Origin of the sequence: Streptomyces sp. NPDC052079 (genome assembly GCF_040680275.1) — a bacterium.
Classification (GTDB): Bacteria; Actinomycetota; Actinomycetes; order Streptomycetales; family Streptomycetaceae; genus Streptomyces.
The window spans coordinates 57,030-114,700 of sequence record NZ_JBFAWL010000018.1; the positions used below are offsets into that span (position 1 = coordinate 57,030).

General features: G+C 70.8%; 45 protein-coding genes, 1 tRNA gene and 2 pseudogenes. 26 read left to right on the forward strand and 22 right to left on the reverse strand.

The genetic code is table 11. The annotated features are described in order from the left end of the window. Positions 1 to 273 precede the first annotated feature (273 nt). Both AB0L56_RS23715 and glpK read left to right on the forward strand, forming a co-directional pair. A complete protein-coding gene (locus AB0L56_RS23715; RefSeq protein WP_365426055.1) occupies positions 274 to 1,161 on the forward strand; it encodes an MIP family channel protein in 888 nt (295 codons plus the stop codon). 39 nt (positions 1,162 to 1,200) lie between these two features. Next, positions 1,201 to 2,718 (forward strand): glycerol kinase GlpK, encoded by a 1,518-nt coding sequence (gene glpK / locus AB0L56_RS23720; protein ID WP_365426058.1) that lies wholly within the window; start codon positions 1,201 to 1,203, stop codon positions 2,716 to 2,718. Between the two features lie 24 nt (positions 2,719 to 2,742). Here the strand turns inward: glpK and AB0L56_RS23725 are convergent, their stop codons facing one another. Further along, the gene (locus AB0L56_RS23725; protein WP_361030153.1) at positions 2,743 to 2,934 is read right to left on the reverse strand and encodes a hypothetical protein; all 192 of its coding nucleotides are present in this window, start codon (positions 2,932 to 2,934) and stop codon (positions 2,743 to 2,745) included. Positions 2,935 to 3,130: 196 nt separating this feature from the next. Here AB0L56_RS23725 and AB0L56_RS23730 point away from each other — a divergent pair, with 196 nt between their 5' ends. The 3 genes from AB0L56_RS23730 to AB0L56_RS23740 all read left to right on the forward strand — a co-directional run bounded on the left by AB0L56_RS23730 (position 3,131) and on the right by AB0L56_RS23740 (position 5,238). Then, a complete protein-coding gene (locus AB0L56_RS23730) occupies positions 3,131 to 4,267 on the forward strand; it encodes a glutathione-independent formaldehyde dehydrogenase (RefSeq protein WP_365426061.1) in 1,137 nt (378 codons plus the stop codon). Between the two features lie 96 nt (positions 4,268 to 4,363). Then, entirely contained in the window at positions 4,364 to 4,777 is a 414-nt protein-coding gene (locus AB0L56_RS23735; RefSeq protein ID WP_365426064.1) for a RidA family protein, read from the forward strand. Beyond that, complete coding sequence (locus tag AB0L56_RS23740) at positions 4,774 to 5,238, forward strand: GNAT family N-acetyltransferase (protein ID WP_365426067.1); 465 nt, start codon at positions 4,774 to 4,776, stop codon at positions 5,236 to 5,238. Before AB0L56_RS23735 ends, AB0L56_RS23740 begins: the two co-directional genes overlap by 4 nt. Before the next feature lie 18 nt (positions 5,239 to 5,256). Here the strand turns inward: AB0L56_RS23740 and AB0L56_RS23745 are convergent, their stop codons facing one another. Next, the gene (locus AB0L56_RS23745; RefSeq protein ID WP_365426070.1) at positions 5,257 to 5,982 is read right to left on the reverse strand and encodes a uracil-DNA glycosylase; all 726 of its coding nucleotides are present in this window, start codon (positions 5,980 to 5,982) and stop codon (positions 5,257 to 5,259) included. 79 nt (positions 5,983 to 6,061) lie between these two features. Here AB0L56_RS23745 and AB0L56_RS23750 point away from each other — a divergent pair, with 79 nt between their 5' ends. Next, positions 6,062 to 6,673, forward strand: coding sequence for an RNA-binding S4 domain-containing protein (locus AB0L56_RS23750; protein ID WP_365426073.1), 612 nt, complete (start codon positions 6,062 to 6,064; stop codon positions 6,671 to 6,673). Positions 6,674 to 6,728: 55 nt separating this feature from the next. On the opposite strand, the gene AB0L56_RS23755 is transcribed toward AB0L56_RS23750, so the two are convergent. Further along, positions 6,729 to 7,427, reverse strand: coding sequence for a methyltransferase domain-containing protein (locus tag AB0L56_RS23755; RefSeq protein ID WP_365426076.1), 699 nt, complete (start codon positions 7,425 to 7,427; stop codon positions 6,729 to 6,731). Positions 7,428 to 7,622: 195 nt separating this feature from the next. Here AB0L56_RS23755 and AB0L56_RS23760 point away from each other — a divergent pair, with 195 nt between their 5' ends. Next, on the forward strand, positions 7,623 to 7,886 hold the full coding sequence (locus tag AB0L56_RS23760) for a DUF6343 family protein (RefSeq protein ID WP_365426079.1): 264 nt from the start codon (positions 7,623 to 7,625) through the stop codon (positions 7,884 to 7,886). 13 nt (positions 7,887 to 7,899) lie between these two features. Here the strand turns inward: AB0L56_RS23760 and AB0L56_RS23765 are convergent, their stop codons facing one another. The 4 genes from AB0L56_RS23765 to rpsA all read right to left on the reverse strand — a co-directional run bounded on the left by AB0L56_RS23765 (position 7,900) and on the right by rpsA (position 11,627). Then, entirely contained in the window at positions 7,900 to 8,280 is a 381-nt protein-coding gene (locus AB0L56_RS23765) for a tetratricopeptide repeat protein (RefSeq protein ID WP_365426082.1), read from the reverse strand. 50 nt (positions 8,281 to 8,330) lie between these two features. Further along, positions 8,331 to 8,951 carry a dephospho-CoA kinase gene (gene coaE, locus AB0L56_RS23770; RefSeq protein ID WP_365426085.1) on the reverse strand — a complete coding sequence of 207 codons (621 nt, stop codon included), beginning with the start codon at positions 8,949 to 8,951 and terminating at the stop codon, positions 8,331 to 8,333. Positions 8,952 to 8,996: 45 nt separating this feature from the next. Beyond that, positions 8,997 to 9,935, reverse strand: a complete 939-nt coding sequence (locus AB0L56_RS23775) for a PAC2 family protein (RefSeq protein WP_361030122.1) — start codon at positions 9,933 to 9,935, stop codon at positions 8,997 to 8,999. Positions 9,936 to 10,133: 198 nt separating this feature from the next. Continuing rightward, positions 10,134 to 11,627 carry a 30S ribosomal protein S1 gene (rpsA, locus tag AB0L56_RS23780; RefSeq protein WP_361030119.1) on the reverse strand — a complete coding sequence of 498 codons (1,494 nt, stop codon included), beginning with the start codon at positions 11,625 to 11,627 and terminating at the stop codon, positions 10,134 to 10,136. A 283-nt stretch (positions 11,628 to 11,910) separates the two neighbouring features. On the opposite strand from rpsA, the gene AB0L56_RS23785 reads away from it, so the two are divergent. Continuing rightward, entirely contained in the window at positions 11,911 to 12,831 is a 921-nt protein-coding gene (locus tag AB0L56_RS23785) for a class I SAM-dependent methyltransferase (RefSeq protein ID WP_365426090.1), read from the forward strand. 4 nt (positions 12,832 to 12,835) lie between these two features. Next, positions 12,836 to 15,814 (forward strand): ATP-dependent helicase C-terminal domain-containing protein, encoded by a 2,979-nt coding sequence (locus AB0L56_RS23790; RefSeq protein WP_365426093.1) that lies wholly within the window; start codon positions 12,836 to 12,838, stop codon positions 15,812 to 15,814. A gap of 52 nt (positions 15,815 to 15,866) precedes the next feature. Here the strand turns inward: AB0L56_RS23790 and AB0L56_RS23795 are convergent, their stop codons facing one another. Next, positions 15,867 to 17,636 carry a lytic transglycosylase domain-containing protein gene (locus AB0L56_RS23795; RefSeq protein WP_365426096.1) on the reverse strand — a complete coding sequence of 590 codons (1,770 nt, stop codon included), beginning with the start codon at positions 17,634 to 17,636 and terminating at the stop codon, positions 15,867 to 15,869. 287 nt (positions 17,637 to 17,923) lie between these two features. On the opposite strand from AB0L56_RS23795, the gene AB0L56_RS23800 reads away from it, so the two are divergent. Beyond that, complete coding sequence (locus AB0L56_RS23800) at positions 17,924 to 18,784, forward strand: DUF4184 family protein (protein WP_365426099.1); 861 nt, start codon at positions 17,924 to 17,926, stop codon at positions 18,782 to 18,784. Here the strand turns inward: AB0L56_RS23800 and AB0L56_RS23805 are convergent. Continuing rightward, positions 18,702 to 19,136, reverse strand: coding sequence for a hypothetical protein (locus tag AB0L56_RS23805; RefSeq protein WP_365426101.1), 435 nt, complete (start codon positions 19,134 to 19,136; stop codon positions 18,702 to 18,704). The two genes, AB0L56_RS23800 and AB0L56_RS23805, sit on opposite strands and share 83 nt — an antisense overlap. A 431-nt stretch (positions 19,137 to 19,567) precedes the next feature. On the opposite strand from AB0L56_RS23805, the pseudogene AB0L56_RS23810 reads away from it, so the two are divergent. After that, a pseudogene (locus tag AB0L56_RS23810) lies at positions 19,568 to 19,762 on the forward strand (NAD(P)-dependent alcohol dehydrogenase); the annotation flags it as partial. A 27-nt stretch (positions 19,763 to 19,789) separates the two neighbouring features. Here the strand turns inward: AB0L56_RS23810 and polA are convergent. Next, positions 19,790 to 22,513 carry a DNA polymerase I gene (polA, locus tag AB0L56_RS23815; RefSeq protein WP_365426104.1) on the reverse strand — a complete coding sequence of 908 codons (2,724 nt, stop codon included), beginning with the start codon at positions 22,511 to 22,513 and terminating at the stop codon, positions 19,790 to 19,792. Between the two features lie 321 nt (positions 22,514 to 22,834). Here polA and AB0L56_RS23820 point away from each other — a divergent pair, with 321 nt between their 5' ends. The 8 genes from AB0L56_RS23820 (at position 22,835) to AB0L56_RS23855 (ending at position 33,278) form a co-directional block, all read left to right on the forward strand. After that, entirely contained in the window at positions 22,835 to 25,114 is a 2,280-nt protein-coding gene (locus tag AB0L56_RS23820) for an FdhF/YdeP family oxidoreductase (RefSeq protein ID WP_365426107.1), read from the forward strand. A gap of 50 nt (positions 25,115 to 25,164) precedes the next feature. Then, positions 25,165 to 25,647: a hotdog fold thioesterase gene (locus AB0L56_RS23825; RefSeq protein WP_361030095.1), complete on the forward strand. Its 483-nt coding sequence runs from the start codon at positions 25,165 to 25,167 to the stop codon at positions 25,645 to 25,647. A gap of 738 nt (positions 25,648 to 26,385) precedes the next feature. Then, positions 26,386 to 26,754, forward strand: a complete 369-nt coding sequence (locus tag AB0L56_RS23830; protein WP_365426110.1) for a hypothetical protein — start codon at positions 26,386 to 26,388, stop codon at positions 26,752 to 26,754. An 887-nt stretch (positions 26,755 to 27,641) separates the two neighbouring features. Continuing rightward, complete coding sequence (locus tag AB0L56_RS23835; protein ID WP_365426113.1) at positions 27,642 to 28,865, forward strand: branched-chain amino acid ABC transporter substrate-binding protein; 1,224 nt, start codon at positions 27,642 to 27,644, stop codon at positions 28,863 to 28,865. Between the two features lie 105 nt (positions 28,866 to 28,970). Continuing rightward, positions 28,971 to 29,900, forward strand: a complete 930-nt coding sequence (locus AB0L56_RS23840; RefSeq protein WP_361030084.1) for a branched-chain amino acid ABC transporter permease — start codon at positions 28,971 to 28,973, stop codon at positions 29,898 to 29,900. 5 nt (positions 29,901 to 29,905) lie between these two features. Then, positions 29,906 to 31,693, forward strand: coding sequence for a branched-chain amino acid ABC transporter permease (locus tag AB0L56_RS23845; protein ID WP_361030081.1), 1,788 nt, complete (start codon positions 29,906 to 29,908; stop codon positions 31,691 to 31,693). Further along, entirely contained in the window at positions 31,690 to 32,565 is an 876-nt protein-coding gene (locus AB0L56_RS23850; RefSeq protein ID WP_365426117.1) for an ABC transporter ATP-binding protein, read from the forward strand. The genes AB0L56_RS23845 and AB0L56_RS23850 overlap by 4 nt, the downstream gene beginning before the upstream one ends. Then, on the forward strand, positions 32,562 to 33,278 hold the full coding sequence (locus AB0L56_RS23855) for an ABC transporter ATP-binding protein (RefSeq protein ID WP_361030075.1): 717 nt from the start codon (positions 32,562 to 32,564) through the stop codon (positions 33,276 to 33,278). Before AB0L56_RS23850 ends, AB0L56_RS23855 begins: the two co-directional genes overlap by 4 nt. Positions 33,279 to 33,360: 82 nt before the next feature. Here the strand turns inward: AB0L56_RS23855 and AB0L56_RS23860 are convergent, their stop codons facing one another. Continuing rightward, positions 33,361 to 34,017, reverse strand: coding sequence for a response regulator (locus tag AB0L56_RS23860; protein ID WP_361030072.1), 657 nt, complete (start codon positions 34,015 to 34,017; stop codon positions 33,361 to 33,363). Between the two features lie 105 nt (positions 34,018 to 34,122). On the opposite strand from AB0L56_RS23860, the gene AB0L56_RS23865 reads away from it, so the two are divergent. Further along, positions 34,123 to 34,195: transfer RNA gene (locus tag AB0L56_RS23865), tRNA-Leu, on the forward strand. Positions 34,196 to 34,297: 102 nt separating this feature from the next. Here the strand turns inward: AB0L56_RS23865 and pyk are convergent. Further along, positions 34,298 to 35,734, reverse strand: a complete 1,437-nt coding sequence (gene pyk, locus AB0L56_RS23870) for a pyruvate kinase (protein WP_361030069.1) — start codon at positions 35,732 to 35,734, stop codon at positions 34,298 to 34,300. A 185-nt stretch (positions 35,735 to 35,919) separates the two neighbouring features. Beyond that, the gene (locus AB0L56_RS23875) at positions 35,920 to 36,168 is read right to left on the reverse strand and encodes a helix-turn-helix transcriptional regulator (RefSeq protein WP_365426203.1); all 249 of its coding nucleotides are present in this window, start codon (positions 36,166 to 36,168) and stop codon (positions 35,920 to 35,922) included. On the opposite strand from AB0L56_RS23875, the gene AB0L56_RS23880 reads away from it, so the two are divergent. The 3 genes and pseudogenes from AB0L56_RS23880 (at position 36,117) to AB0L56_RS23890 (ending at position 39,204) form a co-directional block, all read left to right on the forward strand. Further along, the gene (locus AB0L56_RS23880; protein WP_365426207.1) at positions 36,117 to 36,791 is read left to right on the forward strand and encodes a UbiD family decarboxylase domain-containing protein; all 675 of its coding nucleotides are present in this window, start codon (positions 36,117 to 36,119) and stop codon (positions 36,789 to 36,791) included. The genes AB0L56_RS23875 and AB0L56_RS23880 overlap by 52 nt on opposite strands. A 90-nt stretch (positions 36,792 to 36,881) precedes the next feature. Continuing rightward, positions 36,882 to 37,273 (forward strand): annotated as a pseudogene (locus tag AB0L56_RS23885) (hypothetical protein). 125 nt (positions 37,274 to 37,398) lie between these two features. Next, entirely contained in the window at positions 37,399 to 39,204 is a 1,806-nt protein-coding gene (locus AB0L56_RS23890; RefSeq protein ID WP_365426122.1) for a 5'-nucleotidase C-terminal domain-containing protein, read from the forward strand. Positions 39,205 to 39,217: 13 nt separating this feature from the next. Here the strand turns inward: AB0L56_RS23890 and AB0L56_RS23895 are convergent, their stop codons facing one another. The 5 genes from AB0L56_RS23895 to AB0L56_RS23915 form a co-directional block, all read right to left on the reverse strand. Continuing rightward, positions 39,218 to 40,624, reverse strand: a complete 1,407-nt coding sequence (locus tag AB0L56_RS23895) for a SidA/IucD/PvdA family monooxygenase (RefSeq protein WP_365426125.1) — start codon at positions 40,622 to 40,624, stop codon at positions 39,218 to 39,220. After that, positions 40,621 to 41,988 (reverse strand): aminotransferase class V-fold PLP-dependent enzyme, encoded by a 1,368-nt coding sequence (locus AB0L56_RS23900; RefSeq protein WP_365426128.1) that lies wholly within the window; start codon positions 41,986 to 41,988, stop codon positions 40,621 to 40,623. The genes AB0L56_RS23895 and AB0L56_RS23900 overlap by 4 nt, the downstream gene beginning before the upstream one ends. Positions 41,989 to 42,157: 169 nt before the next feature. Continuing rightward, a complete protein-coding gene (gene pepN / locus AB0L56_RS23905) occupies positions 42,158 to 44,743 on the reverse strand; it encodes an aminopeptidase N (protein ID WP_365426131.1) in 2,586 nt (861 codons plus the stop codon). Positions 44,744 to 44,791: 48 nt separating this feature from the next. Next, positions 44,792 to 45,334 (reverse strand): response regulator, encoded by a 543-nt coding sequence (locus AB0L56_RS23910; RefSeq protein WP_365426134.1) that lies wholly within the window; start codon positions 45,332 to 45,334, stop codon positions 44,792 to 44,794. A gap of 111 nt (positions 45,335 to 45,445) precedes the next feature. Further along, complete coding sequence (locus AB0L56_RS23915; protein ID WP_361030039.1) at positions 45,446 to 45,820, reverse strand: chorismate mutase; 375 nt, start codon at positions 45,818 to 45,820, stop codon at positions 45,446 to 45,448. Positions 45,821 to 45,908: 88 nt separating this feature from the next. Between AB0L56_RS23915 and AB0L56_RS23920 the strand changes: the two genes are divergently transcribed. The 3 genes from AB0L56_RS23920 (at position 45,909) to AB0L56_RS23930 (ending at position 48,692) form a co-directional block, all read left to right on the forward strand. Further along, entirely contained in the window at positions 45,909 to 46,802 is an 894-nt protein-coding gene (locus AB0L56_RS23920) for a hypothetical protein (RefSeq protein WP_361030036.1), read from the forward strand. Between the two features lie 127 nt (positions 46,803 to 46,929). Further along, a complete protein-coding gene (locus AB0L56_RS23925; protein WP_365426138.1) occupies positions 46,930 to 47,850 on the forward strand; it encodes a rhomboid family intramembrane serine protease in 921 nt (306 codons plus the stop codon). A 26-nt stretch (positions 47,851 to 47,876) separates the two neighbouring features. Next, a complete protein-coding gene (locus AB0L56_RS23930; protein WP_361030030.1) occupies positions 47,877 to 48,692 on the forward strand; it encodes a chitosanase in 816 nt (271 codons plus the stop codon). A 130-nt stretch (positions 48,693 to 48,822) separates the two neighbouring features. On the opposite strand, the gene AB0L56_RS23935 is transcribed toward AB0L56_RS23930, so the two are convergent. From AB0L56_RS23935 to lgt, 4 genes are all read right to left on the reverse strand, one after another. Then, the gene (locus AB0L56_RS23935; RefSeq protein WP_365426142.1) at positions 48,823 to 50,286 is read right to left on the reverse strand and encodes a glutamate synthase subunit beta; all 1,464 of its coding nucleotides are present in this window, start codon (positions 50,284 to 50,286) and stop codon (positions 48,823 to 48,825) included. After that, entirely contained in the window at positions 50,279 to 54,877 is a 4,599-nt protein-coding gene (gltB, locus tag AB0L56_RS23940; RefSeq protein ID WP_365426210.1) for a glutamate synthase large subunit, read from the reverse strand. Before gltB ends, AB0L56_RS23935 begins: the two co-directional genes overlap by 8 nt. A gap of 369 nt (positions 54,878 to 55,246) precedes the next feature. Further along, positions 55,247 to 55,978 (reverse strand): VIT1/CCC1 transporter family protein, encoded by a 732-nt coding sequence (locus tag AB0L56_RS23945; protein ID WP_365426145.1) that lies wholly within the window; start codon positions 55,976 to 55,978, stop codon positions 55,247 to 55,249. Between the two features lie 707 nt (positions 55,979 to 56,685). Then, complete coding sequence (gene lgt, locus AB0L56_RS23950) at positions 56,686 to 57,657, reverse strand: prolipoprotein diacylglyceryl transferase (protein WP_365426148.1); 972 nt, start codon at positions 57,655 to 57,657, stop codon at positions 56,686 to 56,688. Between the last annotated feature and the right edge of the window lie 14 nt (positions 57,658 to 57,671).

A 57,671-nucleotide genomic window follows, 5' to 3' on the forward strand; every position in this document is an offset into this window, starting at 1 on the left:
TTCTTGATCGTCGTGCGTGAGGACGGTGCATTCCGGTGACGATGAGCCCGGCGGGACTCTCGCATGAGCGGTACGGCCGAAGGTGGTCGCCCGCGTACGTCCCGAGGGTGGGGGCCCGCAGGGCTGGGCGAGCCAGTAGGGAAACCGGCACGGGTGGGGCGGCATTGCTCTGTTGGGAGTAAATTTGACGCCCCGCGCGCCCGATCACCGTTATACGCCTACGCTTCCGGTAGGGGGAGGAAAGGCCCGTGCCATTCCTGCCGAGGAGAGCCGATGGCTGAACTCACTGCACGTAGACGCGGTTACAAAGAAGGCGTCGGCGGCGAAATGCTCGCCGAATTCCTGGGAACGTTCGTCCTGCTTCTGCTGGGCGCCGGATCAGTGGCCGTCGCGGTTGTCGGCCTACCCGGATCGGGGCGGCAGGCGGTGGAATTCGGGCCGGCCAACTGGCTCATCATCTCCTGGGGCTGGGGCCTCGCCGTGGTGTTCGGTGTCTATGTGGCCGGCGGTATCAGCGGCGCCCACATCAATCCCGCGGTGACGCTGGCCTTCGCCGTACGCGGGGATTTCCCCTGGCGGAAGGTCCTGCCGTACTGGCTGGCCCAGGTCGTGGGCGCCTTCACCGGTGCCGCGCTCGTCTACGCCTGCTACCGGTGGGCGATCAACGCGGCCGAGACCACCGCAGGGGTTCCACGCGAGGAATCACTGGCCACCTACTCCATCTTCGCGACATTCCCCGCCGAGTATTTCGGGGATTCCTGGTGGGGTCCGCTGCTCGACCAGATCGTGGGAACGGGAATCCTTCTTCTGCTCGTCTGCGCGCTCATCGACCTGCGCAATGTGGCTCCGCTGTCGAATCTGCATCCGTTCCTCATCGGCCTGGTGGTCGTCGCGATCGGCCTGACGTTCGGCACCAATGCCGGATACGCCATCAATCCCGCGCGCGATTTCGGGCCACGGCTGTTCACCTTCTTCGAGGGCTGGGGTTCGATCGCGCTACCCGGGACATTCGGGTGGTTCAGCAGCTACTGGTGGATTCCCATTGTGGGCCCGCTCATCGGCGGCGTCGTCGGTGTCGGCGTGTACGACCTGCTGATCAAGCCGGTGATCAACGCCAGGGCGGGGGCGCAGGAGGAAGGCCCGGCCACCGAGGAACCGTAGCCCTCAGGCCCTGTCGTCACACCAGGAGAGGTGGCAGCAATGCCCGAATTCGTCGGCGCGGTGGACCAGGGGACCACCAGCACACGCTTCATGATCTTCGACCACTCGGGGAACGAGGTGGCGAAGCACCAGCTCGAGCACCAGCAGATCCTGCCGAGGTCCGGGTGGGTCGAGCACGACCCTGTGGAGATCTGGGAGCGCACCAACACGGTGATCCAGAACGCCATGCGGGACGGCGGTCTCACGGCCAACGACCTGCGGGCCATCGGCATCACCAACCAGCGCGAGACGACAGTGGTCTGGGACCCGCGCACCGGCCGCCCGTACTACAACGCCATCGTCTGGCAGGACACCCGCACCGACCGCATCGCCCATGCCCTCGAACGCGACGGCCACGGCGACGTCATCCGCCACAAGGCCGGACTGCCGCCGGCCACGTACTTCTCCGGTGGCAAGCTCAAGTGGCTGCTGGAGAACGTGGACGGGCTGCGCGAGGCCGCCGAGGCGGGCCACGCCCTGTTCGGCAACACCGACGCCTGGGTGCTGTGGAACCTCACCGGCGGACCCAACGGCGGTGTGCACGCCACGGACGTGACCAACGCCAGCCGCACCATGCTCATGAACCTGGAGACCCTGGACTGGGACGACGAACTGCTGGGGATCTTCGGCATCCCGCGCTCCATGCTGCCGGCCATCAACCCCTCGTCCCACCCCGAGGCGTTCGGGCTGGGCCGCACCTCCCGGCCGCTGGGCGCCGCCGTCCCGATCACCGGCGTGCTCGGCGACCAGCACGCGGCGACCGTCGGCCAGGTCTGCTTCTCCCCCGGCGAGGCCAAGAACACCTACGGCACGGGCAACTTCCTCGTGCTCAACACGGGTACCGAGCTGGTGCGCTCGCGCAGCGGGCTGCTGACGACGGTCGCGTACCAGTTCGCCGGCAGCCCCGTGGTCTACGCGCTGGAGGGCTCCATCGCCGTCACCGGCGCCGCCGTGCAGTGGCTGCGCGACCAGCTGAAGATCATCGGGAGCGCCCCGGACAGCGAGCAGCTGGCGCGCACGGTGGAGGACAACGGCGGGATGTACTTCGTTCCCGCCTTCTCCGGCCTGTTCGCCCCCTACTGGCGTTCCGACGCCCGCGGCGCCATGGTGGGGCTGTCCCGATACCACACCGGCGGTCACATCGCACGGGCGACGCTGGAGGCCATCTGCTACCAGAGCCGTGACGTGGTCGAGGCCATGGAGCAGGACTCGGGTGTGCATCTGGACGTGCTCAAGGTCGACGGCGGCGTCACCGCGAACGACCTGTGCATGCAGATTCAGGCGGATGTGCTGGGGGTACCGGTCAGCCGTCCCGTGGTCGCCGAGACCACCGCACTGGGCGCCGCCTACGCCGCCGGGCTCGCCGTGGGCTTCTGGGGCGACACCGACGAGCTGCGCACTCACTGGCAGGAGTCGAAGCGCTGGGAGCCGCAGTGGAGCGAGGAAGCGCGCGAGGAGTGCTACCAGGACTGGAAGCGGGCCGTGGAACGCACCATGAACTGGGTCAAGGTCACCTGAGGACCTGGCCGGCGGAGCCGCGGGTCAGCGGTCGGCTATGTCCTCGCGGAGGCCGTCGGAGAACTCCCACCACGACAGCGGGAGCCAGTCGCCGTTCACATAGGCGTCGACCGTGGCACCGCGACCGCGGACGGTCACCGTCGTGCCCGGCGGATATGTGGTGCCGGACAGCCCGGGCACGGCGACAAGGAGTGTTCCCAGCCTTTGCGCTGCCATCTCCGCCCTTTCCTCTCGCGATACGACTCGGGGTTGCGGCGCCGATTCGTACCGGACGACGCCAAAAACGATATTCACGAAACATTACCGGCTTGCCCCGTTCGACGGACCGGAGAATCATGAGATACCGGTCACGTGGACCATCGGGAGAGGCGCGGTAACCAGACACATACGCCACCGAGTGGAGGTCGTGGTCATGAAAGCCGTCGTGTACAAAGGACCGTTCGAAGTCGCGGTCGAAGAAGTTGACAATCCTACCATCCAGCATCCGAACGACGTGATCGTACGGATCACCTCAAGCGCGATCTGCGGCTCCGACCTGCACATGTACGAGGGTCGTACCGCCGCCGAGCCCGGCATCACCTTCGGCCACGAGAACATGGGAATCATCACGGAGGTCGGCTCGGGCGTCACCGGGCTCAAGGAGGGCGACCGTGTGGTCATGCCCTTCAACGTCGCCTGCGGATTCTGCATCAACTGCGTCGAGGGGTACACCGGATTCTGTCTCACCGTCAACCCCGGTTTCGCGGGCGGCGCCTACGGCTACGTCGCGATGGGGCCGTACAAGGGCGGGCAGGCCGAGTACCTGCGTGTGCCCTACGCCGACTTCAACTGCCTGAAACTGCCGCCGGGGCAGGAACACGAGAACGACTTCATCCTGCTCGCCGACATCTTCCCCACGGGCTACCACGGGTGTGAACTCGCCCAGGTCCGCCCTGGCGAGAGCGTCACGGTGTACGGCGCGGGCCCGGTCGGTCTCATGGCGGCCTACTCGGCGCTGCTGCGCGGCGCACGGAAGGTGTTCGCCGTGGACCGGGTTCCCGAGCGGCTGCAGAAGGCGCAGGAGATCGGCGCGATCCCGATCGACTTCTCCAAGGGCGACCCGGTGGAGCAGATACACGAGCAGACCGAGGGCATGGGCACCGACAAGGGCATCGACGCCGTCGGCTACCAGGCGTCGGCCGGCGGGGACACGGACCGCGAGGAGCCGGCGACCGTGCTGAACTCCCTCATCCGCACGGTCCGGGCCACCGGAATGCTCGGGGTGCCCGGGCTCTACGTCCCCGCGGACCCCGGCGCCCCGGACGAGCAGTCGAAGAAGGGCATGCTCCTTGTCGCGGTCGGCAAGCTCTTCGAGAAGGGCCTGCGGATGGGCACCGGACAGTGCAACGTGAAGCGCTACAACCGGTTCCTGCGCGACATGATCATCGAGGGCAGGGCGAAGCCGAGCTTCGTCGTCTCCCACGAGCTGCCCCTGGACCAGGCGCCGTCCGCCTACGACAAGTTCGACAAGCGGGTGGAGGGCTACACCAAGGTGGTGCTGCGCCCGTAGGGCTGTCGCGACGCCGCACGTAATTCGGATGCGGCGGGGGGCCGGCCGGTGGACGATCGACCACGGCGTCGATCGTCCACCGCTCCAGGAGCCGCCGTGACCCAGCGCGTCACCGTTCCCACCCTGTTCCCGCCGCCCTCCTACTCCCACGCCTCCGTCGTCGAGGCGGGCACCAGGCTGGCGTTCCTCGCCGGTTCCGTCCCGCTGACCGCGGAGGGGAAGCTGGCCGGCGAGGGAGATCCGGTGCGCCAGGCCCGGCAAGTGATCGCCAACCTCGAGGAACAGCTGAGGGCGGTGGGCAGCTCCCTGGACCTGGTCGTCGCGACGGATGTGTACGTGGTGAGCGGTGAGCCCGCCGCGCTCTCCGCCGTGTGGGAGGTCGTCGAGGCGTCCGGGCTGAGCACCGGGCCCCACTCGTCGACGCTGATCGGTGTGCCCTGCCTCGGCTACCCCGGGCAGCTCGTGGAGATCACGGCGACGGCGGTCGTACCCGACGGCGCCGGGTCGTGACGCCCCCCGAGGGAGCCGTCACGCTGCGCCGGGCCCTCCCCTCCGATGCCGGGCCCGCGGCCGGCGTGTGGCTGCGGTCCTTCGCCGCCGCGCTGCCGAGCGTGGTCCGGCCCCGGTCCGACGACGAGGTCCGGCAGTACTTCCGGCACGTCCTGGTGCCCCTGCGTGAGACGTGGGTGGCGGAGACGGCGGACGAGGACCTCGTCGGCGTGCTGGTGCTGGAGGGCGAGGAGCTGGAGCAGCTGTACCTCGACCCCGGGTGGCGCGGGCGCGGGATCGGTGACCGGTTCGTCGCGCTGGCCAAGCAGCGCAGCCCCGGAGGGCTCGTCCTGTGGACCTTCCAGGTCAACGCGCCGGCCCACCGCTTCTATGAGCGGCATGGATTCACGGCCGTGGAGTGGACGGACGGCTCCGGGAACGAGGAACGGGAGCCGGACGTGCGGTACGTGTGGCGGCCGTAGGACACCCGGGCCGAGGCGTCAGCCGCTGCTTTCCGGTGTGCCCAGTCCCGCCGCCCGGGCCGCGGTGCGCAGTACGTCCCGGAGCATCTCGGGGGTGAGCCGGCCGGTGAAGGTGTTGCGCTGGCTGACGTGGAAGCAGCCGAAGAGGTCCAGGCCGGGCCCGTCGGGGGCGTCCAGCGTGACGCGGGCGCCGTGTGCGAAGGCGGGCCGTGGGCGGGGCACGGTCCAGCCGGCCTCGGCGAACGCCGGCAGGGCGGCCTGCCAGCCAAAGGCACCGAGGAGGACGGCGGCCCGGACGGTGGGGCGCAGCAGACGCAGCTCCTGCACCAGCCAGGGCCGGCAGGTGTCCCGCTCCTTGGGGGTGGGCTTGTTGGCGGGCGGGGCACAGTGCACGGGCGCGGTGACACGTACGCCGTACAGCCGCAGGCCGTCCGCCGCGTGCACGGAGGTCGGCTGCGAGGCGAGCCCGACGTCGTACAGAGTCTGGTACAGCACGTCCCCGGAACGGTCCCCGGTGAACATCCGGCCAGTGCGGTTGCCGCCGTGCGCCGCCGGGGCCAGTCCGACGATCAGCAGCCGGGCGTCCGGCGGTCCGAACCCGGGCACCGGCCTGCCCCAGTACGTCCAGTCCGCGAACGCGGCGCGCTTGGTACGGGCGACCTCCTCACGCCAGGCGACCAGCCGGGGGCAGGCACGGCAGCCGGCGATGCGCTGGTCGAGACGGGAGAGGCCGCTGGGGTCCATGGCTCCACGGTAGGTGCTGCGGGGAGCCGGAAAATTTCCGCACCGGCGGTGGCGCCCGGGGGGGGTTAGGGTCGGGACCATGGCTTCTGAGAGTGCCGAGGACCCCAGAACCGCCGCTGCGGTGGCCGCCGCCGAGGCGGCCGGGCCGGGGGCCGGTGAGTCCGTGCGGATCGACAGCTGGATCTGGTCGGTGCGTCTGGTCAAGACGCGGTCCCTCGGTGCCGCCGCCTGCCGGGGCGGGCACGTCCGGGTGAACGGCGAGCGGGTGAAGCCCTCGCACTCCGTCCGCGTCGGTGACGAGGTGCGGCTGCGGGCCGAAACCCGGGAGCGGATCGTCGTCGTCAAGCGGCTGATCCGCAAGCGGGTGGGCGCTCCGGTGGCCGTCCAGTGCTACATCGACAACTCGCCGCCCCCTCCGCCGCGCGAGGCCGTCGCCCCGGCCGGTGTCCGCGACCGCGGCGCGGGCCGCCCGACCAAGCGCGACCGCCGCGAGATGGAACGCCTGCGCGGACTCGGCGGCCTGGGCGGGTTCGGCGCCGGTGAGCCGGGCGCCGGGCCCGGAGGGCGCCGTGCGGCCGGCCGCGGCACGGCCCCGGGCGGCACCGGTGGCCGTGGAGGCTCGGGCACCCGGGGCACGAAAGGCGGCCGGACCTCCCGCGGCCGGGACTCCGGCGGCACGAACCGGCCTTGACCGGCCGGACGGGGGAGAGACCGCCTCTCACCCGTGAACTCATCGTTGTCGGGCGTCACTTCCTCGGTCGGTTGTCGGTTGCCGGGACGGCTCTCACCCACATCCGGTCCTCCGTCAGATAGTGGTCCACCCTCAGGCCTGCCTCCCCCAGTGCCTCCTCGAACTGCTGCCTCGTCAGGGGGCGGGCGCGGAAGGTCTGGGTCCAGACCGCGTCCGGGAACATGTACTCCGCGCGTACCGAGTTGACCCCGTCGCCGACCGGCTCCGCCGAGACGATCCGCACGGTGAAGCCGGCCGGGTCGACCCGCTCGCGCGGCACATTGCTGTGGTAGTCCTCGCCCTCCCGCTGGATCAGTACGCATCCGCCCTTCGCCAAATGCCGTACGCAGGTGCGCAGCATGCCCCGCCGTACCTCGACGTCCCCCGCGTGCACCAGGAAGGAGGCGAGCAGCACCACGTCGAACGTCTCACCGAGGTCGAGCCTCTCGATCGAGTCGCATATCGTCCGCGCGCCGCGCACGCGCTCCAGCATCTCCGCGGACTCGTCCACCGCCGTGACGTCGAAGCCGCGCTGCAGCAGCGCGTGCGTCATGCGCCCCACACCGCTGCCCAGCTCCAGCACCCGCGCCCCGGCCGGCACGGCGGCGGCGATGATGTCCGGCTCGTCCCCGACGGGCAGCCGCGCATAGAGCTCCACCGCACAGCCGTCCGGAGTGATCGCCCCAGGCCCCGTTCCCTCGTACCCCTCACGCATTTTCAGCTCCATGCCCGTCCAACGGACCGCGTCCGCACGCCCGTTCCCCCACCTCGTGAATTCACCCGTCCGAGTGAGTCCACGGTGGTCGACCGAGCGGTGGGGCAGGGGGTTCCGGGGCACCCGGAGCCCGACGGCTTCCGTGCCGCAGCCGCATCTCGCGGGCGGGACCGGGCAGGAGCGGTGGTGAGGACGATGCGTACGGGGAGTGAGCCGACGACCGCGCGCAGTGCTCTGCGGATGCGGTTCTGGCTGAGCGTGTGGGGCGAGGTCTGGACGGTGGCCGGGACGGTCGGGTTCGCGCTCGCGGGGCATCCGGGCTGGGCGCTCGCCTGCGGGGTGCTGTGGCTGCTCGTCACGGCCGACATGGCCTTCATCGTCCGGCACATCCGCCAGGGGCCGCACTATCAGCCGGGACGCGACGTCCCTCCGTACGAGCCGCCGAGGAGCCGGCCGTAGTGCGGGGCGTCCGTCAGTCCTCGAAGCGGGCCGCCTTCAGGTACTCAGGGTTGGGGTCCAGTGCCGCCGCCAGCCGGAAGTGACGCCTGGCCGGGTGGGAGCGGCCCTGCCGCTGGTAGGTGCGGGCGAGCGCGAAGTGGGCGAAGGCGTTGTCCGGCTCGCGCTCCAGGACCAGGGAGAACTCCAGCTCGGCGGGGCGCAGCTGCGCCGCGGCGAAGAACGCACGGGCGCGCAGCAGGCGGGCGGCGGTGTTCTCCGGGTGGACGTCGATCACGCCGTCGAGCAGCTTGACCGCGCCCCGCGGGTCCCGGGAGGCGAGCAGGTGCTCGGCGGCACGGAAGTCGATGACATGCGTCTCCGGCGTACGTCCGGTCGAACCACTGGTCTCGGGCACGGCGGAATCCTTCCCTCGCGGAACGACTTCAACGCCTCCTTCGCGGCCCGCTATTCCTGGGACGGCTTCCGGGGTGCGCGTGCCCGGCGGACGAGCTCGGAGCACACGTCCTTGACGCGTTGTTCCAGCTCGTCGAGGGTGCCGTCGTTGTCGATGATCATGTCGGCGATCGCCCGGCGCTGCTCGCGGGTCGCCTGGGCGGCCATCCGTGCCCGGGCGTCCTCCTCGGTCATGCCGCGCTTGCTCACGAGCCGCTCGAGCTGGGTTTCGGGGCTCGCGTCGACGACGATCACCAGGTCGTAGAGGGGCGCGAGGCCGTTCTCGGTAAGGAGAGGGACGTCGTGGACGACCACGGCGTCGTCGGGGGCGGCCTCTTCCAGCTCCCGGGAGCGGGCGCCCACCAGGGGGTGGACGATCGAGTTGAGGAGGGCCAGCTTCTCCGGGTCGGCGAAGACGATGGAGCCCAGTTTCTGCCGGTCGAGGCTGCCGTCCGCGGTGAGGATGTTCTCGCCGAACGCGTCGACGACGGCGGCGAGCCCCGGCGTCCCTGGCGCGACGACCTCACGCGCGATGCGGTCCGCGTCGATCAGCACGGCACCGCACTCGACGAGCAGCCGCGACACCTCGCTCTTGCCGGCCCCGATGCCGCCGGTCAGCCCCACTGTCAGCATGAACAGCAGCCTAGAGGCTGCCCGCGGCACCGGGGCCGCGGGGCGTCAGTTCTCGCCCTCTCGCTCCGCGAGGAAGCGCTCGAACTCGCGGCCGATCTCGTCGGCGGACGGAATCTCCACCGGCTCCGCGAGCATATTGCCCCGGGTCTCGGCGCCCGCGGCCGCGTCGTACTGGTGCTCGAGGCCCTGCACGAGGGCGGTGAGCTCGTCGTCGCCCTCCTGGATCTGGCGGTCGATCTCGGTCTGGGTGCGGTGGGCGTCGGTGCGCAGCGCGTGCGCGACACCGGGCAGGACCAGGCCGGTGGCGGCCGTGATGGCCTCCAGGGCGGTCAGTGCCGCGTCGGGGTACGGGGACCGGGCGATGTAGTGCGGCACGTGCGCGGCGACGCCCAGGACGTCGTGCCCGGCCTGCATCAGCCGGTACTCGACGAGGGCCTCCGCGCTGCCGGGCACCTGCGCCTCGTCGAAGGGGCTCTTGCTCGCCGGGACGAGGTCGGCGCGGTTGCCGTGCGGGGTGATGCCGACCGGGCGCGTGTGCGGGACGCCCATGGGGATGCCGTGGAAGTTCACCGACAGGCGTACGCCGAGCCGCTCCACGATCTGCTGGACGGCGGCGGCGAAGCGCTCCCACTCGATGTCCGGCTCGGGCCCGGACAGCAGCAGGAAGGGCGCCCCAGTGGCGTCCTGGACGAGGCGCACCTCGATGGCGGGCACCTCGTAGTCGCTCCAGCGGTCGCGGGTGAAGGTCAGCAGCGGACGCCGGGCGCGGTAGTCGACCAGCCGGTCGTGGTCGAACCGGGCGACGACCTGGTGGGGCAGCGAGCCGAGCAGCCGGTCGACGATCTGGTCCCCGGTCTCGCCCGCGTCGATGTATCCGTCGAAGTGGTAGAGCATGACAAGTCCGGCCGACTCCTGGGCCAGCGCCATGTCGACGACGCCGAGCCCCTTCGGCTCCCATGCGTACAAACCCTGCGGATCAAGCACAGTGACCGCTCCTCCTCGTGTTCGTACGACACAACGTGGCATGCGGCACTGACATTCCCGGCAGGGGGCGACCCCCGTCCGGCGACGGGGATTTGCCCGTCGCCGGCCCGCGGCCGGCCTGCCCGCACACCCCGGGGCAGCACTGAGGGGCCGTACCCCGGAAGGTACGGCCCCTCAGTCAACGGCCAGGAGCGAGCGTCAGCTCTGCCCGCCCGCCAGCTTCTCCCGCAGAGCGGCGAGCGCCTCGTCCGAAGCCAGCGCACCGGACTGGTCGCCACCCTCGGAGGAGTACGAACCGCCACCGGACGCGGCCGGAGCGGCGGCCTCGCCACCCTCGGCAGCGGCCTGGGCGTCCGCCTCGCGGGACTTGATGACCTGCGCCTGGTGCTGCTCGAAGCGCTGCTGCGCCTCGGCGTACTGGCGCTCCCACTCCTCGCGCTGCTTCTCGTAGCCCTCGAGCCAGTCGTTGGTCTCGGGGTCGAAGCCCTCGGGGTAGATGTAGTTGCCCTGGTCGTCGTAGGACGCGGCCATGCCGTACAGGGTCGGGTCGAACTCGACCGCCGACGGGTCGGCACCGAAGGACTCGTTGGCCTGCTTCAGCGAGAGGCTGATGCGACGGCGCTCGAGGTCGATGTCGATGACCTTGACGAAGATCTCGTCGTTGACCTGGACGACCTGCTCCGGGATCTCCACGTGGCGCTCGGCCAGCTCGGAGATGTGGACCAGACCCTCGATGCCCTCGTCCACGCGGACGAACGCACCGAACGGAACCAGCTTCGTGACCTTGCCGGGCACGACCTGGCCGATCTGGTGGGTGCGGGCGAACTGCTGCCACGGGTCTTCCTGGGTCGCCTTCAGCGACAGGGAGACACGCTCGCGGTCCATGTCGACGTCGAGGACCTCGACGGTGACTTCCTGGCCGACCTCGACAACCTCGGACGGGTGGTCGATGTGCTTCCAGGAGAGCTCGGAGACGTGGACCAGACCGTCGACGCCACCCAGGTCCACGAAGGCACCGAAGTTGACGATCGAGGAGACGACGCCGGAACGGACCTGCCCCTTCTGGAGGGTGGTGAGGAACGTCTGGCGCACCTCGGACTGGGTCTGCTCCAGCCAGGCACGGCGGGACAGGACCACGTTGTTGCGGTTCTTGTCCAGCTCGATGATCTTGGCCTCGAGCTCCTTGCCCACGTAGGGCTGAAGGTCGCGGACGCGGCGCATCTCGACCAGGGAGGCCGGGAGGAAGCCACGGAGGCCGATGTCGAGGATGAGACCACCCTTGACGACCTCGATGACGGTACCGGTGACGATCCCGTCCTCTTCCTTGATCTTCTCGATGGTGCCCCAGGCACGCTCGTACTGGGCGCGCTTCTTCGAGAGGATCAGGCGGCCTTCCTTGTCCTCCTTCTGGAGAACGAGGGCCTCGATCTCGTCGCCGACGGCGACGACCTCGTTGGGGTCGACGTCGTGCTTGATCGAGAGCTCGCGGCTCGGGATAACGCCTTCGGTCTTGTAACCGATGTCGAGCAGGACCTCGTCCCGGTCGACCTTCACGATGACGCCGTCGACGATGTCGCCGTCGTTGAAGTACTTGATCGTCTCGTCGATCGCTGCGAGGAAGGCTTCCTCGTTACCGATGTCGTTGACCGCTACCTGCGGGGTGGTGGCGGTGGTCTCGGTGCTGCTCGTCATGTGGGAAAGGGCTCCGGTACGGACATTGAAGTCGTAGGTACTGCTACGCCGGAGCCTGTTTCGCTCTGCAGAAGCCGGACAGCAAAGGAAGCGCCCCACCGTTGACCAGTGATGACGCCTCGAGAACCGAGGGGACATACAACAGATGCGAGCGCAGCCTGCTACGTCTGAGGCACGCAGGCTCGCAGCGCAACTTGTAGCATACGGGGGCAGCCGGGCAGGGTCAATGCGCGAAGCCGCCCACCCTGGGCGGATCGCCGCATAACCGGCGCCATTCCCCCGTATGGCGGAACACGCACGTCAGATGCGGCCCGGTACCGCGCAGGGTCCGGGAGCACCCTCGGCGCCACGCCAGGGTCCGGCTGGACGGAAGAGTACGACGAGGGAGCCCATCATCCAAGAGCCCGAAGCACCCGAACCGGAGGCGACCCGGCGGGAGGCCGGAGTCACGGAGAGTTCCCGCGCCAACCGGGGCTGGTGGGACCGCAACGCCGACGAGTACCAGACCGAGCACGGCACCTTCCTCGGCGACGACCGCTTCGTGTGGGGTCCCGAGGGTCTGGACGAGGTCGAGGCGGAGCTGCTCGGCCCGCCGGAGGAGCTGAAGGGGCGGGACGTCCTGGAGCTCGGCGCCGGCGCGGCGCAGTGCTCGCGCTGGCTGGCCGCCCAGGGCGCGCGTCCGGTGGCGCTGGACATCTCGCACCGGCAACTGCGGCACGCGCAGCGCATCGGCGGGCCGTTCCCCCTGGTGTGCGCCGACGCGGGCGCGCTGCCCTTCGCCGACGGCTCCTTCGACCTGGTCTGCTCGGCGTACGGGGCACTGCCCTTCGTGGCCGACCCGCGGCTGGTACTGCGGGAGGTGCGCCGGGTGCTGCGCCCGGGCGGCCGGCTGGTCTTCTCGGTCACGCATCCGATCCGCTGGGCGTTCCCCGACGAGCCGGGGCCGGAAGGCCTGAGCGTCTCGGCGTCGTACTTCGACCGCACGCCCTACGTCGAGCAGGACGAGGGGGGCCGCGCGGTGTACGTCGAGCACCACAGGACGCTCGGGGACCGCGTCCGGGACGTGGTCGCCTCGGGATTCCGGCTGGTGGACCTGGTGGAGCCGGAGTGGCCGGCCTGGAACACCTCCGAGTGGGGCGGCTGGTCGCCGCTGCGCGGGAACCTCATCCCGGGGACGGCGGTCTTCGTATGCGTGCGGGACTGAGTGCGTGATCCGTTACGACGCCCTGGACGCCCTTCCCGTACGCGATGCCCTGCCCGGGCTGACCGACGCCCTCGACGCGCACGGCACCGCGGTGCTGGTGGCGCCGCCCGGGACGGGCAAAACGACCCTGGTGCCGTTGGCGCTGGCGGGTCTGCTCGGTTCTGGGCCCGCGCGGCGGGTGGTCGTCGCCGAGCCGCGGCGGATCGCGGCCCGCGCGGCGGCACGGCGGATGGCGTGGCTGCTGGGCGAGCGGGTCGGCGAGTCGGTCGGTTTCACGGTGCGCGGGGAGCGGACGGTCGGGCGGCACACGCGCGTGGAGGTCGTCACGACCGGTGTGCTCCTCCAGCGCCTGCAGCGCGACCAGGAGCTGACCGGGGTCGACGTGGTGGTGCTCGACGAGTGCCATGAGCGGCATCTGGACGCGGACACGGCGGCGGCGTTCCTGTGGGACGTGCGCGAGACGCTCCGTCCCGAGCTGCGGCTGGTGGCCGCCTCGGCCACCACGGACGCGGAGGGCTGGGCGCGACTGCTGGGCGGCGCGCCGGTCGTCGAGGCGCACGGTGCCGCGCACCCGGTGGAGGTGGTGTGGGCGCCTCCCGCGCGCGAGGTGCGTCCGCCGCACGGCATGCGGGTCGATCCGGCGCTCCTGGCGCATGTGGCGTCGGTGGTGCGGCGGGCGCTGCCCGAGCGCGAGGGGGATGTGCTGGCGTTCCTGCCCGGCGTGGGCGAGATCGCCCGGGTGGCCGGGCTGCTGGGTGACCTCGGCGGTGTCGAGGTGCTCCAGGTGCACGGCAGGGCGCCGGCGGCCGTGCAGGACGCGGTGCTGTCGGCCGGGGAGCGGCGCCGGGTGGTGCTGGCGACCTCGGTGGCGGAGTCGTCGCTGACGGTTCCCGGGGTGCGGGTGGTCGTGGACTCGGGGCTCGCGCGGGAGCCGCGAGTCGATCATGCGCGGGGGCTGAGCGCGCTGACGACGGTCCGGGCGTCGCGGGCCGCCGGGCGGCAGCGGGCGGGCCGCGCGGGGCGTGAGGCGCCGGGTGCGGTGTATCGCTGCTGGGCGGAGGCGGAGGACGCGCGGCTGCCGCGGTTCCCCTCCCCCGAGATCAAGGTGGCCGACCTGACGGCGTTCGCCCTCCAGGCGGCGTGCTGGGGCGATCCCGACGCCTCCGGGCTGGCCCTGCTGGATCCCCCGCCGGGCGGGGCCATGGCGGCGGCCCGTTCCGTGCTGACGGCGATCGGGGCGGTCGGCCCCGACGGGCGTGCCACGGAACGGGGCGTCCGGCTTGCGGGGCTGGGGCTGCACCCCCGGCTGGGGCGGGCGCTGCTGGACGCGACCCCGTTGGTGGGTGCCGAGCTGGCCGCCGAGGTGGTCGCCCTGATCGGCGAGGAACCGCCGCGTGGCTACGGAGACGACCTCGCCGGCGCGCTGCGCACCGCCCGGCGCGGCGGTGACGCGTACGCCGCCCGCTGGCGCACGGAGACCCGCCGGCTGCGCAGGGCGGCTCCCGGGCCCTCCTCCGGTGCACCGGAGGGCACCCTGCTGGCTCCGCCGGACGCGACCTCCACCACAGCGGTCTCCCGACTCCCCGATCCATCCACCCCCACGCACGGGGACGACACCCACCGCCCCGAGCGGACCACCCCGGACGCCCGGGCGACCGCCTCAGATCACTCCCCGGACACCCGGGCAACCGCCGAAGGGCGCTCCCCCGACGCCCCGGGCGCCCCGGGCCCCGGGCTCCCCGATCCCGCCACCCCCACGCACGGGGACGACACCCACCGCCCCGAGCGGACCACCCCGGACGCCCGGGCGACCGCCGAAGGGCGCTCCCCCGACACCCCGGGATCCGGGCTCCCCGATCCCTCCGCCCCGGCGCACGGGGACGACACCCACCGGACCACCCCGGACACCCGGGCGACCGCCCAAGGGCGCTCCCCGGAGACCCGGACCGCCGGAGGTCACTCCCCGGGTGCCCCGGGTCCAGGCCCGGCGGTGGTCACTTCGGGGGACGGGGAGGACAGGCGGGTCGGGGTCGTTGTCGCGCTGGCGTTTCCTGAGCGGGTTGCCCGGGTCGACAGTGGGTCGTATCTGATGGTGGCCGGGACGCGGGCCGAGGTGGGGGCGGGGTCCGGGCTGCGGGGAGCGGAGTGGCTCGCCGTCGCCGTGGCCGACCGGCCCGTGGGGCGCGGGCACGCGCGCGTACAGCTGGGCGCGGCTGTCGACGAGGGCATCGCGCGGTACGCGGCGGGCGCGCTCCTGGAGAGCCGCGAGGAAGTGCACTGGGCGGACGGCGACGTCGTCGCGCGGCGGGTGGAGCGGCTCGGGGCGGTGGAGCTGGCCGTACGGCCGCACACCGGCGCCGACCCCTCGCTCGTACGGGCCGCGCTGCTGGACGGGCTGCGCCGGGAGGGGTTCGGGCTGTTGAGGTGGCCGGCCGGGGCGGTCGTGCTGCGGCAGCGGCTGGCGTTCCTGCGCGAGCGGCTCGGCGAACCGTGGCCCGATGTGTCCGACGAGGCGCTGCACGCGCGCGTGGAGGAGTGGCTGGAGCCGGAGCTGAGCCGGGCCCGGCGGCGAGCCGACCTCGCGCGGATCGATGCCGGCGAGGCGCTCGGGCGGCTGCTGCCCTGGGCCTCCGGGGAGGCCGCGCGGCTCGACGAGCTGGCGCCCGAGCGGATCACCGTGCCCAGTGGGTCCCGGGTCCGGATCGACTACTCCGACCCGGAGCAGCCGGTGCTGGCGGTGAAGCTCCAGGAGATGTTCGGGCTGCAGGAGTCACCAAAGGTGGCCGGAGTGCCGCTTCTGGTGCATCTGCTGTCGCCGGCCGGGCGGCCGGCCGCCGTGACGGCCGACCTCGCGTCCTTCTGGCGGGAGGGTTACCAGGGCGTACGGGCCGAACTGCGCGGGCGCTATCCCAAGCATCCGTGGCCGGAGGACCCGGCCTCCGCCGAGCCGACCCGGCACACCAAGGCGCGACTCGGACGGTGAACGAAGGTGCCCCTCCGTCGTACGGGAGGGGCGCCTTCGACGGTGGGTGCGGTCAGGCGGTGGGGCTGCTCGTCGACGGGCTCGGGAACGGCGTCTCGTCCGCCGCCACGGTCAGTTCGACGGTGAGGGTCGCTCCGCCCGCGGTGGTGATGCGGAGCAGGAACGTGCCGGTGGTGTCGTCCGCGTACAGCTGCGGCAGCTTCAGCAGGCCGTCCGCGTCCGTCTTCAGACCGTTCAGCGTGCGGATCGCCTTGCCGTCGGCGTCCTTGAAGTAGGGGCCCTTGTCGTTCTCGGCCGGATTGTCGGCCGACCTGATGAGCGTGGCGGTGGCGGCGACCTTGTCCGCGGCGGCACCGCCGTACGTGGCCTTCACCTCGACCGCTGCGGCGAACGCGCCGGCGGGGGTGCAGGTGAGCGGCGCGTCGCCGTTGCGGACGAGCGTGTCGGCCGCGCGCTCGGTGACCGTCGCCCGGTAGTCGACGCCGGGGATGACACGGCCCACGACGACGGCACGGACGGTGAACGAGCCGGGCGTCTCGCCGGCCTGGAGCGCGGGTGCCACGGCGACGCCCGACGTGCCGGTGACGACGGTGGCCACCTTCTCGCCGCCGGCGAAGGTGGTGCCGGTGTCGCCCAGGATCGTGAAGCGGATCCGCACCTTGGCCACGGCCTTGCCGGTGTCCGTCTCGGCGCGGCTGCTGATCGCCTTGGTGAACGCGTCGCCCGCCATCGCCGTGAGCGCCCCGGTGCCGGCGTCCTCCAGGTGGTCCACCGTGTCGGTGGGCGTCGGAGGGGTGGTGGTCGGAGGGGGCGTGGTGGGCGCGGTGGGCGGCGGTGTGGTCGGGCCGCCACTGCCGGGGGTGTCGGGGCGGGGGCTCGGGCTGGAGCCGCCCGGCTTGTCGCCGGGCTTGGCGCCGGGCTTCGTACCGGGCTTGGGCGCGGGCGGAGTGGCCGAGGCCGGGGACGACGGGGAGGGGCGCACGGTGTCGTCGTCGCTGCGGTCCACGGGCAGCGAGCCGGTGCCGTCCGGGATCTCGTGGGTGCCCTTGCGGTAGTACTCCAGCCACCGCAGGACGGTGTTCAGATAATCCGTCGAATTGTTGTAGCTGAGGATGGCCTTCCTCAGGTCGCCCCGGTCGGACAGGTCCCAGCCGTTGCGGCACAGGTAGTGGCCGGCGGAGAGTGCGGCGTCGTAGATGTTGTTGGGGTCCTCGCGCCCGTCGCCGTTGCCGTCGCGGCCCGCCCACGCCCAGGTGGAGGGGATGAACTGCATGGGGCCGACGGCCTGGTCGTAGGTGCTGTTGCCGTCGTAGGCACCGTTGTCGGTGTCCTTGATGAGGGCGAAGCCGTTGCCGTCCAGCTGCGGGCCGAGGATCGGGGAGAGCGTGGTGCCGTCGGAGGAGACGCGTCCGCCGCGGGCCTGACCGGACTCCACCTTGCCGATGGCGGCGAGGAGTTGCCAGGGCAGATTGCAGCCCGGCTTCTTCTCGCGCAGCGTGGCCTCGGCCTTTTTGTAGGCGTCGAGGACCGTCGCGGGTATGCCGGCCTCCGACGCGGACCGGTCGCCCGGACCCGTTCCGGAACTCGGGGAGGGGTTGGGGCTGTTGAGGGGCGGCAGGTCCGTGTAGTACGGCGAATTGCCGGTCGCGCTGTCGGCGGCGGCCTCCTCGGGCGAGGGCGTGGCGTCGGTGGTGGTCTGTCTGCCCTGGCCGTCGACCGTCACGCCCGGGGCCTGGGATGCGGACAGGGCCGCCACCGCTGCCGCGGCCACGGCGGTGGTTGCCGCTCCCTTGCGCAGCCTCCTGCCGAAATGCGCCGCCATAGAGTGAACCCCTCCCCGTGGGCGCTGTGGCGCCCGTCAACGTGTGCTGTGCCCGCCCTGTTGTGACGTTCCGCCCGCCGCGCCGGTTGCCCTTCGCGGCCACTCCGGCGTGACGGCCCTCGCGACCCTACGACAACTTCCTTTGCCCGGACACCCGTTCGTGCCCGGTATTCACCCATTGGGCACGTTGATGGTGGCGCGGGGGCCGGGACGGGCGTCGCGCATACTGGGGCCTTCCGTTCAACGGGCCCCGACCGCCCGGCCAACGCCTTCCGCAAGGAGTCGAGTTGCCGTTCACGCTCAGCCATGCCGCGGCGGTTCTGCCGGCGGTGCGCACCGACGGGAGCGGCCGGGTCGCCCTGGTTCCCGCGGTGCTGATCGCTGGGAGCTTCGCTCCCGACATGACCTATTACGCGGCGAGTGTCCTGTCGGGAGCCATGCGGTTCGGCGACGTGACGCACGCCTTCTGGGGCGTGTTCACGGTCGATGTGGTCATCGCCTGGGCGCTGGTGGGTCTGTGGCTGCTGGTGCGCGAACCGCTGGTGGCTCTGTTGCCGCGGGGCCGGCAGGGCCGGACGGCGGCACTGCTGCGGTGCGGTGCGCCGCGTGCGCGCGCGGAGGCGTCGCTGGTGGCGCGCTGGTACGTCTCGGCCGTGCTGGGCGCGTCGACGCACGTCGTGTGGGACGCGTTCACGCATCTCGACCGGTGGGGGATGCGGGTGTTTCCCGTGCTGGGGGAGGAGATCGCGGGCTCGCCGCTGTACTGGTATCTGCAGTACGGCGGTTCCGCGGTGGCGGCGATCGTGATCGCGCTGTTCGTGGCGCGGGCGCTGCGCCGTACGCCTGCGGTGGCCGGTCCGGCGGGGGTGCCCGTGCTCTCGGCCGGCGACCGGTGGGGGGCGGTGGCGCTGCTCGGCGGGTGTGCGGCGGTGGGGGCGGTGCAGCGGGCCTCGCGCTGGTGGGCCTACTGGGGGTCGACCGCGAAGCCCTGGGAACTGATCCCGACGGTGTGCTTCGGCGCGGGCGCGGGGCTCGTTCTCGCGCTGCCCTTGTACGCGGTGGCCGTCAGGGCGTGGCGTCCGACCCCGGCCACGGAGGGCTCCGCAGACTCCGGTACACGGCGGGAGAGCCGTACGGCCGCACGCTGAGGGTCTCGCTCGCCGGGACGAACACGGTGACGGTACGGACGGGGCGGGGGCGGGGCAGCCAGGTGACCAGGAGGGTGAGGTAGGCGCGGGCCAGTTCGGTCCACAGCCGCCAGGGTGGCTGCTCGCCGGGGAGTACGGCACCGGCGGTGCGGCCGGTGCGCCATCTGGCGTTGGTGATACAACGGCCGAGGTCCGCGGTGGCGTTGCGCAGCGCCGTCGCGAGGGTGACGGGGATGCGGGCGGTACTTGCGGCGGCCGCGAAGACCGGAACCGGTGGAAACGCCTTGAGGGTGGGTCCGTCGGCGTCGGCCCGCGGGGGTGCCGCTCTGCGGTGAAGCATGCGTATACCCATGCGTCGCATCCTGTCGGGAGGGGCGCACACCGGCCCTCCCGCAAGGGCCACGCGGGTGAGGGTCCGGCCGGGAGGCGGGCGGGGTCCAGGCAGGCGCGCGGGTGCGGTCGGCAGGGGGTGCGCAGGTGCGGTCGCAGGGGGTGCGCAGGTGCGGTCGCAGGGGGGCGCCCCTTGGCCTGGGCCGCCGCTGCCCTCGGCCAGCCGCGTCGGTCAGGGCGTCGTCGCAGACCTGGCGCGGTGGACGCTCCGGCGGAGCAGGGTGCGGCGGCGGGTGTGGGTTTCCGGGGGTTCTTCAGCAGTCGCCCGCAGACGTTGCTGATCGGTGTCCAGGCCATGGCATGGCGATGACCAGGGCCATGTGGACCGGGCCCTCGGCCTGAGCCTCGGCGATGGCGCGCAGTGTGCGGTCGTCACGGCAGTCGGCGGCCTGACTCGTGTGGCGTGAGAAGCTCAGCTCGGCTGGCGGCGGTGGCCTGCCCGCCACCTCCGCCATGCCGGACTTCTGCGCCGGGCACGGTGTCACCGCGGACATCGAACTGCTGCCCTCGGCGCGGGGGACCGAGGCCCTCGAACCGCTCGGACGCGTCCGCCGCCGCTTCGTCCTCGACCTGTCCGGTCTGGACTGACGACATGGTCCGAGGGCCTCGGTGTGCTCAGTGCGCCGCCGACTCCCAGTCCGGGCCCACGCCCACCGACACGCCCAGGGGGACGCGGAGCTGGACCGCGGACGCCATTTCCCGGCGGACCAGTTCTTCCACGGCGGAGCGCTCGCCCGGGGCGAGTTCCACGACGATCTCGTCGTGGACCTGGAGGAGCATGCGGGAGCGCAGGTCCGCCTCGCGCAGCGCGCGGTCCACGTTCAGCATGGCGATCTTGACGATGTCCGCCGCCGTCCCCTGGATCGGCGCGTTGAGGGCCATGCGCTCCGCCGCCTCGCGGCGCTGGCGGTTGTCGCTGTTGAGGTCGGGCAGATAGCGGCGGCGGCCGAAGAGCGTCGCCGTGTAGCCGGTCGCCCTCGCCTCGTCGACCACCCGCCGCAGATAGTCCCGTACACCGCCGAACCGCTCGAAGTAGGCGTCCATCAGGGCGCGCGCCTCGGCCGCCTCGATGTTCAGCTGCTGGGAGAGGCCGAAGGCCGACAGTCCGTACGCCAGGCCGTACGACATGGCCTTGATCTTGCGGCGCATCTCCGCGTCTACCGCGGACGGCTCCACCGAGAACACCTGGGCGGCCGCCGTCGTGTGCAGGTCCTCGCCCGAGGTGAACGCCTCGATCAGACCGGCGTCCTCGGAGAGATGGGCCATCACGCGCAGTTCGATCTGGCTGTAGTCCGCGGTGAGGAGCGCCTCGAAGCCTTCGCCCACGACGAACCCCCGGCGGATCGCGCGGCCCTCGTCCGTACGCACCGGGATGTTCTGGAGGTTGGGGTCCGTGGAGGACAGCCGGCCGGTCGCGGCCACCGTCTGGTTGAACGTGGTGTGGATCCGGCCGTCCGCGGCGATCGTCTTGATCAGGCCCTCGACGGTGACGCGCATCTTCGCCTGCTCACGGTGGCGGAGCATGATCACCGGCAGTTCGTTGTCCGTCTGTCCTGCCAGCCAGGCCAGGGCGTCGGCGTCGGTGGTGTAGCCGGTCTTCGTCTTCTTGGTCTTGGGCAGGGCCAGCTCGCCGAAGAGGACCTCCTGAAGCTGTTTGGGCGAGCCCAGGTTGAACTCGTGCCCCGCCGCCGCGTGCGCCTCCTTCACCGCTTGCTGGACGGCGCCCGCGAACGTCTGCTCCATGGCTTCCAGGTGGGCCCGGTCGGCCGCGATGCCGTGCCGCTCCATGCGAGCCAGCAGAGCGGACGTGGGCAGCTCCACGTCGCGGAGCAGATCCGCCGCGCCCACCTCGGCCAGCCGGCCCTCGAAGGCCTCCCCCAGGTCGACGATGGTGCGGGCCTGCAGCATGAGTGCCTCGGCCTCCGCCCCGTCGTCCGCGCCGAAGGCGAGCTGGCCGTCGGGCGCGGCGGCGGGTGCCAGCTCGCGGTGCAGGTACTCGAGGGACAGCGCGTCCAGGTCGAAGGAGCGGCGGCCCGGCTTCACCAGGTACGCGGCGAGCGCGGTGTCCATGGTGACGCCCTCGATGGTCCAGCCGTGCTCGGCGAAGACGCGCATCGCGCCCTTGGCGTTGTGGAACACCTTGGGCTTGTCCTTGTCGGCGAGCCAGGCGGCGAACGCCCGCTCGTCGGTCTCGTCCAGCTCGGCCGGGTCGAACCAGGCGGCGGGCCCGGCGGCCGAGGCCAGCGCGACCTCGGCGACCGAACCGCTGCCGAGCGCCCATGCGTCGACGGTGGCGATCCCGAGGGGGCCCGCGCCGTGTTCGGCGAGCCAGCCGGCCAGCTCGCCCGTCCCCAGCACGGTGCCATCGAGCTCCACACCGCTCGTGACGACCGGGGTGGTTTCGGCCTCCTCCGCGCCCGGGTCGACGGCGAACAGACGCTCGCGCAGTGAGGGGTTCCTGATCTCCAGGGTGTCCAGGATCATCGCCACGGCCTTGCGGTCGTAGGCGGTCCGCTCCAGGTGGGAGACGGTCTTGGGCAGCTCGACCCGGCGCTCCAGCTCGGTGAGCCGGCGGTTCAGCTTGACCGCTTCCAGATGGTCGCGCAGATTCTGCCCGGCCTTGCCCTTGACCTCGTCGACACGCTCGACGAGCTCGGCGAAGGAACCGAACTGGTTGATCCACTTCGCGGCCGTCTTCTCTCCGACGCCCGGGATCCCGGGGAGGTTGTCGGACGGGTCGCCGCGCAGCGCCGCGAAGTCGGGGTACTGGGCGGGCGTCAGGCCGTACTTCTCGAAAACCTTCTCCGGGGTGAACCGGGTCAGCTCGGAGACGCCCTTCGTCGGGTACAGCACCGTGGTGTGCTCGGACACCAGCTGGAAGGAATCGCGGTCGCCGGTGACGATCAGCACCTCGAAGCCCTCGGCCTCGGCCTGGGTGGCGAGGGTGGCGATGACGTCGTCCGCCTCGTAGCCCTCGACGCCGAAGCGCTCGGCGTGCATCGCGTCGAGCAGCTCGCCGATCAGCTCCACCTGCCCCTTGAACTCGTCCGGGGTCTTGGAGCGGTTCGCCTTGTACTCGGTGAACTCCTCCGAGCGCCATGTCTTGCGGGACACGTCGAAGGCGACCGCGAAGTGTGTGGGCGCCTCGTCACGCAGCGTGTTGGCCAGCATCGACGCGAAGCCGTAGATCGCGTTCGTCGGCTGGCCGGTCGCGGTGGTGAAGTTCTCCGCGGGCAGCGCGAAGAACGCGCGGTACGCGAGCGAGTGCCCGTCCATGAGCATCAGTCGCGGGCGGGTGCCAGGGGTCTGGCCGGTCTTCTTCGATGCTGTCTCTGCCACGCCTTCGATCCTGCCACGTGCCACTGACACTCGGTTCCGTGCGGTGTGCCCGCCGCCCGGTGTGCCGCCGGTTCCGTGCGGTGTGCCGCCGGATCCATGCGGTGTGCCGCCGGATCCATGCGGTGTGCCGCCGGGTGGATTCGCCCCCTCCGCCCCTTCCCGTCCCGTCCCTGGGGCTGCGCCCCAGACCCCGTCGGCCCTGCGGGCCTTGTCCTCAATCGCCGGACGGGCTGTGCGGGGGGCCAACGGGCTGTGCTGGGGCCATGCGAGGATCGGAGGGGTATTTCACATTTCACACGTGTGCGTGGACAGGAGTGCGCTATGGCAACGAAGCCGCCCAAGGGTGATCCGGTTCAGGATGCGCCGCAGGTCTCCGGGCCTAAGCGGGCGGCCGCCGGGCTGCCGGCGATCGGGCACAGCCTGCGGATGGCCCAGCAGCAGATGGGTGTGAAGCGCACGGCGCTGACGTTGCTCAACGTCAACCAGAAGGACGGCTTCGACTGCCCGGGCTGCGCCTGGCCGGAGCCGGAGCACCGGCACAAGGCGGAGTTCTGTGAGAACGGCGCGAAGGCCGTGGCCGAGGAGGCCACCCTGCGCCGGGTCACCCCGGCGTTCTTCGCCGAGCACCCGGTGGCCGACCTGTCCGGCCGCAGCGGCTACTGGCTGGGGCAGCAGGGGCGGCTGACGCACCCCATGTATCTGCCCGAGGGCGGCGAGCGTTACGAGCCGGTCACCTGGGAGCGCGCCTTCGACATCGTCGCCGAGGAGATCGCCGCCCTCTCCTCCCCCGACGAGGCCGTCTTCTACACCTCCGGGCGCACCAGCAACGAGGCCGCCTTCCTCTACCAGCTGTTCGCCCGGCAGCTGGGCACCAACAACCTCCCCGACTGCTCGAACATGTGCCACGAGTCGTCCGGCTCGGCCCTGTCCGAGACCATCGGCGTGGGCAAGGGAAGCGTGCTGCTGGAGGACCTCCACAAGGCCGACCTGATCATCGTCGCCGGCCAGAACCCGGGCACCAACCATCCGCGCATGCTGTCCGCCCTGGAGAAGGCGAAGGCGAACGGGGCACGGATCGTCAGCGTCAATCCGCTGCCCGAGGCGGGCCTGGAGCGCTTCAAGAACCCGCAGACGCCCAAGGGGCTCACCACCGGCGCCGCCCTGACCGATCTGTTCCTGCAGATCCGCCTCGGCGGCGACCAGGCCCTCTTCCGCCTCCTCAACCGGCTGATCCTCGACACGCCGGGGGCCGTCGACGAGGAGTTCGTACGCGAACACACGTACGGCTTCGACGAGTTCGCCGAGGCCGCGCGCGCCGCCGACTGGGACGAGACGCTTACCGCGACCGGTCTCACGCGCGGGGACATCGAGCAGTGTCTGCGGATGGTCCTCGAGTCGGAGCGCGTCATCGTGTGCTGGGCGATGGGCCTCACCCAGCACAAGCACTCCGTGCCGATGATCCGCGAGATCGTCAACTTCCTTCTGCTGCGCGGCAACATCGGCCGCCCCGGCGCGGGCGTGTGCCCGGTGCGCGGTCACTCCAACGTGCAGGGCGACCGCACCATGGGTATCTTCGAACGGCCCGAGCCGGCGTTTCTCGACGCCCTGGAGAAGGAGTTCGGTTTCGCACCGCCGCGCGAGCACGGCTACGACGTCGTGCGTGCCATCCGCGCGCTGCGTGACGGGAAGGCGAAGGTCTTCTTCGCCATGGGCGGCAACTTCGTCTCCGCCTCCCCCGACACGGAGGTCACCGAGGCGGCGATGCGCCGCGCCCGGCTGACGGTGCATGTGTCGACGAAGCTGAACCGCTCGCACACCGTCACCGGCGCGCGGGCGCTGATCCTGCCGACGCTCGGCCGTACGGAGCGCGACGTCCAGGGCGGCGGCGAGCAGTTCGTGACCGTCGAGGACTCCATGGGGATGGTGCACGCCTCGCGCGGCCGTCTGGAACCGGCGAGTCCGCAGCTGCTGTCCGAGCCGGCGATCGTGTGCCGGCTGGCCCGCCGGGTCCTCGGGGAGAGCAGCACCGTGCCCTGGGAGGAGTTCGAGAAGGACTACGCGACGATCCGCGACCGCATCGCGCGGGTGATCCCCGGCTTCGAGGACTTCAACGCGCGCGTGGCGCGCCCGGGAGGCTTCGCGCTGCCGCACGCCCCGCGCGACGAACGGCGTTTCCCGACCGCCACCGGCAAGGCCAACTTCACCGCGGCACCGGTGGAGTTCCCGGAGCTGCCCGAGGGCCGGCTGCTGTTGCAGACGCTGCGCTCGCACGACCAGTACAACACCACGATCTACGGCCTCGACGACCGTTACCGGGGGATCAAGAACGGTCGCCGGGTGGTGCTGGTCAACCCGGAGGACGCGCGGGAGCTGCGCCTGGTGGACGGCAGCTACGTCGATCTCGTCGGCGAGTGGAAGGACGGCGTGGAGCGCAGGGCGCCCGGTTTCCGTGTCGTGCACTATCCGACGGCGCGTGGCTGTGCCGCCGCGTACTACCCGGAGACGAACGTCCTGGTGCCGCTGGACGCGACCGCGGACACCAGTAACACCCCGGCCAGCAAGTCCGTGGTGGTACGTCTGGAACAATCGGCGGCCGACTGAGCGTTCGCTCAGCATACAGCCGTACGACCAGCACGAATGGAGCCGGGCCCATGGGAGAGCAGCAGCAGGTGAAGTTCCCGCAGGAAGTCATCGACGAGTACGCCGCGCTCGGTGTGGACCTGCCGGCGCTGTTCTCGGCGGGCCACCTGGGCACGCGCATGGGCGTGCAGATCCTTGAGGCCTCGGCGGAGCGAGTCGTGGGGACGATGCCGGTGGAGGGCAACACCCAGCCCTACGGGCTGCTGCACGGCGGCGCCTCGGCCGTGCTGGCCGAGACACTGGGGTCGGTGGGCTCGATGCTGCACGGCGGCAGCCGCAAGATAGCTGTCGGCGTCGACCTCAACTGCACGCACCATCGCGGTGTCCGCTCCGGTCTGGTCACCGGCGTCGCCACGCCGGTGCACCGGGGACGGTCCACGGCGACGTACGAGATCGTCATCACCGACGAGACGGACAAGCGGGTATGCACCGCGCGCCTGACCTGCCTGCTGCGTGACGTGAACCCCGGCGACGCGGAACGCGCAGCCGGCTGACGGTTGTCGGACGGGGAGCCCCCTCGGGGGCTCCCCTGGCGGGGCTGCCGGGCGGGGAGGCCCGTCGGGCGCTCCCCGGACGGTGAGCCCCCTCGGGCGCTCCCCAACCACCGCCCGGCGCGGAGCCCCCAGAGGCAGTCTCCCAACCACCGCCGGACGCGGAACCCCTCGGGCACCCCCGACCGATGCCCGGCGCGGACCCCCCAACAGGCACTCCCTCAAAGCCACCCGGCGCGGAGCCCCTCAGGCGCCCCCGACCGCCGCCGGACGAAGAGCCCCCTCAGACGCTCCCCCAACCGGCCGGACGCGGAACCTCCTCGGGCACCCCATGACCGCTGCCCGGCGCAGAGCCCCCCAAGGCGCTCCCCCGCCTGCTGCCCGGTACGGAACCCTCAGGCGCCGCCCGACCGCCGCCGGACGAGGAGCGGCCTCAGGCGCTCCCCCAACCGGCCGGAAGCGGAACCCCCTCAGGCCTCCTACGACGGCCACCTGGCGCGGAACCCCCTCAGGCGCCCCCCGACCGCCACCCGGCGCGCAGCTCCCCCAGGCGCCCCCCGACCGCCACCCGGCGCGCAGCTCTGCCAGGCGCTCCCCCAACCGCCCGGACGCGGAACCGCCTTGCGCTCCCCCAACCGCCGCCGGACTAGGAGCCCCCTTGCGCTCCCCCGACGGCTCCCCCAAGCGCTCCCCGCCCCACCGCCATTGCCTCCGGCCGACCGGCGTCCTAGCGTTCGGGGCATGGGACGGGGAGGCACCTCTCGGGTGTGGGTGGGGGCGTTCGGCGCGCCCAACGCGGGCGCGCTGCCGGCGTGTTCGACGCCGGCCGGCTGCGGCGCGGCGGATTCCGGCCACTCGGGCCGCGCGTTCCCTTCGGCGGGGGCGGGCGGCGGGAGCACGGGCTCACCGTCACCGCTGTGCGTCGTCGGCCGCTGGTCGCGCGAGGTGCTGGACGACCGTGCCTACGGCGACTATCAGTTCATGGGTCTGTCCGGCGGGGAGTACGACATGCTGCGCGAGATGGTCCATTCCGCGCGGGCCGCCGCCAAGCGTCAAGGGGCGGGCGACGCGCGCGAGGCCGGCCGGCCCGGCGAAGGGCCCTGGCCGTGAGCGGGGTTGGCCCGGTGGAGCCGGGTGAGGGCACCCGGGTTCGGACCGTCGCCCCTGCGCACCGTCCCCAACGCGGCTTCCCCCACGGAACTTCGAGCGGCACCGCAGGGCCGCGCTCGGTACGCTGCTCACCTCCGCCGTGCTCGCGGGCAGCGGCTACCTCTACCTCAGCCGGCCCCGGCCGCAGCCGCCGCCGGAACCTCCCCACCCGAGCAAGGTGACCGCCGTCGACTACCTGAAACCGCAGGCCACAGACGTCGGGACCGATCCGCGGAGGTTTTCCTTCGATGTGGCGATGTCCTTGGAATCCGGCCCTCCGGTTACCGTGACACGGATATCCCAGCCTTATGCCGGACTGTCCGTGACATCCAGCCCTCGCACCCCTTTTCGGACAAAAGCAGGGGCGACGCGGAGGATCACGATCACCATGCAGGTCACGGAATGTGGAAAAGTGCCGCGGAATGCCGGACTCCCTTTCCTGGATGTAACTTTGCGTAATACGCGCGCCCTCGAGGCCCACAGCTTCATCCTCGGGTCGCGCTACGCACAGGACCTCTCCCAGGCCCTGCAGGTAGCCTGTAGCAACGACTTCGGGTAATCACCAAAACGCCCGAGACACCTGAAACGATGCCGCCCGGTCCTGCGGTTTCTCAGCATCCGGACAGGGCAAAACGGCGAGAATTCAGCTCTTCCCCCCACTCGGTACCGCTCTGCAATACGTCGTGTCATAACAAGAGCGTCACAGCCTTGGCCAGAGTCTCCTCCGCATTCCCCACACACGCTTAGAGTCACGGCCAGTCACCGCGCCGCCCGATTCACACGTCGGCCCAGCGCATCGACTCGGCCGTTTCCACCGGGAAGCGGCTGTCAGGTGAAAGGACTGGATCGTGCGTCAACGTTCGCTCATCGCCATCACCGCCGCGCTGGCGGCGGGAGCACTCACCCTCACTGCCTGTGGTTCGCGCGACGACAGCAAGGGCGGTGGCGACGGTGAGAACGCCACCGTCGTCATCGGTCTCGACGCCCCGCTGACCGGCGACCTGTCGGCCCTGGGCCTGGGTATCAGGAACTCCGCAGACCTCGCGGTCAAGAACGCGAACGCTCAGAAGGTGGTCGACGGCATCACCTTCAAGCTCGACGCCAAGGACGACCAGGCCCAGCCATCGGTCGGCCAGCAGAACGCCGTGTCCTTCATCAACGACAAGGACGTTCTCGGCGTCGTCGGCCCGCTGAACTCCAGCGTCTCGCAGTCGATGCAGAAGCCGTTCAACGACGCCAACCTGGTGCAGGTGTCGCCTGCCAACACCGGCACCGAGCTGACCCAGGGCGACAACTGGAAGAGCGGCGACAAGAAGCGTCCGTTCAAGACCTTCTTCCGTACGGCGACCACCGACGCCATCCAGGGTGCCTTCGCCGCAAACTTCCTCTTCAACACGGCGAAGATCAAGGACGTCTACCTGATCGACGACCAGAAGACGTACGGCGCCGGCCTCGCCGCCTCCTTCAAGGCCACCTTCACCAAGCTCGGTGGCAAGATCGTGGGCACCGACCACGTGAACCCCGAGGAGCGCGACTTCAACGCCGTGGCCACCAAGGTCAAGAAGTCCAAGGCCAAGGCCGTCTACTACGGCGGTGAATACCCGGCCGCCGGCCCGCTGAGCCAGCAGATCAAGGACGCCGGCGCCAACATCCCCCTCATGGGCGGCGACGGCATCTTCAGCGCCGACTTCATGAAGCTGAACAAGAAGGCCCAGGGTGACCTCGCCACCTCCGTCGGTGCGCCGACGGAGAAGCTCGACTCCGCCAAGAAGTTCATCGCGGACTACGACAAGGCGGGCTACGAGGAGGACTACGAGGCCTACGGCGGCGGCACCTACGACGCCACCTGGTCCATCATCCAGGCCGTCAAGATCGCCTACGAGAAGAACGACAACAAGCTGCCCAGCCGCGAGCAGGTCCTCGAGGCCATGGCCGAGGTGAAGTTCGACGGCGTGACCGGCCCGGTCTCCTTCGACGAGTTCGGTGACACCACCAACACCATGATGACCGCCTACCAGGTCGAGGGCGGCACGTGGAAGGACAAGCACTCCGAGGCCGTCAAGCCGGAGTAGCACGCAAGGCTCCCTCAGCACTTCAAGCGTTGTCCCAGGCCCCGCGGGAGCGCTACAGCGCTCCCGCGCGGCGCCATATCCGAACCACTCCACGGAGGCCTTGCGGTGAACGAACTGCCGCAGCAGCTGGCCAATGGACTCATCCTCGGCGCGATGTACGGTCTCATCGCGATCGGCTACACGATGGTCTACGGCATCGTCCAGCTCATCAACTTCGCCCATGGCGAGATATTCATGATCGGGGGCTTCGGGGCCTTCACCGTCTTCCTCTGGATGCCGGATGGCACGTCCCTGCTGGCGATCATCCCCCTGATGCTCGTTTTCGGGGTCATCTGCTCCGTCGTCGTGGGCGTCGCAGCGGAACGATTCGCCTACCGGCCCCTGCGCGGGGCACCTCGCCTGGCTCCGCTGATCACCGCGATCGGCCTCTCTCTCTTCCTGCAGCAGGCCGTCTGGTACGCGTACCCGGACGCCAAGAAGGACATCACCTTCCCACAGTTCTCGGGTGAGTCCCTGAGCCTCCTCGGCGCGAACATCAACCGCAACGACCTCTTCATCCTGATCGCCGCACCGCTGTGCATGGTCGCCCTCGGCTGGTTCGTCAACAAGACGCGCTCCGGCCGCGGTATGCAGGCCACCGCCCAGGACCCCGACACCGCCAAGCTCATGGGCATCAACACCGACCGCATCATCGTCATGGCCTTCGCCATCGGCGCCGCGTTCGCCGCCGTCGCCGCTATCGGGTACGCCCTGCACTTCGGCCAGATCGGCTTCAAGATGGGCTTCCTGATGGGCCTCAAGGCCTTCACGGCAGCCGTGCTCGGCGGAATCGGCAACATCTACGGCGCCATGCTCGGCGGCATCGTCCTCGGTCTCGCGGAGGCCCTCTCCACCGGCTACATCGACCAGATCCCCGGTATGGAGCAGTTCGGCGCCCAGTCCTGGGCCAACGTGTGGGCCTTCATCCTGCTGATCCTGTTCCTGCTGTTCAGACCACAGGGCCTGCTAGGCGAACGCGTCGCGGACAGGGCGTGATACCGATGACGACCGAACTCACCGCGACCACGCGCGGCTCGATCATTCCGATGTCACCCGTCGCAGCCCGGCTCTTCACGCTCATCGGCTCCGCCGCGGTCTTCGCCGGCACGATGATGCCCTGGACCTGGACCAGCGCGTACCCCGGCGACCTGACCGTCTACGGTTACCCCGCCGAACTCCAGGTCGTCAGCCTCGTCGGCGCGCTGCTCACCGCTCTGTTCGCCGTCGCCGGCCATGGCATCCGGGGCCTGCGGTGGCTCACCCCGGGCGGCAAGAGCAGCCCCGTCCTCCTCCTCGCCCTCGGCACACTCGGCACCGTCGGCTTCGCCATGGGCTCCATCTCCGCGGAGCTCGGCGGCATCGTCAACCTCGAACCCGGAGCCTGGATTTCCGGTGTCGGCTCCCTGATCGCCGTCATCGGCGCGCTGGGGCTGCCCACCGAAGTGGCCGAGGAAGAGCCCGACGCCAATATCTGGCACCGGCTGCGCGCCGCCACCAAGGCACCCGAGCCCGAGCGGGCCGCCAAGGATCTCCCTGCCTGGCTCGAGATTCTGGTGATCGCCGCCGCGTTCGCCATCGGCCTGTACGTCTTCGCGTACGGCATCGCCGCCGAGGCCGAGCTGTTCATCGGCACCCTGATCACCGTGTGCTTCGGCGCCGCGGCCGTCTCCCGGGCCGGGCTCCTCGCGCGCCTGAACCGCCTCACCGCGAAGCACCGGAACATCACCCTGACCGCGGCCCTCGTCGCCGCCGTCTGCTTCCCCTTCACCCAGACCGACGACACCTACGCCCTCATCGGCACCAACATCCTGATCTTCACGACCGTCGCGCTCGGTCTGAACATCGTCGTCGGTCTCGCCGGACTGCTCGACCTCGGGTACGTCGCCTTCCTCGGCGTCGGCGCCTACGCCGCCGCCCTCGTCTCCGGCTCCCCGCAGTCCAGCATCGGCGTCCACTTCCCGTTCTGGGCCGCCGTTCTCACCGGCGCCATCGCCTCGCTGGTCTTCGGCGTGGTCATCGGCGCTCCGACCCTGCGGCTGCGCGGTGACTACCTCGCCATCGTCACCCTCGGCTTCGGCGAGATCTTCCGCATCACCATGAACAACCTGAACGGGAACACCGGGCCGGACGTCACCAACGGGGCCAACGGCATCCCGAACATCCCCAACCTGGAGATGTTCGGATTCAACTTCGGCGAAAGCCACGACATCCTCGGCTTCACCCTCGGCCGGCCCAGCAACTACTTCCTGCTGATGCTGATCGTCCTCGCCGTGGTCGTCCTCGTGTTCCGCCGCTCCGGCGACTCCCGCATCGGACGCGCCTGGGTCGCCATCCGCGAAGACGAAACAGCCGCCACCGCCATGGGTATCAACGGCTTCCGCGTCAAGCTGCTCGCCTTCGCCCTCGGCGCCACGCTCGCCGGCCTCGCCGGCACCGTCCAGGCCCACGTGCAGTACAGCATCACGCCCGAGCAGTACCAGTTCGCCAACTCGGTCCCGCCGAACTCCGCGTTCCTGCTCGCCGCGGTCATCCTCGGTGGCATGGGCACCATCAGCGGACCCCTCATCGGCGCCGCACTGCTCTATCTCATCCCCGAGAAGCTCCAGTTCCTCGGTGAACTCCAGCTCCTCCTCTTCGGTCTCGCTCTCGTCCTCCTGATGCGCTTCCGCCCCGAAGGCCTCGTCGCCAACAAGCGGGCCCAGCTTGAGTTCCACGAGACCGACCAACTCGACGTACCCGAACAACGGCTGCCCGGCGACACCGTCAGCGTCACCAAGGCGGGGGCGTGAACACCATGACCACCACGACCACCACGACCGTCCTCGAGGCGAGCGACGTCACCATGCGCTTCGGCGGCCTCACCGCCGTACGCTCCGTGTCACTCACCGTCAGCAGTGGCGAGATCGTCGGTCTCATCGGCCCCAACGGCGCCGGCAAGACGACCTTCTTCAACTGCCTGACGGGCCTGTACGTCCCCACCGAGGGCAAGGTCAGCTACAAGGGCACCGTCCTGCCGCCCAAGCCCCACCTCGTCACCCAGGCGGGCATCGCCCGTACCTTCCAGAACATCCGGCTCTTCACCAACATGACGGTCCTGGAGAACGTCCTCGTCGGACGGCACACCCGGACCAAGGAAGGCCTCTGGTCGGCCCTGCTGCGCGGCCCGGGCTTCAAGAAGGCCGAAGCCGCCTCGCACGAACGCGCCATGGAGCTCCTGGAGTTCATCGGTCTCGCCCACAAGGGCGACCACCTGGCGCGCAACCTGCCCTACGGCGAGCAGCGCAAGCTGGAGATCGCGCGTGCCCTCGCCTCCGAGCCCGGCCTGCTCCTCCTCGACGAGCCCACGGCCGGTATGAACCCGCAGGAGACCCGCGCAGCCGAAGAGCTCATCTTCGCCATCCGCGACCAGGGCACCGCGGTCCTCGTGATCGAGCACGACATGCGGTTCATCTTCAACCTCTGCGACCGCGTCGCCTGTCTCGTCCAGGGGGAGAAGCTGGTGGAGGGCACACCCGATGTCGTCCAAAGCGACGAGCGCGTCGTCGCCGCCTACCTCGGCACGCCCTTCGAAGGCGCCCCGGGGGCCGAGGAGCTCGCCGAGGTCGAGGCCGCGGAGGCAGCAGCACCCAGCACCGACTCCCGCACGGAGGACGTCCAGTGACCGCACTGCTCGAGGTCGAGGACCTCAAGGTCGCCTACGGCAAGATCGAGGCGGTCAAGGGCATCTCCTTCAGTGTCGAGGCCGGCCAGGTCGTGACCCTCATCGGCACCAACGGTGCGGGCAAGACCACCACGCTGCGCACCCTTTCCGGACTGCTCAAGCCTCTCTCCGGAAAGATCATCTTCGACGGGAAGCCGCTCGGCAACGTCCCCGCCCACAAGATCGTCGCCCTGGGCATGGCCCACTCCCCCGAAGGCCGGCACATCTTCCCGCGCCTGACCATCGAGGAGAACCTGCAGCTCGGCGCCTTCCTGCGGGATGACAAGGACGGCATCCAGAAGGACATCCAGCGCGCCTACGACCTCTTCCCCATCCTCGGGGAACGCCGTAAGCAGGCCGCCGGAACCCTCTCCGGCGGAGAGCAGCAGATGCTCGCCATGGGCAGGGCGCTGATGTCCCAGCCCAAGCTCCTCATGCTCGACGAGCCCTCCATGGGTCTCTCGCCGATCATGATGCAGAAGATCATGGCGACCATCTCCGAGCTGAAGTCCCAGGGCACCACCATCCTGCTCGTCGAGCAGAACGCCCAGGCGGCGCTCTCCCTGGCGGACCACGGTCACGTCATGGAGGTCGGCAACATCGTGCTCTCGGGCACCGGACAGGACCTCCTGCACGACGAGTCGGTCCGCAAGGCCTACCTCGGCGAGGACTGAGGCACACGAAGAGGCCCGCGTCCCCCGCGCTGTGCGGGGGACGCGGGCCTCTTCGTGCCGCTGGGCTCGTGCCGGCCGGGCTCTATTCCTTCGACGCCTTCTTCTCCTCGGCGTCGTCGATGACCGCCTGGGCCACCTGCTGCATCGACATCCGCCGGTCCATCGACGTCTTCTGGATCCACCGGAACGCCGCCGGCTCCGTCAGCCCGTACTGCGTCTGCAGCACCGACTTGGCGCGGTCCACCAGCTTCCGCGTCTCCAGCCGCAGGCTCAGATCCGCGACCTCGCGCTCCAGCTCCTTGAGCTCCGTGAACCGCGACACCGCCATCTCGATCGCCGGCACCACGTCACTCTTGCTGAACGGCTTCACCAGGTACGCCATCGCTCCCGCGTCCCGTGCCCGCTCCACCAGGTCCCGCTGGGAGAACGCGGTGAGCATCAGCACCGGGGCGATGCTCTCCTCGGCGATCTTCTCGGCCGCGGAGATGCCGTCCAGCTTGGGCATCTTCACGTCGAGGATCACCAGGTCGGGCCGGTGCTCGCGGGCCAGCTCGACAGCCTGCTCGCCGTCCCCCGCCTCACCGACGACGGAGTAGCCCTCCTCCTCCAGCATCTCTTTGAGATCGAGCCGGATCAGGGCCTCGTCCTCGGCGATCACGACACGTGTCGTCATCGGAGGCACGTGCGACTTGTCGTCGTCGGGCACGTCTACGGGCTGGGGCGACTCGGGGGCGCTCACGTGGGCTCCTTGGTGCGGGGCAGACCGGTACTGCTGACAAGAGCCTACCGAGCTGCGGTAAAGTGGGGGCACGGCGGGTAACCGTCGACCTTCGTTTTGCAGGGCGCCCCGGTAGCCCAGCGGTAGAGGCAATGGTCTCAAACACCATCCAGCGTCGGTTCGAATCCGACCCGGGGTACTTTTCCTCTGTATCCAAGGTCACTATTTGACGGCGGATGTCCACCTTTTCGGTGAACATCCGCTTTTCTGTCGCGCGTCGGCGTGCTCGCACGGGACTTCCCTACCGGGGGCTGTCGTCCTCGCCGATGTGGTGCACCCGGACGAGGTTCGTCGAGCCGGGCACTCCCGGAGGGGAACCCGCCGTGATCACCACGGTGTCGCCCTTGGCGCAGCGGGCGTACCGCAGCAGCAGGTCGTCGACCTGGTCGACCATGGCGTCCGTGGTGTTCACATGGGGGCCGAGGAAGGTCTCCACGCCCCAGGTGAGGCTGAGCTGGGAGCGGGTGGCCGGGTCGGGGGTGAAGGCGAGGACCGGAATCGGGGAGCGGTAGCGGGACAGCCGGCGGGCGGTGTCGCCGGACTGGGTGAAGGCGACCAGGAAGCGGGCGCCGAGGAAGTCGCCCATCTCGGCCGCCGCGCGGGCGACCGCGCCTCCCTGGGTCCGGGGCTTGTTGCGCTCGGTGAGCGGCGCGAGCCCCTTGGCGAGAATGTCCTCCTCGGCCGCTTCGAGGATGCGCGCCATGGTGCGGACGGTGTCGACGGCGTGCTTGCCGACGCTGGTCTCGCCGGAGAGCATGACGGCGTCGGTGCCGTCGATGACGGCGTTGGCGACGTCGGACGCCTCGGCACGGGTGGGGCGCGCGTTGTCGATCATCGAGTCGAGCATCTGGGTGGCGACGATGACCGGTTTGGCGTTGCGCTTGGCGAGCTTGATGGCACGCTTCTGAACGATGGGCACCTGTTCGAGGGGCATCTCGACGCCGAGGTCCCCGCGCGCGACCATGATGCCGTCGAAGGCGGCGACGATCTCGTCGAGGCTGTCGACCGCCTGGGGCTTCTCGATCTTGGCGATGACGGGGAGGCGGCGGCCTTCCTCGTCCATGATGCGGTGGACATCCCTGATGTCGCGTCCGCTGCGCACGAAGGACAGGGCGATCACGTCGAAGCCCGTACGCAGGGCCCAGCGCAGGTCGTCCTCGTCCTTCTTGGAGAGCGCGGGTACCGACACGGCGACGCCGGGGAGGTTCAGCCCCTTGTGGTCGGAGACCATGCCGCCCTCGACGACGGTGGTGCGGACGCGGGGGCCGTCGACGGCGGTGACTTCGAGGGTGACCTTTCCGTCGTCGACGAGGATGCGTTCGCCGGAGGTGACGTCGGTGGCGAGGCCGGCGTAGGTGGTGCCGCAGATGTGGCGGTCGCCTTCGACGCCTTCTTCGACCGTGACGGTGAAGCTGTCGCCGCGTTCAAGAAGTACCGGACCTTCGGTGAAGCGCCCAAGGCGGATTTTCGGGCCTTGAAGGTCGGCGAGGAGGCCGACACTGCGGCCGGTTTCGTCGGCGGCCTTCCGGACCCGCTGGTAGCGCTCCTCGTGCTCGGCCTGATCGCCGTGGCTGAGGTTGAATCGGGCCACGTCCATTCCTGCGTCGACCAGGGCCTTGATCTGGTCGTACGAGTCCGTGGCGGGGCCCAGGGTGCAGACGATTTTCGCTCGACGCATGCACTCGAGCCTAGGCCTTACCGGTCGGTAGTGATTTGGTTGCGGGCGACGATTCAACGGCCTGCCGCTGAGGGGTTATTGACAAGTGTTGAAGTGTGCGCCCGGCCGCTCCGATGAGCATGCGAAGGGCAAATCCCGGGGCCCGGGGCGGCCGTACGGGTGAGCGGGAGCGGTCAAGAGGACCGTCAGCCCCGTCGGCCGGGGCCCGAAGGGGACAGGGGCGCGGGATCGTAGTACTCGGTGAACAACTGGCCCACCAGCTCGCCGCGGCTGGAGACGCCGAGCTTGCCGAAGATCGCCTTGATGTGGTCGCGCACGGTGTGCGGCGACAGATGGAGCTCCTGGGAGATTCCGCTGGTGGACAGACCGCGCCGAGGGGCACCTGTCCGTCGGCCGTGACGCGCGGGAGGACCTGTTCGGCGAGTTCGCCGGATACGGCTCCACCGAGACGTCGATGCAGCCGGTGTACACGGTCGAGGCCATCACCCACCGCGACGACCCGATCTGGCCGCTGGTGGCCGAGGGCCGTCCGGTGGACGAGTTCCACACCGTGACCGGGGTCGGACAGGCGGCCGAGGTCCTGGCGGAACTGCGCGCCGCCGGACTGCCGGTCACCACCGCCTGGTCGCCGCTGCGCGCGGCGTCCCACTGGATGGTGGTCACCGTTCCGCAGGACTGGCGGGAGCGGCTGCCCGGCGTCGGCTCGGCCGAGCTCACGCACCGGATCGGCAAGGTGCTCTCCACGTCCCACCCGGGTCGCGCCACGGCGGCCACCTTCGTCCTGGACGACGACATCGACCCGGCCGACGACACCGACCTGCTGTGGGCACTGGCCACCCGGATCCACCCGCTGGACCGGTCGGAGGCGTGGTACGGCTTCGTCCACCCGCTGCTGAACTGCTACACGCCGGAGGAGCGGGCCCGGCAGTCCGGCCCGATCGTCTTCCACGACGGGCTGTTGCCCGCCCCGGGCGAGGGCAGGCTCCCGCACAGCTCGTTCGCCCAGGCGTATCCGGAGCGGATCCGGCGCCGTCTTCTCGACCACTGGGACGACTGACGCCATGGAGCAGGTGAACACCGAACAGCGCTACGAAGAACGCGGGGCCCTCCCCCGCGGCACGGACTTCCGGCCCGGGGACGGCGTCCGATGAGGACGGCCCTGGTCATCGGAACCGGACTGATCGGCACATCCGCGGCCCTGGCGCTCGCCGGGCGGGGCGTCACAGTTCACCTGACCGACCACGCCCCGGACCGGGCCCGGACGGCGGTGGCGCTCGGCGCCGGCAGCGACGAGCCGCCGCCCGGCCGGGTCGATCTGGCGCTCGTGGCCGTGCCGCCCGCGCACACCGCCCCGACCGGCCGGGCGAACTGGCGCGGATCCTCGCGGACACCGGACGCGCGGGGATCAACATCGAGGATGTGCGGATCGACCACGCGACCGGCCGGCAGGCGGGCCTGATCCAGCTCATGGTGGCCCCCGCCGCGGCCCCCGCCCTGAGCGCGCTCCTGCGCGAACGCGGCTGGTCGCTCCACCGCTGACGGCGCGCCCGCCGGGATGCACACCGGATCGCAACCTGAGGGGGGCTGTTCCGGTGGGCGTGTTCAGGTCAGAATCGGCGGGCGAATCTACGCGCGTTGTTCGTCGTGTGCGAGGAGAACCTGAGATGCCGTTGAACCGCCGGAAGTTTCTGAAGAGGTCCGCCGTGACGGGGGCGGGGGTGGCGCTGGCGGGTACGGCGGCGATTCCCGCGGCCGAGGCAGCCGAGGCGGGACGAGGGAAGAAGCCGATGAAGCGGTACGCGCTGACCGTGATGGGCACGACCGATCTGCACGGGCACGTCTTCAACTGGGACTACTTCAAGGACGCCGAGTACACGGACAGCGCGGGCAACGCGCAGGGCCTGGCCCGGGTTTCGACGCTGGTGGACCAGGTCCGCCGGGAGAAGGGCCGCCGCAACACCCTGCTGCTGGACGCGGGCGACACCATCCAGGGCACGCCGCTGACGTACTACTACGCCAAGGTGGACCCGATCACCGCCGAGGGCGGCCCGGTGCATCCGATGGCGCAGGCGATGAACGCCATCGGGTACGACGCCGTGGCGCTCGGCAACCACGAGTTCAACTACGGCATCGAGACGCTGCGGAAGTTCGAGGAGCAGTGCGACTTCCCGCTGCTGGGGGCGAACGCGCTGGACGCGAAGACGCTGAAGCCCGCCTTCCCGCCGTACTTCATCAAGAAGTTCCCCGTGAAGGGCGCTCCCCCGGTGAAGGTGGCGGTACTGGGTCTGACGAATCCTGGCATCGCGATCTGGGACAAGGCATATGTGCAGGGCAAGTTGACGTTCCCGGGCCTGGAGGAGCAGGCGGCCAAGTGGGTGCCGAAGCTGCGGTCGATGGGCGCGGACGTCGTGGTGGTGTCGGCGCACTCGGGGTCCTCGGGGACGTCGTCGTACGGTGACCAGCTGCCGTACGTGGAGAACGCGGCGGCGAATGTGGCGCGGCAGGTGCCGGGGATCGACGCGATCCTGGTCGGGCACGCACACCAGGAGATCGCGGAGCTGCGGGTCACCAATGAGGAGACCGGCCGGGACGTCGTGCTGTCGGAGCCGCTGTGCTACGCGGAGCGGCTGTCGCTGTTCGACTTCGAGCTGGTCTTCGAGCGCGGCCGCTGGCGGGTGGAGTCGGTGAAGGCGTCGCTGCGGAACGCGGCGACGGTGGCGGACGACCCGCGGATCACCCGGCTGCTGAGCGACGAACACGCGCAGGTCGTGGAGTACGTCAACCAGGTGGTGGGGTCGGCGACCGAGACGCTGACGACGGTGCAGGCACGGTACAAGGACGCGCCGATCATCGACCTGATCAGCAAGGTGCAGGAGGACGTGGTCCGGGCGGCGCTCGCCGGCACGGAGTACGCCTCGCTTCCGGTGCTGTCGCAGGCGTCGCCGTTCTCGCGGACGTCGGAGATCCCGGCGGGGGAGGTGACGATCCGGGATCTGTCGAGCCTGTACGTGTACGACAACACCCTGGTGGCGAAGCTGATGACGGGCGCTCAGGTCAGGGCGTACCTGGAGTACTCGGCGGAGTACTTCGCGCAGACGGCCGCCGGTGCGCCGGTGGACGTCAACCGGCTGACGAACGCGAACGGCCGCCCCGACTACAACTACGACTATGTGTCGGGCCTGCAGTACGAGATCGACATCGCGCGGCCGGCCGGCTCCCGGATCAGGAACGTCATGTTCGAGGGGGCGGCGCTGGACGACGCACAGCAGTTCGTCTTCGCGGTGAACAACTACCGGGCGAACGGCGGCGGCGCGTTCCCGCACGTGGCGTCGGCGAAGGAACTGTGGTCGGAGTCGACGGAGATCCGGACGCGGATCGCGGAGTGGGTGACGGAGAAGGGCGTGCTGGACCCGAAGGACTTCGCGTCGGTGGACTGGAAACTGACGCGGGACGGCACGCCGGTGTTCTGACCGTCCTCCTCCGCTACACGTGACCTGAGGTCCCGTCCGCGAGCGCGCCGAGCCGTGTGCTCGGCCGGGCGGGCGGGACCTCCGGCGTCGGTGGGCGCAGGCCGAAGGTGGTGAAGGCGGTACGGGCGGGCAGGGCGTAGACCCGGCGCCCGGTGAGGTGGTTGAGGATCGTGGCGCTGCGCCAGGCGGCGAGTCCCAGGTCGGGCGTGCCGACGCCGTGGGTGTGGAGTTCGGCGTTCTGGACGTAGACGCTGCCGGTGACGGCGCGGTCGAGGACCAGGCGGAAGTGTGCGTCGATGCGGGGCCGGCCGGCGCGGTCGCGGCGCAGGTGGGGATCGAGGGGGGCGAGCAGCCGGTCCAGGGGGCGTGCGCGGTGGCCGGTGGCGAGGACGACGGCGTCGGTGGTGAGCCGGGTGCGGGTGCCCTGCCGGATGTGTTCGAGGCCGAGTTCGATGCCCGCCCGGCCGGTGCGGCGTGCGGTGCGGACGCGGACGGCGGGGGTGAGGACGGTGTCGGGCCAGCCGCCTTCGAGGGTGCGCCGGTAGAGCTCGTCGTGGATGGCGGCGATGGTGGCCGCGTCGATGCCCTTGTGGAGCTGCCACTGGGCGGGGACGAGCCGGTCCCGGACGGGTTCGGGCAGGGCGTGGAAGTAACGGGTGTGGTCGGGGGTGAAGTGTTCGAGGCCGAGTTTGGAGTACTCCATGGGCGCGAAGGCCTCGGTGCGGCCGATCCAGTGGAGCCGTTCCCGTCCGGCGGGCCGGTGGCGCAGCAGGTCGAGGTAGATCTCCGCGCCTGACTGTCCGGTGCCGACGACCGTGATGTGGCCCGCGGCGAGGAGCGTCGCACGGTGGGAGAGGTAGTCGTCGGAGTGGACGACGGGCAGCCCGGGAGTCCCGGCGAGGGGGCGGAGCGGTTCGGGCGTCCAGGGTTCGGTGCCGATGCCGAGGACGATGTTGCGTGCGTGGACGCGGCCGGCGGCCATGACTCGGCCATCCGGCCGGGTGAAGTCCGCCTCGAACAAGGCGCGTTCGGGGTTCCAGCGGACGGTGTCGACGTGGTGGCCGAAGTGCAGTGCCGGGAGGTGGCCGGCGACCCATCGGCAGTAGGCGTCGTATTCGGTGCGGCGGATGTGGAAGTGCTCGGCGAAGTAGAAGGGGTAGAGGCGTTCGCGGGCCCTGAGGTGGTTGAGGAAGGTCCAGGGGCTGGTGGGGTCGGCGAGCGTCACGAGGTCGGCGAGGAACGGCACTTGCAGGGTGGCGTCGTCGAGGAGCAGGCCGGGGTGCCAGGTGAAGTGGGGTCGCCGGTCGTAGAAGGCGGTACGGAGGGCGGGGAGGGGGTGGGCGAGGGCGGCCAGGGAGAGGTTGAAGGGGCCGATGCCGATGCCGACGAGGTCGTGGACGGTCGCGTGGGGCGTGATCATCGGGGTCCTTCCGCGTGGGCCTGGTGGACGAGGGCGAGGAGGCCGGCCAGGTCGTCGGTGCGCACGGCGGGGTTGAGGAGGGTGGCCTTGAGCCAGAGCCTGCCGTCGGCGCGGGCGCGGCCGAGGACGGCGCGGCCGGTGGTGAGGAGGTGCCGGCGCAGGGCCGCGACGCAGGTGTCGTCGGCGTCGGTGGGCCGGAAGAGAACGGTGCTGATGACGGGCCGGTCGTGGAGTTCGAGGCGCGGGTCGTCCCGGACCAGCCGGGCGAACTCCCGGGCGTGGGCGCAGACCTGGTCGACCAGGGCGCCGAGTCCGGCGCGGCCGAGGGTCCTGAGGGTGACGGCGATCTTGAGGACGTCGGGGCGCCGGGTGGTGCGCAGGGAGCGGCCGAGGAGGTCGGGGAGTCCGGCGTCGGTGTCGTCGTCGGCGTTGAGGTAGTCGGCGTGGTGCCGCAGGACCGTGAGGTCCTGGGGGTCGCGGACGGTCAGGAGGCCGGCCGCGACGGGCTGCCAGCCGAGTTTGTGCAGGTCGAGGGTGATGGTGTCGGCGGCGTCGAGGCCGGCGAGCGCGGGCCGGTGGAGGTCGCTGAAGAGGAGCGGCCCGCCGTAGGCGGCGTCGATGTGGAGGCGGGCGCCGTGGGCGGCGCAGCGGGCGGCGATCTCGGGCAGCGGGTCGATGAGGCCGGCGTCGGTGGTGCCGGCGGTGGCGGCGACCAGGTGGGGGCCGGGCAGGTGGGTCAGGGCGTCGTCGAGGGCGGCGGGGTCGAGGGTGCCGGCGGGGGCGGGGATCTCGACGAGGTCGGGCAGGCCGAGGAGCCAGGCGGCGCGGGGCAGTGAGTGGTGGGCGCCGGCCGCGTGGACGAGCCGCACGGCGCCGCCGAGCCGTTCGCGGGCGAGGAGGAGGGCGAGCTGGTTGGACTCGGTGCCGCCGGTGGTGACGAGGCTGTCGGTGTGGCCGGCCTCGCGGGCGAGGGCCCGGGTGACGAGGGTTTCCAGCGCGGAGGCGGCGGGGGCCTGGTCCCAGGAGTCGAGGGAGGGGTTGAGGACCGAGGCGGCGAGGTCGGCGGCGACCGCGACGGCGAGGGGCGGGCAGTGCAGGTGGGCGGCGCACCAGGGGTGGGCGGGGTCGGCGGCGCCCTCGGCGAGGACCCGGACCAGGGTGCGCAGGGCGTCGGGGTCGCCCTGGTCGGGCAGGACCTCGCCGACCGCGTCCAGCGCCGCGGTGACGGTGGCGGGTCCCCCGGCGGGCAGCGGCCCGTTCCGCGCGCTGCCGCCGCTCTCCAGGGCGTCGAGGACGGTGTCGATCAACGGCCGCAGATGGCGGGAGCCTTGGGGGCCCGAGGCGAGGGGTGGCGGCGTGCTCATGGGGCCCTCCGAGGTGGTGCGCGGGAGGACTCCAGCTTGTACGGGGATGAGGTGCCGCGCCCGGAAAGCCCGGGGATCCGACCCAAAAGGGGGTACGTCCCGGTTGGCGAGGTGCGTGTGGGGGGGGCCGCCGAGCGGGTCGGCGGCGCCCCTTTCGTGATCAATACACCTAGGCCTGCTGAACGCGCAGGGCGCGGGCCAGGTCGTCGAGTTGGTCGACGAGCTTGCGGCGCAGGGCGGGGGTCGGATCGGCCTTGCGCAGACACTTCTCGCCGAGCTTGAGGTGCTCGGCGTCGACGGCGTGGGCGGGGAAGGCCCAGCGGCCGGCGGCCTCGGCGATGGCGGGTCCGCGGCGGGCGGCGAGGGCGACGGCGTCCTTGTAGTAGCGGGCCACGTAGGGGCGTACCAGCTCGGCCTGTTCGGGCTGCCAGAAGCCCTGAGCGGTGGCGGTGAACAGGTAGTTCGACAGGTCGTCGGAGCCGAACATGGCCTCCCAGGCGCGGGCCTTGGCCTCCGCGTCGGGCAGGGCGGCGCGGCAGCGGGCGGCGCCTTCCCGGCCGGCGGCGCTGGGGTCGCGGCGCAGCTCCTCGGCGATCGCGTCCTCGTCGACGGCGCCGAGCACGGCGAGGCGGGCGAGGACGCGCCAGCGCAGCTCGGGGTCGAGTTCGGGGCCGCCGGGGACGGTGCCGTCGGCGAACCAGGCGGCGAGGGCGTCCGGGTGGGCGGCGGTGTCGATGCGGTGCCGCACGGCGATCAGCCGCAGACCGGGGTGGTCGCCGTCCTCGGTGCGCCGGATCAGGTCGCGGCACAGCTCGGTGAGGGTGGCCAGCGCGGCCGGCCGCCGGTCGGGGGTGAGGTAGCGGTCGGCGATGTGCACGGAGGCGAAGGCGAGGACGCCCTGGACGAGGGCGAGGTCCGTCTCGTGCGGGAGGTGGGCGCGGGCGATGTCCAGGAAGTCGGCGGCGGGCAGGTCGCCGTCGCGGACGGCGTCCCGGAGGGCGTTCCACACCACCGCGCGGGTGAGGGGGTCGGGCAGCCCGGACAGCCGGGTGCGCAGGGTGTCCAGGGACTCGGCGTCGAAGCGGATCTTGGCGTAGGTGAGGTCGCCGTCGTTGAGGACGACGAGGGCGGGGCGGGTGCCGCCGGGGCTGAAGGCGACGTTCCGGTCGGCGGGGATGTCCGCCTCGAAGCGGTCGCGCAGGACCAGCCCGCCGGCGTCGTGGAGGTCGTGGTCGTAGACGCCGATGGTGATGCGGTGCGGGCGCTTGCCGCCGGACCGGACGAGCGTGCCGGCGTGCTTCGTCCCGGGGCGGTCCTTGGCGGGGTCGGGCCCCCGCTGGACCCCGGGGTCTCCCAGATGCGCGATGTCCAGGTGCCAGTAGACGTTGTCGCCGTTGCTTGGCTCCGGGACGAGGGTGTCGACGCCGGTGGTGCGCAGCCATGCGTCGGCCCAGGCGTGGACGTCGCGTTCGGTGGCGGAGGCGAGGGAGTCGATGAAGTCGGCGAGGGTGGCGTTGGCGAACCGGTGCCGGGCGAAATGGGTATTGATGCCGGCGAGGAAGTCCTTCTCGCCGAGCCAGGCGACGAGCTGGCGCAGGGCGGAGGCGCCCTTGGCGTAGGAGATGCCGTCGAAGTTGAGCAGGGCGGAGGCGGTGTCCTCGACGCTCTCGGGGGCGACGGGGTGGGTGGAGGGCCGCTGGTCGGCGTCGTAGCCCCAGGGCTTGCGGGTGACGCCGAAGTCGGTCCAGGTGTCGGTGAAGCGGGTGGCCTCGGTGAGGGTCTGGTAGCCCATGTACTCGGCGAAGGACTCGTTCAGCCAGATGTCGTCCCACCACTTGAGGGTGACGAGGTCGCCGAACCACATGTGGGCCATCTCGTGGGCGATGACCATGGCTCGGGTCTGGCGCTCGGTGTCGGTGACGGCGGAGCGGTAGACGAACTCGTCGCGGAAGGTGACCAGGCCGGGGTTCTCCATGGCGCCCGCGTTGAACTCGGGGACGAAGGCCTGGTCGTAGGAGTCGAAGGGGTAGGGCTCCTCGAACTTCTCGTGGTAGCGGTCGAAGCAGGCGCGGGTGGTGTCGAGGAGTTCCTCGGCGTCGGCGTCGAGGTACGGGGCGAGCGAGCGGCGGCAGTGGATGCCGAAGGGCAGACCGCGGTGTTCGGTGCGCACGGAGTGCCAGGGGCCGGCGGCGACGGCGACGAGGTAGGTGGAGATCAGCGGGGTGGGAGCGGCCCGCCACACGCCCTTGCCGGTGTGTTCGGTGATGCCGTTGGCGAGGACGGTCCAGCCGTGGGGGGCGGTGACGGACAGCTCGAAGACGGCCTTGAGGTCGGGCTGGTCGAAGGCGGCGAAGACGCGCTGGACGTCCTCCATGAACAGCTGCGTGTAGACGTAGGTCTCGCCGTCGGTGGGGTCGGTGAAGCGGTGCATGCCCTCGCCGGTGCGCGAGTAGCGCATGGTCGCCTCCACGCGCAGTTCGTGGTCACCGGCGGTGAGGTTCTTCAGCGGCAGCCGGTTGCCGTCGAGGGTGCCGGGGTCCAGGGGCTGTCCGTCGAGGGTGACGGAGCGCAGCTCGGCGGGCTTGATCTCCACGAAGGTGTCCGCGTCCGTGCGGGCGCCGAACCTGATCAGGGTGCGGGAGTCGAACGTCTCGTCCCCGGTGGTCAGATCGAGCTCGACCGTGTAGCGGTGGACGTCGAGGAGCTGTGCTCGGTTCTGCGCTTCGTCGCGCGTCAGTACGGACATGCAGGCCATGCTGCCTGATGCCGTTGCCGGGGCACAGAGGCGGATCGGGTACGGGGCCTATGTCCGGTCTCGTTCGAGCTCCCCGGACTGCGCCCCCGCGGGCCGGGCGGGCGCCACGTGCGCGTGCGGGTGGGGCAGGGCGGGATGCACGGGGGTGGCGTTGCGTTCCTCCAGCCGGGCGCGCAGGGTGCGGATCTCCGCCTCCAGGGCGAGCCGGCGCTGGTGGGCGTCGTAGAGGTGGCGGATCTTGGTGCGCAGGGCCCAGGGGTCGACGGGCTTGGTGACCAGGTCGGCCACGCCGAGGGCGTAGGCGGCGGCGCCGAGCTGCCGGTCGCGGGCGAAGCCGGTGAGCAGGACGACGGGGATGTGCTGGGTCTGTTCGAGGCGCCGCATGTAGCGCACGACGTCGAGGCCGCCGGTGCCGGGCATATGAACGTCCAGGAGCAGCAGGCCCACGTTTCCGCGCAGCAGCTGTTTGAGGGCCTCGTCGCCGCTGGTGGCCCGGCCCAGCAGGTGACCCAGCGGGGCCAGGGCGCTCTCCAGGGCGTACAGGGTGTCCTCGTGATCGTCGACGATGAGGATCCGGGAGTGGGGCGGCATGGCGCACATCCCTCCTCGTAAGGGACCGGATGGCGGTCCGGACGCTGACGGGCGGTGCTCGCCCGCTGACAAGGAGTGCACAGCGCAGCATGCCCCGCCCGGGCCGCCCTGTCACTCCCCGGCGGAGAAGGTTGTCGTCCGGTTCGCCGATGGCGTGCCGCCGCCCGCGTTGTCGTCGGCGATGCGCTCGTGGTGGCGGATCACCTCGGCGATGATGAAGTTGAGGAATTTCTCCGCGAAGGCCGGGTCGAGTCTGGCGTCGGAGGCGAGGGCGCGCAGCCGGGCGATCTGGCGGGCCTCGCGGTCCGGGTCGGCGGGCGGCAGCCGGTGCTCGGCCTTGAGGCGGCCGACCTGCTGGGTGCACTTGAAGCGTTCGGCGAGCATGTGGATGACGGCCGCGTCGATGTTGTCGATGCTGTCGCGCAGCCTGGTGAGTTCCTCGCGGACGGCGGGGTCGACGTCACCGCCGGCATTGCTGGTGGTCATGGGGTGTCAGCCTACGGTGCGGGCGGGGCGGTCCCCTGGGGGTGCCCGTACAGTGGAATCGGGTTCTGGGCGCGCTCGGGGGTGCGACGTGGCGAACGGCGGACCGGTGGAGCACGGCTACCCGCATCTGGAGACGGTGCGGGAGGCCGTCACCGCGCTGTACAAACGGCTGTCGTACGACACGGTCAGCACGTTCTCGGTGAGCGTGGCGCCGGCCGACGTGGCGTTCTGCGACACGGACGATCTTCATCTGGGTGCGCAGCGGGTGGCCCGCGAGATGGTGCGGCACTACCGGTTGCCGGACGCCCTGCCGATCGTCGGGTTCCGGGAGATGACGCATGCGGCGAATGTGGAACTCGCGGCGGGGCCCGAGTACTTCATCGAGCTGAACGACCGGTTCCGTACGCATCGGCGGGACATCGGGGCGGCGCTGGCGCACGAGGTGGCGCATGTCTATCTGCACCGGCTGGGGCTGTCGTTCCCGGGGACACGGGACAACGAGATCCTGACGGACACGACGGCGACGTACCTGGGAGCGGGGTGGCTGCTGCTGGACGCGTTCCGTGAGGACGGGGCGTCGTCGCAGAAGCTGGGGTATCTCACGCCGGAGGAGTTCGGGTACGTGCTGGCGAAGCGGTCGCTGCTGTTCGGGGAGGACCCGTCGGTGTGGTTCACCAGCCCGCAGGCGTACACGGCGTACGGGAAGGGGATGACGCTGGCGCGGCGGGACGGGGAGCAGCCGCCGTTGCGCTCCGCGGGGTGGGCGGGGCGGAGGCGGTACGCGCGGGACCGGCGGCATGCGCAGGACCAATCCGTGGCGGAAGGGGGGCGGGGCGATGTGGCGTACCGCTTCACGGCCGACGACCAGTTGCGGGTGTCGTTCCCGTGCCCTACGTGTCATCAGCGGATCCGGGTGCCGGTGAAGGGACGTGTGCGGGCGCGGTGCGGGTTGTGCCGCACGGTGCTGGAGTGTGACACCTAGGGGTGGCTTGTCGGTACCGCATGATTCCCTGTGCTCGGTGGAACCGCTGTCCAGGGGTTCGCTATTTTGTTCGCCGCCGTCCCCACCGGCTCATGTCCGTCCCCCTTCCCTCCCGAGGAGCCGGCCCGTGGATTCCGAGTCCGCCGTCACCACCTGCTACCGCCATCCCCGGGTGGAGTGCCACGTGCGCTGCACGCGCTGCGAGCGGTACATCTGCCCGGACTGCATGCGGGAGGCGGCCGTGGGCCACCAGTGCCCCGAGTGCGTGAAGGAGGGCGCGCGCTCGGTACGCCGGGCCCGCACCGTGGTGGGCGGCACCGTGTCGGCGGTGCCGGTCGTGACGTATGTGCTCATCGCCCTCAACGTGCTGGTGTATCTGGCGGAGTTGGTGCGGCCGGAGATCGTGGACCGGTTCGCGATGGTGGGCGCGGAACTGCTCGGCCCGGACGGCGGGCACTACGTGTGGGTCGACCCGTACCCCGGGGGCTTCACCCCGGAGGGGGTGGTGGACGGGGAGTGGTACCGGATGCTGACCGGGGCGTTCCTGCATCTGCCGCCCACGGAGGGGACGTTCGGCGTCCTGCACATCGTGATGAACATGGTCGCGCTGTGGAATCTGGGCCGACTCGTGGAGCCGATGCTGGGCCGGGTGCACTATCTCGCCCTGTATCTGCTGTCGGCGCTGGGCGGTTCGGTACTGGTGCTGCTCATCGCGCCCGGGGACGCCGTGGTCGGCGCGTCCGGTGCGATCTTCGGCGTGGGCGCCGCGTACTACGTCATGGCACGGCGCGTCGGGGCCGACCTGGGCCAGGTCAACCGGTTCATGGCGGGGCTGCTGCTGTGGCTGGTGATCTCCGCGGTCGTCACGTCCTGGGAGGGCCATCTCGGCGGGCTGCTGGCGGGCGGTGCGGTGGCGCTGGTCTTCGCGTACGTGCCCCGGGGCAGGTACCGGGTGCTGATCCAGGCGGCTGCCTGTGCCGCCCTGCTGGTGCTGCTGGCCGTGCTGGCCCTGGGGAAGGCCGCGGCACTGGGCAACGGCGCCGTCTGAACCGTCTTTTTTCGTACGCTTGGCCCATGAAACGTGCCCTGCTCGCGGCCCTGTCCGTCGTCGCCGTCGTCGCTCTCGCGGCGACGGGCTGCTCGTCCGCCGACTCCCCCGCACCGGCGAAGAACGAGACGGCGGCGAGTCTGGCCAGTCCCGCCAAGAAGGAACTCGCTCAGCGCATAGTCGCCAGTGCCGAGAACGGCACACTCGACTGGCGCAGCGCCTACGGCTACATCGAGGACATCGGCGACGGCCAGGGCTACACCGCGGGCATCATCGGCTTCTGCACGGGCACGCACGATCTGCTCACCCTGGTCGAGAAGTACACCGAGGACCATCCCGGCAACGGCCTCGCCCGCTATCTGCCGGCGCTGCGCGAGGTCGACGGGACGGACTCGCACGAGGGCCTGGACCCGGGGTTCAGGGCGGCGTGGAAGGCGGAGGCGAAGCGCCCCGAGTTCCGTGCCGCGCAGGACGCCAAGCGGGACAGGGAGTACTTCGACCCGGCGGTGCGACGGGCCAAGGGGGACGGGCTGTCCGCGCTGGGCCAGTTCATCTACTACGACGCGATCGTCTACCACGGCCCCGGTAACGGTCCCACGAGCTTCGGCGGCATCCGCGCGGCGGCCATGAAGCGGGCGGACACGCCTGCGGAGGGCGGCGACGAGAAGGCGTACCTCTCGGCCTTCCTCGACATACGCCGCAAGGCGATGCGGGTGCTGCACCCCGGCCACGACACCAGCCGCGTGGACACCGCCCAGCGCCGCTTCCTCAACGAGGGCAACCTGGACCTCGACACCCCGCTGAAGTGGACGATGTACGGGGTGTCCTACAAGGTGGCGTGAGCCGGACATGCGGGGGCGCCTGCCCAGTCGTCCGGTCGGGGACTGGCGGGCAGGCGCCACCTGGTGTTCCGTACGCCTTTGTACGGGACGCATATGACGGACCGTCAGGGTCCTGTGGTGAGCCGCTCCGTCAGACCGCCAGCGCGCGGTCCGTCGGGCGGATCGGGGCCGGCAGCTCGCTCGCCCCGGTGAGGAAGCGGTCGCAGCCCCGCGCAGCCGAGCGGCCCTCGGCGATCGCCCACACGATGAGCGACTGGCCGCGGCCGGCGTCACCGGCGACGAACACACCCGGCACATTGGTCTGGAAGTCGGCGTCGCGGGCGATGTTACCGCGCTCATCGAGCTCCAGGCCGAACTGTTCGACCAGTCCGTTGTCCCGGTCGGTACCGGTGAAGCCCATGGCGAGGGTGACGAGCTGGGCGGGGATCCTGCGCTCGGTGCCCGGCTTCGGGGTGAGCCTGCCGTCGACGAACTCGACCTCGCTCATGTGCAGCCACTGGACGTTGCCGTCCTCGTCGCCCTCGAAGTGGGTGGTGGAGACGGAGTAGACCCGCTCACCGCCCTCCTCGTGGGCCGACGTGACCTTGTAGAGCATCGGGAAGGTCGGCCACGGCTGGGAGACCGGGTTCCGCTCCTCGCTCGGGCGGGGCATGATCTCCAGCTGGGTGACGGAGGCCGCGCCCTGGCGGTGGGCGGTGCCCACGCAGTCGGCGCCGGTGTCACCGCCGCCGATCACCACGACATGCTTGCCCTCGGCCGAGATCGGCGGGGCCACGTAGTCGCCCTCCTGCACCTTGTTGGCCAGCGGCAGGTACTCCATGGCCTGGTGGATGCCCTTGAGCTCACGGCCGGGCACCGGCAGGTCCCGCGCGGTCGTGGCGCCGACGGCGAGGACCACGGCGTCGTACCGCTTGCGCAGCGCCGTCGCCGGCATGTCACGGCCGATCTCGACACCGGTGCGGAACTTGGTGCCCTCCGCGCGCATCTGCTCGATACGGCGGTTGATGTGCCGCTTCTCCATCTTGAACTCGGGGATGCCGTAGCGGAGCAGGCCCCCGACGCGGTCGGCGCGCTCGTAGACGGCGACCGTGTGGCCGGCCCGGGTCAGCTGCTGTGCGGCGGCCAGACCCGCGGGGCCGGAACCGACGACCGCGACGGTCTTGCCGGACAGGCGCTCGGGGATCCTCGGGGCGACGTCCCCGGTCTCCCACGCCTTGTCGATGATCGAGACCTCGACGTTCTTGATGGTGACCGGCGGCTGGTTGATGCCGAGCACGCACGCCGACTCGCACGGAGCCGGGCACAGCCGACCGGTGAACTCCGGGAAGTTGTTGGTGGCGTGCAGCCGCTCGGAGGCGGCGCCCCAGTCCTCGCGGTAGGCGTAGTCGTTCCACTCGGGGATGAGGTTCCCCAGCGGACAGCCGTTGTGGCAGAACGGGATGCCGCAGTCCATGCAGCGGCTCGCCTGCTTGCTGATGATCGGCAGCAGGGAACCGGGGACGTAGACCTCGTTCCAGTCCTTCGTGCGCTCCTCGACCGGACGGGACCTGGCGACCTCGCGGCCGTGGTTCAGAAAGCCCTTCGGGTCAGCCATTGATCGCCGCCTCCATCATCTTCTCGGTGATCTCGGTCTCGGACAGACCGGCTCGCTCGGCGGCGTCCTTGGCGGCGAGCACTGCCTTGTAGGTGCTGGGGATGATCTTGCTGAAGCGCTCTACGGCGGTGTCCCACTCGGCGAGCAGCTTCTCGGCGACGGTGGAACCCGTCTCCTCCTGGTGCCGGCGAACCACGTCGTGCAGCCACCGCTTGTCGTCGTCGTCCAGTTCGTGGACGGCGGACAGGTTGCCGGCGTTGACGTTGTCCCGGTCGAGGTCGATGACGTAGGCGATGCCGCCGGACATGCCGGCCGCGAAGTTGCGCCCGGTCTCGCCGAGGACGACCGCGTGCCCGCCGGTCATGTACTCGCAGCCGTGGTCGCCCACGCCCTCGGAGACGACCAGCGCGCCGGAGTTGCGGACACAGAACCGCTCACCCGTACGACCGCGCAGGAACATCTCGCCGCCGGTCGCACCGTAGGCGATGGTGTTGCCCGCGATGGTGGAGTACTCGGCGAGGTGGTCGGCCGCGCGGTCCGGGCGGACCACGATCCGGCCGCCGGACAGGCCCTTGCCGACGTAGTCGTTGGCGTCGCCCTCCAGGCGCAGCGTGACACCGCGCGGGACGAAGGCGCCGAAGGACTGGCCGGCGGAGCCGGTGAAGGTGATGTCGATGGTGTCGTCGGGCAGGCCCGCGCCGCCGAACTTCTTGGTCACCTCGTGGCCGAGCATGGTGCCGACCGTGCGGTTGATGTTGCGGATGGCGACCTGGGCGCGCACCGGCTGGGCGTCCTCGGCGCCGGAGGCGGAGAGCGCGTCGGCGGCGAGCCTGATCAGCTCGTTGTCGAGCGCCTTCTCCAGGCCGTGGTCCTGGGCGACCGCCTGGTGGCGGACCGCGCCGTCGGGCAGCTCGGGCACGTGGAACAGCGGCTCCAGCTCCAGGCCCTGCGCCTTCCAGTGGTTCACCGCGCGGGTGACGTCGAGGACCTCGGCGTGGCCGACGGCCTCCTCGAGGGAGCGGAAGCCCAGCTCGGCGAGAAGCTCGCGGACCTCCTCGGCGATGAACCGGAAGAAGTTCACGACGTACTCGGCCCTGCCCGTGTACCGGTCGCGCAGCACCGGGTTCTGCGTGGCGATGCCGACCGGGCAGGTGTCCAGGTGGCAGACGCGCATCATGACGCAGCCGGAGACGACCAGCGGGGCGGTCGCGAAGCCGAACTCCTCGGCGCCGAGGAGGGCGGCGACGACCACGTCGCGGCCGGTCTTGAGCTGGCCGTCGGTCTGTACGACGATCCGGTCGCGCAGGCCGTTGAGCAGCAGGGTCTGCTGGGTTTCGGCAAGGCCGAGCTCCCAGGGACCGCCGGCGTGCTTCAGCGACGTGAGCGGCGAGGCGCCCGTGCCGCCGTCGTGGCCGGAGATCAGCACGACGTCCGCGTGGGCCTTGGACACACCCGCGGCGACCGTGCCGACGCCGACCTCGGAGACCAGCTTGACGTGAATGCGCGCCTGGGGGTTGGCGTTCTTCAGGTCGTGGATCAGCTGGGCGAGGTCCTCGATGGAGTAGATGTCGTGGTGCGGCGGCGGGGAGATGAGCCCCACGCCCGGCGTGGAATGCCGGGTCTTCGCGACCCACGGGTAGACCTTGTGACCGGGCAGCTGGCCGCCCTCGCCGGGCTTGGCGCCCTGGGCCATCTTGATCTGGATGTCGTCGGAGTTGACCAGGTACTCGGAGGTCACCCCGAAGCGGCCGGAGGCGACCTGCTTGATGGACGACCGGCGGGCCGGGTCGTACAGGCGCTCCGGGTCCTCGCCGCCCTCACCGGTGTTGGACTTGCCGCCCAGCTGGTTCATGGCGATGGCCAGGGTCTCGTGCGCCTCCTGGGAGATGGAGCCGTACGACATGGCGCCGGTGGAGAACCGCTTGACGATCTCGGACACCGGCTCGACCTCGTCGAGCGGGATGGGCTTGCGGTCGCTCTTGAAGCCGAAGAGGCCGCGGAGCGTCATCAGCCGCTCGGACTGCTCGTTCACCCGCTCGGTGTACTTCTTGAAGATCTCGTAGCGGCCGGAGCGCGTGGAGTGCTGGAGGCGGAAGACCGTCTCCGGGTCGAACAGGTGCGGCTCGCCCTCACGGCGCCACTGGTACTCGCCGCCGATCTCCAGCGCCCGGTGCGCGGGCGCGATGCCGGAGGCCGGGTAGGCCTTGGCGTGGCGGGCGGCGACCTCCTTGGCGATGACGTCGATGCCGACGCCGCCGATCTTGGTGGCGGTGCCGTTGAAGTACTTCTCGACGAAGTCCTCCGCCAGGCCGACGGCCTCGAACACCTGCGCGCCGCGGTAGGAGGCGACGGTCGAGATGCCCATCTTGGACATGACCTTCAGGACGCCCTTGCCGAGGGCGTGGATCAGGTTGCGAATGGCCTTCTCGGACTGGATGTCCGGCAGGAAGGTGCCCGCGCGGACCAGGTCCTCGACGGACTCCATCGCCAGGTAGGGGTTGACGGCCGCGGCGCCGTAGCCGATGAGCAGGGCGACGTGGTGGACCTCGCGGACGTCACCGGCCTCCACCAGCAGACCCACGTGGGTGCGCTGCTTGGTGCGGATCAGGTGGTGGTGGACGGCCGCGGTGAGCAGCAGCGACGGGATCGGCGCGTGCTCGGCGTCGGAGTGCCGGTCGGACAGGACGATGAGGCGGGCGCCGTTCTCGATGGCGGCGTCGGCCTCGGCGCAGATCGCCTCGATGCGCTCGGCGAGGGCCTCGCCGCCGCCGGAGACCCGGTACAGGCCGGAGAGGGTCGCGGCCTTGAAGCCGGGCATGTCGCCGTCGGCGTTGATGTGGATGAGCTTGGCCAGCTCGTCGTTGTCGATCACCGGGAAGGGCAGCGTGACGCTGCGGCACGCCGCGGCGGTCGGCTCCAGCAGGTTGCCCTGCGGGCCCAGCGAGGAGTGCAGGGAGGTGACCAGCTCCTCGCGGATCGCGTCCAGCGGCGGGTTGGTGACCTGGGCGAACAGCTGGGTGAAGTAGTCGAAGAGCAGCCGCGGGCGCTCGCTGAGCGCGGCGATCGGCGAGTCGGTGCCCATCGAGCCGATCGGCTCGGCGCCGGCCTTGGCCATCGGCGCGATCAGGACCCGCAGTTCCTCCTCGGTGTAGCCGAAGGTCTGCTGGCGGCGGGTGACCGAGGCGTGGGTGTGCACGATGTGCTCGCGCTCGGGCAGGTCGGACAGCTCGATCTCGCCTGCCTCGAGCCAGTCCGCGTAGGGGTGCTCGGCGGCGAGCCGCGACTTGATCTCGTCGTCCTCGATGATGCGGTGCTCGGCGGTGTCGACGAGGAACATGCGGCCGGGCTGGAGGCGTCCCTTGCGGACGACCTTGGCCGGGTCGATGTCGAGCACGCCGACCTCGGAGCCGAGGACGACCAGACCGTCGTCGGTGACCCAGTAGCGGCCCGGGCGCAGACCGTTGCGGTCGAGTACGGCGCCGACCTGGGTGCCGTCGGTGAAGGTGACGCAGGCGGGGCCGTCCCAGGGCTCCATCATCGTGGAGTGGTACTGGTAGAAGGCGCGCCGCGCGGGGTCCATGGAGTCGTGGTTCTCCCACGCCTCCGGGATCATCATCAGCACGGAGTGCGGCAGGGAGCGGCCGCCCAGGTGAAGGAGCTCCAGGACCTCGTCGAAGGAGGCGGAGTCGGAGGCGTCGGGGGTGCAGACCGGGAAGATCCGCTCGAGGGTCTTCTTCTCGCCGAACAGTTCGGAGGCGAGCTGGGACTCGCGGGCGCGCATCCAGTTGCGGTTGCCCTTGACGGTGTTGATCTCACCGTTGTGCGCGACGAAGCGGTACGGGTGCGCCAGCGGCCACGAGGGGAAGGTGTTCGTGGAGAACCGGGAGTGCACGAGCGCGATGGCGGAGCCGAAGCGGCGGTCGGACAGGTCCGGGAAGAACGGCTCGAGCTGACCGGTGGTCAGCATGCCCTTGTAGACGATGGTGCGGGCCGACAGGGACGGGAAGTAGACGCCCGCCTCCCGCTCGGCGCGCTTGCGCAGCACGAACGCCTTGCGGTCGAGTTCGATGCCCCGGGCCTGCCCGGCGCTGACGAAGATCTGCCGGAACACCGGCATCGTCGAACGGGCGGTGGCACCGAGCAGCTGGGGCGCGACCGGCACCTCGCGCCAGCCGAGGACGGTCAGGTCCTCGTCGGCGGCGATCTCCTCGATCCGGGCGACGGCGGCGTCGGCGCCGTCCTCCGGGAGGAAGGCGATGCCGACGGCGTAGCCGCCCGCCTCGGGCAGCTCGAATCCGGCCACCTCGCGGAAGAAGGCGTCGGGCACCTGGGAGAGGATTCCCGCGCCGTCGCCGGAGTCCGGCTCGGAGCCGGTGGCGCCGCGGTGTTCGAGGTTGCGCAGGACCGTGAGGGCCTGCTCGACCAGGGTGTGGGACGCCTCGCCGGTGAGGGTGGCGACGAAGCCGACGCCGCAGGCATCGTGCTCGTTGCGGGGGTCGTACATACCCTGCGCGGCAGGGCGAGCATCCATGAACGACCAGTTCGGGCGGTCGCTCGGAGAATGCTGGGACGGCTGGCGCGGCGTACGCATCGGCTCTCCCGTCGTCGTCATGTGGCATTTTCAGGTGCCGAGGGACGACGTTGGCCCTCGCGAAGGTGCAAAATTTGCTGCAGGTTACATGATGGAGCGGTTCTCGGAAACCGGGACACTCAGTTCCAGCATGCGGACACCGCTCGGGTCGCGGCGGGGGTTCCGCGCCTGGCGGTGGAAGCTATGGAGACCGGGCCGGGCAGATCGATGTCCGTCGGTCATAGCGGGAAAGAGCTCCTTCGCCCCATCCCGCGGGCACGCCGCCGGCCTCTTTGCCCACAGCGCTTACGGCTCATGCCCAGTGGCCATGCAGCCGAAACCAGCAATTTACGGCTACTTATGCGGCTGCTCGCATAGGCACGCGAGGCGTTATCCTATGGCCGTTCCGAAAAACGTGCCCAGGGCGTACGTCACACCGGCCGCCGCGCCACCGAGGGCGAGCTGCCGCAGACCGCTGTACCACCAGGTGCGCGCCGTCACCTTGGCCACCACCGCGCCGCACAGGAAGAGGCCGAGCAGCGCCAGCAGCACGGCCGGCCACAGGCTGCTCGCGCCGAGCAGATACGGCAGCACAGGGAGCAGGGCGCCCACCGCGAAGGAGCCGAAGCTGGACACGGCGGCGACGGTGGGCGAGGGAAGCTCGCCGGGGTCGATGCCCAGTTCCTCGCGGGCGTGGATCTCCAGGGCCTGCTCGGGGTCCTTCGAGAGCTGCCGGGCGACCTCGCGGGCCAGGTCGGAGTCGACACCGCGGGCCTCGTAGAGGGCGGCGAGTTCGGCCTCCTCGTCGTCCGGGTGCTTGCGCAGCTCGCGCCGCTCGACGGCCAGCTCGGCCTCGACCAGCTCGCGCTGGGAGGCGACGGAGGTGTACTCACCGGCCGCCATGGAGAAGGCGCCGGCGGCCAGTCCGGCCAGACCGCTGAGGACGACCGTCTGCTGGCTGACGGCGCCGCCGGTGACGCCGGTCATCAGGGCGAGGTTGGAGACCAGTCCGTCCATCGCGCCGAAGACCGCGGGGCGCAGCCACCCGCCGTTCACATCCCGGTGCGTGTGGTTGTCGCGGTGCGCCTCGTGCAGCGTCGCCTCGGTCTCGATGATGGCCATGCCTGCGTCCCCCAGAGTCTTCTTTGGACAAGTTCTACTCTTCGACAACGCTCAATCTACGCCTCCTCACCCCCTCTCGCCAGCAAGGAAAGGCTGGGCTAACCTGCGCTTTTGCGCCGTCCGCTCGTTTGTGTAGCTCAACACACAGATGTCGACCGGGTGACGCTGAGGCCGCTGAGGCTGCGCCGGACACCGCACCGGGGGACAGTTCCGCCAAGGGCTCCGCGCCTCTTACGGGCCGTACCACCGGCGCCCGGAGACGCCCTGGGGCCGCGCGAGCGGACGCGCGGCGCGCTGCTCGGTCTGGCCATCGGCGACGCGCTGGGCCGTCGGCTGCCTCCCCACAGGGCGGCACGGGTGGGCACGACGGCACCCCGCCGGCGCCGGGCTGCGCGCCGCTCCACGCTCCGCGCTCCGCGGGCAGTCGTGCCTCCCCCAGTGCCTTAAGGGCCTGGGAGGTACCCCCAGGGCGATGGGGGTCCCCCCGCTCGAGCGAAGCCGAGAGTGGGGGAGGGTGGGCGCGACGGCACCCCGCCGGCGCCGCCACACCCTGAGCCTCACCGCTCCCGCGGGCAATCGTGCCGCAGGGCGGCACGGGTGGGCGCGACGGCACCCCGCAAGCGCCGGGCTGCGCAACCACCCCCGGCCCACACGCACCGAGGGCGCCCAGGAAAACCCGGACGCCCTCGACGCAGTACCGCAACCCGTCAGCTCTTCTTCGCCGACCCGGCCCCATCCTTGGAGTCCTCGACGGACGCGGTCCCCTCGGAGTCCTTCAGGTCCTCGGAGCTTTCGGAGTCCCCGGAGTCCATACCGGACGCGGAGTCCTCCTCCACGGACGAAGCACCCTCCTCGCCGCTTCCGGAGCCCGGCTCCACGACATCCTCCCGCCCCGGCCGCTTCCGCGCAGACAGCACGATGTACAGCACAGCCAGCAGGAACACGACGATCGACGTCCAGTTGTTCAGCCGCAGTCCAAGAATCTCGTGCGCCTCATCAACCCGCATGTACTCGATCCAGAACCGCCCCACGCAGTACGCCGCGACATACAGCGCAAACGCCCGCCCATGCCCGAGCTTGAACCGCCGGTCGGCCCAGATCACCAGCAGCGCCACACCGATGCACCACAGCGACTCGTAGAGGAACGTCGGGTGGTACGTACCCGGAGTCCGCCCGTCGGCGGAGGACGTGATCTCCACCGCCCACGGCAGATCCGTAGGCCGCCCGTACAGCTCCTGGTTGAACCAGTTGCCCCAGCGGCCGATCGCCTGGGCGAAGGCGATGCCCGGCGCGACGGCGTCGGCGTAGGCGGGCAGCGCGATCCCCCGGCGCCGGCAGCCGATCCAGGCACCCAGCGCACCGAACGCAATCGCGCCCCAGATGCCGAGGCCGCCCTCCCAGATCTTGAAGGCGTCCACCCAGTCACGGCCCTCGCTGAAGTACAGCTGGTAGTCCGTGATCACGTGGTAGAGCCGGCCGCCGATCAGGCCGAAGGGCACCGCCCAGACAGCGATGTCGGCCACCGTGCCGGCCCGCCCGCCCCGGGCGACCCAGCGCTTGTTGCCGAGCCAGACGGCAACGAAGACGCCGATGATGATGCAGAACGCGTAGCCGCGCAGCGGAACGGGGCCGAGGTACAGCACCCCGCTCGACGGGCTGGGAATGTAGGCAAGTTCCATGGCAAGGTCGACGC

Excerpts from the sequence above, each read along its gene's own strand:
- AB0L56_RS23715 (WP_365426055.1), top strand. The coding sequence starts at position 274 with ATGGCTGAACTCACTGCACGTAGACGCGGTTACAAAGAAGGCGTCGGC.
- glpK (WP_365426058.1), top strand. The coding sequence starts at position 1,201 with ATGCCCGAATTCGTCGGCGCGGTGGACCAGGGGACCACCAGCACACGC.
- AB0L56_RS23725 (WP_361030153.1), bottom strand. The coding sequence starts at position 2,934 with ATGGCAGCGCAAAGGCTGGGAACACTCCTTGTCGCCGTGCCCGGGCTG.
- AB0L56_RS23730 (WP_365426061.1), top strand. The coding sequence starts at position 3,131 with ATGAAAGCCGTCGTGTACAAAGGACCGTTCGAAGTCGCGGTCGAAGAA.
- AB0L56_RS23745 (WP_365426070.1), bottom strand. The coding sequence starts at position 5,982 with ATGGACCCCAGCGGCCTCTCCCGTCTCGACCAGCGCATCGCCGGCTGC.
- AB0L56_RS23750 (WP_365426073.1), top strand. The coding sequence starts at position 6,062 with ATGGCTTCTGAGAGTGCCGAGGACCCCAGAACCGCCGCTGCGGTGGCC.
- AB0L56_RS23755 (WP_365426076.1), bottom strand. The coding sequence starts at position 7,427 with ATGCGTGAGGGGTACGAGGGAACGGGGCCTGGGGCGATCACTCCGGAC.
- AB0L56_RS23760 (WP_365426079.1), top strand. The coding sequence starts at position 7,623 with ATGCGTACGGGGAGTGAGCCGACGACCGCGCGCAGTGCTCTGCGGATG.
- coaE (WP_365426085.1), bottom strand. The coding sequence starts at position 8,951 with ATGCTGACAGTGGGGCTGACCGGCGGCATCGGGGCCGGCAAGAGCGAG.
- rpsA (WP_361030119.1), bottom strand. The coding sequence starts at position 11,627 with ATGACGAGCAGCACCGAGACCACCGCCACCACCCCGCAGGTAGCGGTC.
- AB0L56_RS23785 (WP_365426090.1), top strand. The coding sequence starts at position 11,911 with ATGGCGGAACACGCACGTCAGATGCGGCCCGGTACCGCGCAGGGTCCG.
- AB0L56_RS23795 (WP_365426096.1), bottom strand. The coding sequence starts at position 17,636 with ATGGCGGCGCATTTCGGCAGGAGGCTGCGCAAGGGAGCGGCAACCACC.
- AB0L56_RS23805 (WP_365426101.1), bottom strand. The coding sequence starts at position 19,136 with ATGGGTATACGCATGCTTCACCGCAGAGCGGCACCCCCGCGGGCCGAC.
- AB0L56_RS23820 (WP_365426107.1), top strand. The coding sequence starts at position 22,835 with ATGGCAACGAAGCCGCCCAAGGGTGATCCGGTTCAGGATGCGCCGCAG.
- AB0L56_RS23825 (WP_361030095.1), top strand. The coding sequence starts at position 25,165 with ATGGGAGAGCAGCAGCAGGTGAAGTTCCCGCAGGAAGTCATCGACGAG.
- AB0L56_RS23830 (WP_365426110.1), top strand. The coding sequence starts at position 26,386 with ATGGGACGGGGAGGCACCTCTCGGGTGTGGGTGGGGGCGTTCGGCGCG.
- AB0L56_RS23845 (WP_361030081.1), top strand. The coding sequence starts at position 29,906 with ATGACGACCGAACTCACCGCGACCACGCGCGGCTCGATCATTCCGATG.
- pyk (WP_361030069.1), bottom strand. The coding sequence starts at position 35,734 with ATGCGTCGAGCGAAAATCGTCTGCACCCTGGGCCCCGCCACGGACTCG.
- AB0L56_RS23890 (WP_365426122.1), top strand. The coding sequence starts at position 37,399 with ATGCCGTTGAACCGCCGGAAGTTTCTGAAGAGGTCCGCCGTGACGGGG.
- AB0L56_RS23895 (WP_365426125.1), bottom strand. The coding sequence starts at position 40,624 with ATGATCACGCCCCACGCGACCGTCCACGACCTCGTCGGCATCGGCATC.
- AB0L56_RS23900 (WP_365426128.1), bottom strand. The coding sequence starts at position 41,988 with ATGAGCACGCCGCCACCCCTCGCCTCGGGCCCCCAAGGCTCCCGCCAT.
- pepN (WP_365426131.1), bottom strand. The coding sequence starts at position 44,743 with ATGGCCTGCATGTCCGTACTGACGCGCGACGAAGCGCAGAACCGAGCA.
- AB0L56_RS23910 (WP_365426134.1), bottom strand. The coding sequence starts at position 45,334 with ATGCCGCCCCACTCCCGGATCCTCATCGTCGACGATCACGAGGACACC.
- AB0L56_RS23915 (WP_361030039.1), bottom strand. The coding sequence starts at position 45,820 with ATGACCACCAGCAATGCCGGCGGTGACGTCGACCCCGCCGTCCGCGAG.
- AB0L56_RS23930 (WP_361030030.1), top strand. The coding sequence starts at position 47,877 with ATGAAACGTGCCCTGCTCGCGGCCCTGTCCGTCGTCGCCGTCGTCGCT.
- AB0L56_RS23935 (WP_365426142.1), bottom strand. The coding sequence starts at position 50,286 with ATGGCTGACCCGAAGGGCTTTCTGAACCACGGCCGCGAGGTCGCCAGG.
- gltB (WP_365426210.1), bottom strand. The coding sequence starts at position 54,877 with ATGCGTACGCCGCGCCAGCCGTCCCAGCATTCTCCGAGCGACCGCCCG.
- AB0L56_RS23945 (WP_365426145.1), bottom strand. The coding sequence starts at position 55,978 with ATGGCCATCATCGAGACCGAGGCGACGCTGCACGAGGCGCACCGCGAC.
- lgt (WP_365426148.1), bottom strand. The coding sequence starts at position 57,657 with ATGGAACTTGCCTACATTCCCAGCCCGTCGAGCGGGGTGCTGTACCTC.